We start from the raw sequence: 57,671 nt of genomic DNA, 5'->3' as shown, positions 1-57,671 counted from the left end.
AGGCGTTGGCCGAGCGGGACGCCCCACTGGTCGCGATCCTGTGGGGCAGTCAGGCGCGCGCTCTCAAGCCGCTGCTGGGCGCGGACCGCTGCGTCGAGTCGGTCCACCCGAGCCCGCTGTCGGCCGCGGGCGGTTTCTTCGGCTCCAAGCCGTTCAGCAAGGCCAACGACCTGCTCATGCGCCAGGGCGCGGCCCCCGTCGACTGGAAGCTCCCCTAACCCGCGTGTCCAACGTCCAGCACGCGCGTGTCCAACGCTCCGAACGCGTGAGTTGAACGTTCAGAACGCGTAGAACGCCAGAAGGCCCCCGGGATGTGAATCCCGGGGGCCTTCGACAAGCTTCAGGCGCGGGTCTCAGCCGCGCACCACCTTGCCGGCCTTCAGGCAGGAGGTGCACACGTTCAGCCGCTGCCGCGTCGAAGAGGAAACCTTCGCGCGCACGGTCTGAATGTTCGGGTTCCACCGGCGGTTCGTCTTCCGGTGGGAGTGCGAGACAGAATGGCCGAAGCCCGGCCCCTTGCCACAGACGTCGCACACGGCAGCCACGTCAGCCACTCCTTAAGGTTTCTGATCGGTACTCACGCCCCGGCGGGCGCGCAAGCGTGCACAAGCCTCAGCCGGGCATGGCAACCCAGTCAGGGTAGCCGGTGGGCCGTTCTGCCACCAAACCGGGTCGAATACTCTCGCCGCCATGCAGGCTCTCGATGCGGTCGCTGTGCGCCAGTGGGCGGACGCCTGCGTTCGATCCCTGGACGCCAACCGGGAGGACCTGGATCGCATCAACGTGTTCCCGGTACCGGACGGGGACACCGGGACGAACCTGCTCCAGACCATGAGGTCGGCGTTGGACGCGTTGTTGAGGACACCGGTGGACAACGTCGGGGCGGCGTTGGGGGCCCTCGCGCGAGGGGCGCTGGCCGGGGCGCGCGGTAACTCCGGGGTGATCCTGTCGCAGGTGCTGCGCGGCCTCGCCGAGGGCGCGCAGAGCGCCTCCACGATGTCCGGGTCCTCGTTCCGGCGGGCGTTGCTGCGGGCCGACGTGCTGGCCACCGCCGCCGTGTCGAAACCGGTCGCGGGCACTGTGCTGTCCGTGCTGCACGTGGCGGCCGAGGCGGCTCGGGACTGCGCGTCCGACGACCTGGACGACGTCGTGACGGTCGCGGCCAAGGCCGGTGCGGAGGCGTTGGCGAACACACCCCGTCAACTGGCCGTGCTGGCGCGCGCTGGTGTGGTCGACGCGGGTGGGCGCGGGCTGGTCGTGCTGCTGGACACGTTGGCGGCGGTGATCACCGGGCGGGCGGTCGAGGACGCGCCGGTGGCCGTCACGGTGCCGCGCGACTCCCTCACCACCGCGCGTGAGGCCGGGTCGTCGGAGTTCGAGTACGAGGTCATGTACCTGCTGGACGGGGTGCCGGACGGGGCAGAGACCGGGGCGGAGGACGGGTCGCCGCAGGTCGAGCGGCTGAAGGGCGAGTTGCAGGCGATCGGCGACTGCGTGTCCGTGGTCGGCGACGGCGCCGGGCTGTGGACGGTGCACGTGCACTGCAACGACATCGGCGCGGCCGTCGAGGCGGGCATCCGGACCGGTCGGCCGCACCGGATCACGGTGGCCCGGTTCGCCGACCAGATCGCCGCCCAGGCGCCCCGGTTCGTGCGCGACCGGGCGATCGTCGTGCTGGTCGACGGCGAGGGCGCGGCCGAGCTGTTCCGGTCCGAGGGCGCGGTGGTGTTCGAGCCCGGTGACACGGTGACGGCCGCCGACCTGCTGGCCGTGGTGGTGAGCACGCGGGCGCGGCAGGTGACCGTGCTGCCCGCTGAGCCTGCGTTGCGCGAACCGCTGGACGAAGCCGTGGCGCAGGCCGTCGCCGCAGGTCAGGACGTCGTGGTCGTGCCGACGTTCTCGCCGGTGCAGGCGCTGGCGGCGCTGGCCGTGCACTCGCCGTCACGGCGTGCCGGTGACGACGTGGTGGCCATGGCCGAGGCCGCGGCGGCCACCCGGCGCGGAGAGGTCGCGGTGTCCGAGCGCGAGGCGATCACCTGGGTCGGCCGGTGCCAGCCCGGTGACCTGCTCGGCATGGTGGACGGCGAGGTCGTGCTCATCGAACCCGGTGGGGCCGACGTCGGCGACCTGGCGTGCCGGCTGGTCGACCGGATGCTGGCCAGCGGCGGCGAACTGGTCACCGTGCTGTTGGGGCGGGCCGCCCCGGACGGGGTCGAGCGGGTGCTGGAAGATCACCTCCGCGTCGCCCACCCGGAGGTGGAACTGGCCGCCTACCAGGGCGGACAGCGGGACGCGCTGCTGGTTGTCGGTGTCGAGTAGTTGAATGGGCCGAGATGACGACCTTCGACGAGAAGCTGGTGTCGGTGCTCGGCAAGAAGAGCGCCGACGCGCTGGAGGCCGGGCTCGGCCTGGCCACGGTCGGTGAGCTGCTGCGGCACTACCCGCGCCGCTACGACGAGCGCGGCAAGCTGACCGAGATCGCCAAGCTGGAGATGGGCGAGCACGTCACGGTGCAGGCGCGGGTGAAGAGCGCGCGGCAGCGGCGGATGAAATCGCGCAGCGGCGAACTGCTGGAGGCCGTGATCACCGACGGCACCAGCGACCTGCACCTGGTGTTCTTCGGGCGCGGCTCGCGGAAGATCGAGCGGGAGCTGCTGCCGGGGCGCGAGGCGATGTTCGCGGGCAAGGTCGGCATGTTCAACGGCAAGCTGCAACTGGCCCACCCCGACTACCAGGTGCTCGACGGCGAGGACGAGAACGCTGCCGACTTCGCGGGCGCGTTCATCCCGGTCTACCCGGCGGCGCAGGGCATCCAGTCGTGGAACGTGTCCAACTGCGTGGAGCAGGTGCTCGCGGTGTGGGACGGGGTGACCGAGGACCCGCTGCCCGAGTCGCTGCGGGCCGCCCGCGGGCTGATCCCGCTGGAGAAGGCGCTGCGGGACATCCACCGGCCGGACGGCTGGGCGGCGATCACCGTCGCGCAGCAGCGGCTGAAGTGGGACGAGGCGATGGCCGTGCAGCTGGCCCTGGCGCAACGCCGCCGTTCGGCCACGGCCCGCCCCGCGCCCGCGTGCCCACCCCGGTCCGGGTTGGTGCGGGACGCCTTCGAAGCGCGGCTGCCGTTCAAGCTGACAGCGGGGCAGAGCGAGGTCGGCGAGCAGATCGCCCAGGACCTGTCCGGCGAGCACCCGATGAACCGGCTGCTCCAGGGGGAAGTCGGGTCGGGGAAGACGATAGTTGCGTTGCGGGCGATGTTGCAGGTCGTCGATGCCGGGCGGCAGGCGGCCATGCTCGCGCCGACCGAGGTGTTGGCGGCTCAGCACGCGCGGTCGTTGCGGGAGTTGTTGGGTGATCTCGGGCAGGCCGGTGAGCTGGGCGGGGCCGAGCACGCGACACGGGTGACGTTGCTGACCGGGTCGATGGGCGCGCCGGCGCGGAAGCGGGCGTTGTTGGAGATCGTGTCCGGTGAGGCCGGGATCGTGGTCGGCACGCACGCGTTGATCCAGGACAAGGTGGAGTTCGCCGACCTGGGGCTGGTCGTGGTGGACGAGCAGCACCGGTTCGGGGTGGAGCAGCGGGCCGCGTTGAGCGGGCGTGCGGGCGGGTCCACGCCGCACGTGCTGGTGATGACGGCCACGCCCATCCCGCGCACGGTGGCGATGACGGTGTACGGCGACTTGGAGGTGTCCGCGCTGCGCGAATTGCCGCAGGGGCGGTCGCCGATCAGCACGTCGGTGGTGCCGGTGGCGTCGAAGCCGGGGTGGCTGGACCGGGCCTGGCAGCGCATCCACGAGGAGGTGCGCAAGGGCCACCAGGTTTACGTGGTGTGCCCGCGCATCGGTGACGGCGAGTCGGAGGACTCGGGGTCGGCGGAGCCGCCGAAGGAGGATGGTTCGGATCGCAGGCCGCCGCTGGCCGTGGTGGACGTGGCGAACCGGCTGGCGGAGGGGCCGTTGCGGGGGCTGCGGATCGACATCCTGCACGGTCGGATGCCCGCCGACGACAAGGACGCCGTGATGCGGGCGTTCGCGGCGAACGAGGTGCAGGTGCTGGTCGCCACGACGGTGGTCGAGGTCGGCGTGAACGTGCCGAACGCGACCGTGATGGTGATCATGGACGCGGACCGGTTCGGCGTGAGCCAGCTGCACCAGCTGCGCGGCCGGGTCGGGCGGGGCAGCGCACCGGGGCTGTGCCTGCTGGTGACCGAGATGCCGGACGGTACCTCCACGATGGAACGGCTGCGCGCGGTCGAGTCCACTTTGGATGGTTTCGAGCTGGCGCAGCTGGACCTGGAGTTGCGGCGCGAGGGCGACATCCTCGGCGCGGCCCAGTCCGGGCGGCGGTCGGGGTTGAAGATGCTGTCGCTGCTGCGCGACGAGGACGTGATCGCCGAGGCACGGGTGGTGGCGCAGGAAGTCGTGGAGGCGGACCCGGAACTGGCCGCGCACCCCGGTCTGGCCGGGTTGGTGGCCGGGCTGCTGGACGACGAGCGCGCGGAGTACCTGGAGAAGGCTTGATTTGAATGGCCGTGTTGAATTGCCGCTGCTCCGCAGACGGCGGGGCGAGGTCGCCTGGGAAGTCGCGACCTCGCGGGGTGGGTGGGCCGTGCTTCGCAGACGGTGGGCTGGTCGCCTGGAAGTTGCGATCTCGCGGCTGGGTACCCTGACTCGTGCGCCGATTCCTGCTCGCCCTCGTTCCGCTGGCGTTGGTGGCCTGCACGGCCGCTCCGGCCGGTGATCCGGCTCCCACCACGTCGTCGCTGCCCAAGGGCGATCTGGCGGTGCTCGCCGAGCGCATCGAGCAGCGGCGGGCCGAGCTGGGGACGGCGCTGTTCCACACCGAGGGCTTCGCGTCCGACGGGCAGGCCACCGAGGTGCGCAACGTCGTGGACGGCGCGGTGCGGCAGGACGCCGACGGGCAGGCCGGGTCGATGACGATGGACGTGTCGACCGGCGGGCAGCCGAAGAAGATCGCGCTGGTGGTCGTCCGCGACGGCATGTACGTGCAGGTCGAGGGCGCGCCGATGCCCGAGGGCAAGAAGTGGGGCTTCTACACGGCGGCGAACGGCGGTGAGGTGTCCGCGTTGCTGCGCGGCTTCGGGCCCAGCGCCACGGTGGGCGCGGAACTCGACTACGTGCAGCCGCGGGCGGCGTTGATCGTGAACAAGGGGACCGAGCAGTTGGACGGAGTGCCGGCTACCCGGTTCGACCTGGTGGTGGACCCGTTGAAGATGGCGAAGGTCATCGAGAACCAGGACATCCAGTTGCAGCACACCCAGCTGGCCGAGTACGGGGTGAAGATCGCCGCGACGGTGTGGGTGGACGACACGAACGCGCCGCTGAAGGCGGAGTACCGGTTCGAGCTGGACGGCAAGGTCGTCAAGCAGTCCACCACCCGGTTCCGCGACTGGGGCAAGCCGGTCGAGATCACCGTGCCGGACCAAGGCGAGGTCGTCCCGGCCGACCAGCTGCCCCAGTAGCCCGGAAGACCGGTGGTCCGGGGTCCTGGGGTCCGGTAGTTCGTGGTCCGGAAAGTCGGTAGCCCGAGCCGGTATGCCGAAAGGCGTGCGAGCAGTGCTCGGGCCGTGCAAGCAGTGCTCTGCAGGGGTCGCGGCCTAGGGGACCCCTGTTTTTAATTCTACTGGCGGGGTCCGACAATTTCGGGCGGGTCGGGCGCGTCCGGTCTATTTGACCTGCTTGCCGGACTTGGGGATCGGCAGCTGGGCGGTCGGCTGTTCGGACGGGTCGGCGTCCTTCGCCTTGGTGTCCGTGGCCCTGGTGCCGGCCGCCTTGGTGGCTGCTGCGGGCTTGGTGGCCGCGGGCCTGGCTGCGGCGGGCTTCGCGTCGGTGGGCTTCGCGTCGGTGGGCTTGGCGTCGGTGGGCTTGGCGTCGGTGGGCTTGGCGTCGGTGGGCTTGGCGTTGGTGGACGGCTTCGCGTCGGCCGTCGGTTTCGTCGCCGGCTCCGGCTCGGTCGAGGCGTCGGCCGCTGCCTCTTCGTCCAGCGGCGTGAGGGTGGCGACCGCTCGGGACACCGCCGCCTGGGCCGCGGCGAACTGCGCGCTCACTTCCTGGTGCACGCGGTGCAGTTCGGCGAGCTTGGCGTCCGCCGCCGTGGTGCGGCGGTCGGCGTGGGCGTCCGCCTCGGTGATCGTCTTCTCCGCGCTGGCGTTGGCCTCGGCCACCGCCTTCTCGGCCTTGGCCCGGGCCTCGGCCTCCAGCTCGGCGATCTGCTTCTCGGTCTCGGCGCGCAGCTCCGCGGTCTCGGTGCGCGCGGTTTCGAGCAGCTTCGCGGCCTCCGCCTTGGCCTCGACCACGTGCACCTCGTGCTCCTTGCGGAGCTTGGTGCGCAGCTCGTCGTACTCCTTGTCGAGGTCGTCGTGGTAGCCCTTGTACTTCTGCTCCAGCTCGACCCGCTTGGCCTCCAGCTCCGCGGTCTTCGCCTCGAAGTCCGCGGTCAGCCGCTCGCGGTCGGCCCGGACCTCGGCCATCAGCGCCTCGTGCTCGCCGGTCAGCTTGGTCCGCAGCTCCTCGTGCGACCGCTCCAGCTCGGTGCGGCGCTCGTCGTACTGCAGCTCCAGCTCCTTGGTCCGCTGCTGGTGGGCCGCCTCCAGCTGCCGACGCCGGTCCTCCAGCTCGCCCATCGCCCGCTGGTGCATCGCCTTGCCCTCGGCCGCCTCGCGATCGGCCTGGGCCCGGGTGGCGTTCGCCTTGTCCAGGGCGTCCTTGCGGATGTCGGCGATCTCCTCCTCGGCCAACGTCATCATCACGCGCACGCGCTCGGTGACGTTGGTGGCGCTGGTCGGACTGGAGGCGAGTTTGCTCAGCTGCGCCTTCACCTTGTCCAACTCGGCACGTGTCGAGCTGAGCAGCTTGCCCAACTCGGCTGCTTGGGCCGACGCGGTCTCCCGCGCCCTGTTCGAGTTCTTGAGGTCGAACTCGAGTCGTGTCACCCGCTCGTTCACCTGGCGCTGGTTGTACCCGCGCAGAACGACGTCGAAATGGGTGCGGGCAGCAGGCTGCCCAGTCCCTTCAGCCCCGGCCATGCGGCCAACCCTACCGAGAAGTCGCCTGTGGTAGTCACCCGATATGGGGAACGCACCGTAACGGGTCGGTGATCCAGCGTGTGGGGTGAACGGGCGCTCGCTAAACATCGCTGTACGAGATCGTCAATACGCCACTGGCAACGACCCCGGCGGGGGCTGCGCAAGCCGTCCGGGCAAGGGAGAATCCCAGGACGTGGCCCGGAGGTCGCACCCACCTCGACCGGGAGAGTGACCGATCACGATGACGTCCGTCACGTGAGATGGAACTCCCGAGGGTCGGGAAGCGCACGGTAGCGTGCCTTGATTCACCGAGTCCTGCGCGCGAGGTCGGGCCGGACTCGCCGAGTAACCGGGAGGGAACGCCGCATGTTCCGCAAGGTTCTTGTCGCCAACCGCGGCGAGATCGCGATCCGGGCCTTTCGCGCCGCCTACGAACTGGGCGCCGGCACGGTTGCCGTCTTCCCGCACGAGGACCGCAACTCCCTGCACCGGCTGAAGGCCGACGAGTCCTACGAGATCGGCGAGCCCGGCCACCCCGTCCGGGCCTACCTGTCCGTGGAAGAGATCATCAAGGCCGCCCGCAAGGCCGGTGCCGACGCGGTCTACCCCGGCTACGGCTTCCTGTCCGAGAACCCGGAGCTGGCCAAGGCCTGCGCGGACGCTGGCATCACGTTCGTCGGCCCGCCCTCGGACGTGCTCGAACTGACCGGCAACAAGGCCCGTGCCATCGCCGCGGCCCGTGAAGCCGGCCTCCCGGTGCTCAAGTCCAGCGACCCGTCGAGCGATATCGACGCCCTGCTCCGGGCCGCCGAGGACATCACGTTCCCCGTCTTCGTCAAGGCCGTCGCGGGCGGCGGCGGACGTGGCATGCGTCGCGTCGAGCACGAGAGCGGGCTCCGCGAAGCCCTGGAAGCCGCATCACGCGAGGCGGAGTCCGCGTTCGGCGACCCGACGGTGTTCCTCGAACAGGCCGTGATCGAGCCGCGGCACATCGAGGTGCAGATCCTCGCCGACGGCGAGGGCAACGTGATGCACCTGTTCGAGCGGGACTGCTCGGTGCAGCGCCGGCACCAGAAGGTCATCGAGATCGCGCCCGCGCCGAACCTCGACCCCGAACTGCGCGAGCGGATGTGCAACGACGCGGTCCGGTTCGCCCGGCACATCGGCTACCGCAACGCCGGCACCGTCGAGTTCCTGCTCGACCCGCACGGCAACTACGTCTTCATCGAGATGAACCCCCGCATCCAGGTCGAGCACACGGTCACCGAAGAGGTCACCGACGTGGACCTGGTGCAGTCGCAGATGCGCATCGCGGGCGGTGAGTCCCTCGACGACCTCGGCCTGAGCCAGGACACCGTGCAGCTGCGCGGCGCGGCCCTCCAGTGCCGCATCACCACCGAGGACCCGGCCAACGGTTTCCGCCCGGACACCGGCATGATCAGCGCCTACCGCTCGCCGGGCGGCTCGGGCGTCCGCCTGGACGGCGGCACCATCGGCGTCGGCACGGCCGTGGGCGCGCACTTCGACTCGATGCTGGTCAAGCTCACCTGCCGCGGACGGACGTTCTCCGCCGCGGTGGCCCGCGCCCGTCGCGCGGTGGCCGAGTTCCGCATCCGGGGCGTGTCCACGAACATCCCGTTCCTCCAGGCGGTGCTGGACGTCGAGGACTTCTACGAGGGCCGTGTCACCACCTCGTTCATCGAGAAGCACCCGCACCTGCTCACCGCCCGGCACTCCGCCGACCGCGGCACGCGCATGCTCACCTACCTGGCCGACGTGACGGTGAACAAGCCGAACGGCCCGCGTCCGTCCGTTGTGGATCCGAAGGTGAAGCTGCCGGTGGTGGACCTGAACGCCGAGCCGCCGGCGGGGTCCAAGCAGAGGCTGGACGAGCTGGGCCCGGAGGGTTTCGCCCGTTGGATGCGGGAGAGCAAGGCGTTGGGGGTCACGGACACCACGTTCCGCGACGCGCACCAGTCCCTGCTCGCCACCCGCGTGCGCACCAAGGACCTGCTCGCCGTCGCGCCGCACGTGGCCCGTATGGCGCCGCAGTTGCTGTCCTTGGAGGCGTGGGGCGGCGCGACGTACGACGTGGCGCTGCGCTTCCTCGCCGAGGACCCGTGGGAACGGCTCGCCGCACTGCGCGAGGCGGTACCGAACATCACCCTCCAGATGCTGCTGCGCGGTCGCAACACGGTCGGCTACACGCCCTATCCCGAGGCTGTGACCAGCGCGTTCGTCGAGGAAGCGACGAAGACCGGGATCGACATCTTCCGCATTTTCGACGCGCTCAACGACGTCGAGCAGATGCGGCCGGCGATCGAGGCGGTGCGCGAGACGGGCACGGCGGTCGCGGAGGTGTGCCTCTGCTACACGTCTGATTTGTCGAACCCGGACGAGCGCATCTACACGCTCGACTACTACCTGAAGCTGGCCGAGCAGATCGTGGGCGCGGGCGCGCACGTGCTCGCGGTGAAGGACATGGCGGGTCTGCTGCGCCCGCCGGCTGCGGCACGGTTGGTGAGCGCGCTGCGCAAGGAGTTCGACCTGCCGGTCCACCTGCACACGCATGACACGGCGGGTGGGCAGCTGGCCACGTACCTGGCGGCCATCCAGTCCGGTGTGGACGCGGTGGACGGTGCGGTGGCGTCGATGGCGGGCACGACGTCGCAGCCGCCGTTGTCGGCGATCGTGGCGGCGACCGATTACACCGAGCGGGCTACGGGCTTGGACCTGCGGGCGGTGTGCGACCTGGAGCCGTACTGGGAGTCGGTGCGCAAGGTCTACGCGCCGTTCGAGTCGGGGATTCCCGGGCCTACCGGTCGGGTGTACTCGCATGAGATTCCTGGTGGGCAGCTGTCGAACCTGCGTACGCAGGCGGTCGCGCTCGGGCTCGGGCAGAAGTTCGAGGAGATCGAGTCCATGTACGCGGCGGCGGACCGGATGCTGGGTCGGCTGGTGAAGGTGACGCCGTCGTCCAAGGTGGTGGGCGATCTGGCGTTGCACCTGGTCGGCGCGGGTGTGTCGCCGCAGGAGTTCGAGGCGGACCCGGGGCGGTACGACATCCCGGCGTCGGTGATCGGGTTCCTGCACGGTGAGCTGGGCGACCCGCCTGGCGGGTGGCCGGAGCCGTTCCGCAGCAAGGCGTTGCAGGGGCGTGCGGCGCCGAAGGGTGTGGCGGAGCTGACCGATGATGACGTGAAGGGGTTGGAGGACGATCGCCGCAGCACGCTCAACCGGCTGCTGTTCCCGGCGCCTACGAAGGAGTTCCAGGCGCACCGGGACGCGTATGGCGACACGAGTGTGCTGGGTAGCAAGGACTTCTTCTACGGGTTGAAGCCGGGGGAGGAGTACCAGGTCGATCTGGAGCCGGGGGTGCGGCTGCTGATCGGGCTGGAGGCGATCGGTGAGGCGGATGAGCGCGGTATCCGCACGGTGATGGCGACGTTGAACGGGCAGCTCCGGCCGATTCAGGTGCGCGATCGGTCGATCGCGGCCGAGGTGCCGGTGGCGGAGAAGGCGGACCGCGGGAATCCGGGTCACGTCGCGGCGCCGTTCGCGGGGGTGGTCACGCCCAGCGTGGCGGAGGAGGACGAGGTCGAGGTGGGTCAGACCATCGCGACTATCGAGGCTATGAAGATGGAGGCGGCGATCACCGCGCCCAAGGCCGGTCGGGTGAAGCGGTTGGCCGTGCGGGGTGTGCAGCAGGTTGAGGGCGGCGATCTGCTGATCGTGCTCGACTGACGGTTCGTCGACGAGGAGCCGGGTGCCCGAGGGCGCCCGGCTCCTTGCTTGTTTCCCACCGGAAGAGTGGCGGTCCGGTGAATCAGAACTGTCTTTGTCCCGCCGCGGGACAATGTGCTCGCACTGCCCCCGAAAAGCCTATTGTGTAATCGCGTTCAAGTCGGGGATGCTCTGCTGCGCACAGGCATTCCTGCCTGTCTGACCTGGGGTAACCGGGGGGATTAGGTGAAATCGTTCACTCATGGCGTGCGCTTTGGCGTGCGCCGAAGAAGTGTTGTCAACACAGTTTCCGTCACATTGATCGCGGCGCTCGCGGCGGGTGTGTTGTCACCTGCGGCCACGCCCGCCGTCGCCGCGTCGGACAAGCCGAACGCGGTCGACGTGCGCGAGTTGCCGCCGCTGTCGAGCGAGCGGCCGAACGCCGAGCCGGTGGCCGCGGCTGACCCGAAGGCCGACTTCGCGCCGCTGGCCAAGCAGCCGGGTGGTTCGAGCTTCGACCCGGAGCGGTCGAAGGTGGTGTCGCGGTCGACGTTCATCACCGAGTACGAGAACCCGGACGGCACCCGCACGGTCAAGCAGTCGACCGAGCCGCTGAACGTGAAGGACCAGCAGGGCCGGTGGAGCCCGGTCGACCCGACGCTGGAGGTCGACGGCGCGACCCGGCGGGTGAAGGCCAAGCGCCACCCGCTCAAGCCGACCCTCGGCGCGACCGCCGACGACCCGTCGCTGATCGCGGTCGAGTTCGAGGGCAGGAAGGTCTCGCTCGGCGTCGAACAGCCCGCGCGCGGCAAGAAGGCCGAGGTGGGCGGCAAGTCCGTCGAGTACGCCGACGTGATCGAGGACGCCGACCTGAAGTACGAGGTCACGGCGGGTTCGGTCAAGGAGACCATCGTCCTGGCGAAGGCGCCCGCCAAGCCGTCGTGGCGCTTCACCCTGAGCACCGGTGGCCTGGAGCCGGTCGTGACCGGGCACGGCGCCGTGGAGCTGCGGGACGGGTCGGGCACCCCGAAGATCGTGATGCCGCCCATCGTGACGTGGGACTCGTCGGGTGGCGAGGACAAGCCCCCGGCCCACACCGGCGGCGCCTACGGGCTGGAGAAGTCCGGTGACGAGTGGGTCCTGACCGTCTCGGTGGACGAGGCGTGGCTCCGCGACCCGGCCCGTGTCTACCCGGTGAGCGTCGACCCGACGGTCACCTTCGGCGTGGCCTACGCCGAGTCCTACAAGTCCGACGGTTACTGGTGCCAGAACTGCGGTCTGCAGGTCGGCAACAGCCTGGACAACGGCGACAAGTACTGGCGCAGCTCGTTCCGCTTCGACTACCAGTCGCTGTACGGCAAGCGGATCGTCGGCGCGAAGCTGGACGTGAACAACCAGCGCTCGCCCCTGAGCCCGGACAAGACCTGGCCCGCGTCCATGTACCACGCGTCCGCGTTGGACTTCAACGGAGTGGGAGGCCTGCTCGCGACCGGCATGGTGGGCCAGGTCGGCACGCTCACCGGCGCGAGTCTGGTGTCGTTCCTGCAACACGTGGCGGACATCCAGCACATGGCCACGTTCCTCGTCGTCGGCCACGAGTCGGCCGGCACGTGGACCTACAAGAACCTCAGCGCGACGCTGACCGTGGACACGGGCAGCGCCCCGCCGGCGCCGGCGGCCGTCGCCCCGGCGGACGGTGCGGTGATCTCCCACCTGGCGCCGACGCTCCAGGTCTCGCCGGTGGCGGACCCGGACGGCGATCCGGTGAAGTACTGCTTCAAGGTCGCCACCGGCGTCGACGCCAAGTCCGGTGTCGTGGTGGACTCGGGTTGCCTGGACAGTCCGACGTGGACGGTGCCGCGGTCGGTGCTCCAGGACGGCGTCACCTACTCCTGGCAGGCGCACGCCTCCAGCGGTGTGGCGATGGTCGGCAGCCCGGTCCGCAAGTTCCGCATCGACCAGCGCGTCGGCGACCGCGGCCCCGCGCCGGTGGACCAGTTGGGCACGCTGACCATGAACCTGGCCAACGGCAACGTGATGACCTCGCAGTCGTCGCCGACGTTCACCACCGTCGCGGGCTCGGCGGGCGTGTCGATGTCGTACAACTCGCAGCAGCAGGAGCCGAAGGGCCTGCGGGCGTCCTACTTCCCGGACCTGTCGCACAACGGCAACATCAACACGGGCCAGGAGCCCGTGCTGGTGCGCACCGAGCCGCAGGTGAACGTGGACTGGGCGGACACCTCCCCGTTCGAGCCGGCCCTGCCGAAGGACTGGTTCGTGGCCCGGTGGGAGGGCTACTTCCAGGCGCCCGCAACGGGGACCTACCAGTTCGCCGGCGTGCACGACGACCACCTGAAGGTGTGGCTCAACGGCAACTCGGTCTACGACCAGCCGTGCTGCTCCGACGTCAACTGGAGCGTCGCGGGCACGGTGAACCTGACCGCCGGGCAGCGCGTGCCGATCAAGGTGGAGTTGGCCGAGCAGACCGGGTGGGCGTACCTGCGGCTGTTCGTGCGCACGACGGACGGCGCCACCGTGCCGTCGCAGATCGTGCCCGCGGACTGGCTGTACTCCTCCGACCTGCCCGCGCTGCCGAAGGGGTGGACGCTGTCCGCCGACCTCGACGGTGACGGCTCGACCTACACCGAGGCCAAGGTCACCGACCAGAACGTGGTGCTGACCGACGGCACGGGCGCCAAGCACACCTACACCAAGAAGAGCGCCGGTGGCTACACCGCGCCCAGCGGCGCCGAAGGGGTGCTCGCCCTGGACGCGTCCGGCCGCATCACGCTCGTCGAGGGCGCCGAGACGTTCGTGTTCCGCGCCGACGGCAAGCTGGAGTCGGTGTCACCGGTCCACGACACGCGCAAGCCCGCCGCGTTGCAGAACGTCTACGACGGCTCGCCGTCACGCCTGCGCGAAATCAAGGATCCGGTGTCGCAGCGCTCGCACCGACTGCACTACGGCCGGGCCGGCGACGACTGCTACGGCGGCGTGACCGTGCCGCCGGGCATGGACACCGCGCCGCCCACGCAGATGCTGTGCCGCATCAGCTACTGGGACGGCACCGACACCCGCCTCTGGTACAGCCAGGGCAGGCTCGTCCGCTTCGAGGACCCGGGCTCGGAGAACACCGACTACGCCTACAACGCCGACGGCCTGCTCAGCCGGGTCCGGGACAGCCTGGCCAACGACTGGCTCGCCGCCGACCCGGCCAACCGCGACGCCTTCGCCGCCTCGTCCGGCATCGGCTACACCACCATCGGCGCGAAGCCGTACGCCCTCACCGTGATCAGCCCGGTGCCCGCACCGGGGCGGGAACGGGCGCGGCACACGTACCGGTACGGCCCCGAGCCGCGCACCACGTACGTCGACGTCGCGGGCCTGACCCCGGCGACCGGGTTCTTCAGCAAGGTGGTCTACGACGACGCGTACCGGCTGCTGTCCACCACCGATGCCACCGGGCGCACTACCTCGCAGACCTGGGACCCGAAAGACCTGAAGCTGACCTCGACCGACGCGGCGGGGCGGGTCTCCACGACGGTCTACGACGCGCTGGACCGGCCGACCGACAACTACGGTCCGGCGCGGGCGTCGTGCTTCGACGGCCGGACGCCCACGGCGGCGTGCGCGGCGACCGTGCCGCACACCCGGACCAACTACGACGAGGGCCTGTCCGGCTTGACGGCCGCGGTCTACGACAACGCCGCCCTGATCGGCGCGCCGAAGATCAGCCGGACCGGTCTCGGCTCCGCGGACGGTGTCGTCCGGTCGGACTGGACGGACACCACCTCGCCGGGCCCCGGCATCCCGGCCGGGAAGTTCTCGATCCGGCTCAACGGCCTGATCACCTTCCCGAACGCGGGCAACTACAACATGGAGCTGCACGTCGACGACGGCGCCCGCATGTGGATCGACGACACCCTCGTCGTGGACATGTGGGCCGACGGCGGCTCGCGTCCCGCCAAGGGCGACTACAACAACACCGTCGCCGGATCCACGCACCGCATCCGCATCGAGTACTTCAACGGCGCGGGCCCCGGACAGCTGCACCTGAACTGGCGGCGGGCACCCGACGGCGTGTACGAACCGGTCCCCGGCCAGTACCTCAAGCCGAACTACGGCCTCACCACCTCCACGGTCGAGGGCGAGTCGGCGGGCGTGCCCGACCAGGCGACCACCACCGCCTACACCGGCAACGGGTCGGACGCCGTGTTCGGCCTCGTCACCTCCACCGGCACCGGCAGCCTGACCACGCGCAGCACGTACGAGGCGGTCGGCGTCGGGTACCTGCGCAAGACCGGCAAGAGCGCGCCCAACGGTGGGACGACCACCTACGAGTACTACGGCGACACTGAAGCACGAGACAACCCGTGCACGCCCGCAGCGGACCCGGTCAACCAGGGCGGCATGGCCCGGACCACGCGTTCCGCGGCACCCGCGACGGGGGCGGCGCGCGTTGACGAGCAGGTGTTCGACGCGTCCGGCCGCGTCGCGGCCAAGGGCACGTCGGGCCAGTGGGTGTGCACCACCTACGACGTCCGCGACCGGGTCGTGTCGGTCAAGTACCCGGCCGTCGGGTCCGCGGGAGAGCGGGTCGTCGACACGAACTTCGCGGTCGACGGCGACCCGTTGGTGACGTCCGTGTCGGACCACGTCGGCACCGTCACCACGAGGGTGGACCTGCTCGGCCGGGTGGTCGAGTACACCGACGCCAACGGCGTCCGCACGGAGACCTCCTACGACGTGGCCGGCCGGGTCCTGGCGGAGAAGGTCTTCCCGCCGAACCCCGCCGACGCGCCGCAGGAACTCAAGCGCGGCCACGACGACGCGGGGCGGCTCACGACCGTCGCGCTGGACACGACGACACTGGCCACGGTCACCTACACGACGGCGGGCGAGTCCGCGTCGGTGACCTACGCCAACGGCAGTTCGCTGTCCGCGATCGGCCGGGACGACACCGGTGCGACCACGTCCCACACGTGGCGGACGAGCGACGGCGTGTCGGTGGTGTCGAACGTGACCAGGACACGTGCGGGCACGATCGTGGACGAGTCCTTGGCCGGGGTGGACGCGCGTCCCAACGGCCCGAACTACGTCTACGACGCCGTGGGCAGGCTGACCGAGGCATGGGCGGCGGGGCACCACTACACCTACGACTTCGCCTCGTCGGCACCCGCCGGGTGCGCCGTCGGCGCCAAGGCGGACGCCGGGCTGAACACCAACAGGGTGCGCCTGCTCGACGAGACCGCGGCCGGCGTGGCGGAGACCGGGTACTGCTACGACGCGGCGGACCGGCTGCTGGGCACCGTGGGCGCCACCGCGGTGAGCGACGTCCGGTACGACGACCACGGCAACACCACCCAGTACACCGCCGGTGGCTCCACCACGTCCTTCACGTGGGACAGCTCGGACCGCAACGTCGCGGTGCGCACGACGGGCGCCGACCCGGCCGACGTGACGTACGTCCGGGACGCCGCTGATCGGATCACCCGCCGCAGCACCGCGGCGGGCGACGGGCAGACCGATCTCTTCTACGGCTACACCGGCGCCGGTGACACGGCGGACCTCGCGCTGGCCGGCGGTGACAAGAAGCTGTTGTCCCGCACGATCAGCCTGCCCGGCGGCGTCCTCCACACCTGGAAGCCGGGCGCGGTGACCGCATCGGTGGACCACCCGACCGTGCGCGGCGACCTGGTGCTCACCACCGGCGCGGACGGCAAGCAGGTCGGCCCGCTGCTGGGCTACACCCCGTTCGGCGAGCCGCTGGGCGCGGCCGGAGCGGTCGACTCCGACCAGGTCCCGGACAACCTGCCGGGGCAGGCCGACCACGGGTGGCTCGGACAGCACCAGCGACTCCACGAGCACGCGGGCGGGTTGTCCGTCGTGCAGATGGGCGCGCGGCCGTACAGCCCGCTGCTGGGTCGTTTCCTGTCCGTGGACCCGGTCGAGGGCGGCAGCGCCAACGACTACGACTACGTCAACGGCGATCCGGTCAACGACACCGACATCGACGGCCGCTGGCCCGACTGGGGCAAGCTGTGGAACAAGACGAAGGAGTTCGTCAAGAACAACAAGGTCGAGATCGCGCTGACCGTCGCGGGCTTCATCCCGGGCCTGGGCGCGGCGGCGTGGGCGTACCGCGCGTACCGGATCGTCCGCGCGGCCAAGTCCGCCTCCGGACTCAGCGGCGGCATCCGGGCGACGCGGGCGACCACCTGGCTGGCCGGCCGCATGTGGGTGGGGCGCGGCGCCACCAAGCGGGTCGCCGACACCGGCTACCGGTTGTTCTCGAAGAACGGCCTGCGCCAGTACCGGCCGCCCGCGTACAAGGGCAAGAAGTGGGGCTACCAGTCCAACTTCGAGTCACGCTCCGGCAGCAAGGGCAAAATGACCAACAACTACCACGTCAACAACAGGAGGTGGTGGTGAGGTGGCGGAATACGGCGGTCGGATCGCGTCGGTCGTGGACGCCCGGGGTCGCACCGGCTACCTGATGGTCCGGGAGTGGCACGGGGTGGACGAGGTGTCCGGCGAGCGGGCTCCCTCGGTGGACCTCGCGCTGGTGATCCGGTCCGAGGACGGCGAGTGGGAGTACTCCGACCGGGCCGACCCGGCGGACTACGACACCGGTGCCGAGCTGGAGCGCGGCGTGGTCGATTGGTACGGGCAGCCGCTCTCGCTCACCTGGCTGTCCGTCGACCGCGCGGCGGCGATCGAGGCGGAGCACTTCGCCGGCTGACGACCGCCGGGGGCCGGGTCCGGCGCGACCCGGCCCCCGGCGGTCGACACGGGCACTCCTCCGGGCCGGACACCATGACGGTGTCCGGCCCGGCGAGTGATCGCGACGGGCTCGTGGGTGTCCGCCGCCACATAGTGATCCGGTGGGAACCGGGTCGTCGGGCCTGGCGTTGGAGGAGGCATGAAGAAGGTCACCGCTGCACTGCTCGCCCTCACGGCCGGGGCCGTTGCCTGGGCTGCACGCGATGTGCCCTCGGCGTTGGGCGGTAAGCCCGACGGTGAGCGGGTGCGGCGGTCGCCGCAGTATCGCGATGGGAAGTTCCGCAACGCCGCGCAGACCCGGATGGTGCCGGACGGGGCTGCCGGGACGTTGCGGGAGATGCTCTTCGGTGGGCAGCAGCGGCACCCGGCAGGTGAGGTGCCGTTGGTGCCGCCGGTTGCGGGCACGTCGGACGGGTTGCACATCACCTGGTACGGGCACGCGTCGGCGTTGATCGAGATCGACGGTGCGCGTGTTTTGGTCGACCCGGTGTGGAGCGATCGGTGTTCACCGTCCCCAGTGGTCGGTCCTCGGCGGTTGCACCCGGTGCCGCACCAGTTGCACGAGGTGGGGCGAGTGGATGCGGTGGTCATCTCGCACGACCACTATGACCACCTCGACCTGCCTACGGTGCGTGCGTTGACCAAGGACCAGGAAGCGGTTTTCGTGGTGCCGCTCGGTATCGGCGCGCACTTGCGCCGGTGGAAGGTGCCGGAGCACCGGATCGTCGAACTGGACTGGGACGAGTCGCACGAGGTGGCCGGCGTCACGCTCACCGCCACTGCGGCTCAGCACTTCTCCGGTCGGGGTTTTCAGCGGGACAACACGTTGTGGGCGTCGTGGGTGGTGAAAGGGCCGCAGCACCGCGTCTACTACAGCGGTGACACGGGGTACTTCGACGGCTATAAGAGGATCGGTGAGCAGCACGGGCCGTTCGACGCCTCGCTGATCCAGATCGGCGCGTACGGGCCCGGTTGGCCGGATATCCACATGACGCCGGAGGAAGGCGTGGCCGCGCACCGCGACGTTCAGGGCGGTCTGCTGATCCCGGTCCACTGGGCCACCTTCAACCTCGCCTTCCACGACTGGTCCGAGCCCGTGGACCGGGTGTGGCGGGAGGCCAAGGCGCACGAAATCCCGCTTGCCGTTCCGCGACCCGGTGAGAGGATCGATGTGGATCAACCCCCGGCGGTCGACGGATGGTGGCAGGCACTCGTATGACGAGGACGGCAGTGGTCACGGGCGGCGGCACGGGTATCGGGCGGGCCATCGCCGGGGAACTGGTCGCGCGCGGCCTGGACGTGGTGATCACCGGACGCCGTGAGGACGTGCTCAAGCAGGCGGCGGACGAGATCGGCGCGCGGGCGGTGGCGTTCGACGCGGCCGATCCGGAGGCCGTTGACGCCGCCTTGGAGCACTTGCCCGAGCGGGTGGACGTCCTGGTGAACAACGCGGGCGGCCTGGTTGGCGGCGACGACCTCAAAGGGCAGTGGCTCGCGATGTACGAGGCGAACGTCGTCACCGCGGTTCTCGTCACCACGGCCCTCCAGCCGCGCCTCAGCGAGCAGGCACGTGTGGTCACCGTCGGTTCCATCGCGGGTAGGCGGGGTGGCGGTAGCTACGGCGCGGCCAAAGCGGCCGTGGAGGCGTGGACGGCGGAGTTGGCGTTCAAGCTCGGGGACCGGGGTATCACCGCGAACGTCGTGGCGCCGGGTTTCGTCGAGGACACCGAGTTCTTCGGTGGCGACATGTCCGAGCAGCGGCGGAGCACGCTCGTCGCGCAGACCGCCAACGGACGGGCCGGCACGCCCGCGGATGTCGCCGCGACCGTGGCGTTCCTCACCTCGCCGGAGGCCGGGCACATCACCGGCCAGGTCGTCGCCGTCAACGGTGGGGCGCACCTCGGGCGATGACGCCGATGGGACGATGACGGGGTGACCAGGATCGTCGCGGGCGCCGCCGGTGGCCGAAGACTGCAAGTGCCCCCACGCGGCACCCGACCTACGTCCGACCGCGTCCGCGAGGCGTTGTTCAGCTCGCTGGAAGCGCTCTTCGACCTCGACGGCGCCACCGTGCTCGACCTCTACGCGGGTTCCGGCGCGCTCGGCTTCGAAGCGCTGTCGCGGGGGGCGACCAAGGCCACTTTCGTGGAATCGGACAAGCGGGCTGCCGAAGTCTTGAAGACCAACGCCAGAACGGTCGCGCTGCCCGGCGCGACGGTTCTCAACCGCACTGCGGAGGCCGTCGTCGCCACCGCGCCGGACGCTCCGTGCGACGTGGTTTTCGCCGATCCGCCCTACGCGGTCACCGACGAACAGCTCAACCGGCTCCTCGCCGCGCTGGTCACCCATGGTTGGACGAAACCGGGCTCGCTGATCATCGTGGAACGCGGCGCGCGCAGCCCTGAACCGATCTGGCCAAGCGCCGTGGAATCCTTGCGCAGCAAGCGATATGGCGACACAGCGCTGCATTGGGCCGAACACGTTGACGCCACCGGGTGATGCGGACCACGCGCTTGAGTGGATGCGTCCGATCGGGTGCTACCGTCCGAAACCATGACACGTGCCGTGTGCCCCGGCTCCTACGACCCGGCCACCAACGGACACCTGGACATCATCGGCAGAGCGGCGAAGCTCTTCGACGAAGTCGTCGTCGCCGTGCTCATCAACAAGAACAAGAAGACGTTGTTCTCGGTCGAGGAGCGCACCGAGATGCTGCGCGAGGTCACCGCGCAGTGGCCGAACGTCCGCGTCGACGCCTGGCACGGTCTGCTGGTCGACTACTGCCTCGAAAACGACATCAAGGCCATCGTGAAGGGCCTGCGCGCGGTCAGCGACTACGACTACGAGCTGCAGATGGCGCAGATGAACCACCAGCTCACCGGCGTCGAGACGCTGTTCATGCCGACCAACCCCATCTACAGCTTCCTGGCCAGCTCCCTGGTCAAGGACGTGGCCACCTACGGCGGCGACGTCACCAGCCTGCTGCCGCCCACCATCAAGGACCGGCTCATCGCACGGCTCGCTGAGAGTCGCTGACCGGTCACACCTGGTTAACTCAGCCACTGCCCAAGTGTCACTCGGTGTGGTTACGTTCAAGACCATGAGCGAGATCACATCGCGCACCGTCAAGGTGCTGCTCTCCCTGCTGCTGGTTCTCGCCGGCATGTCCGCCACGTCCGCCGCGGCCTCCGCTGTCGAGCCTGTCCTCGCAGCTCAGGCGGCCTGTGGTGATACGTCGGGCTTCCGCAAGGTCACCCTGTCCAGCCTGCCCGCCCAGGCCACCGACACCGTCCGGCTGATCCAGCGCGGCGGGCCCTACCCGTACTCGCAGGACAACCAGACCTTCTACAACCGCGAGGGCATCCTCCCGGCCTGCTCAACCGGCTATTACAAGGAGTACACGGTCAAGACGCCCGGTGTCTCCACCCGCGGCGCGCGGCGGATCGTGACCGGCAACGCGACCCCGAAGCTGTACTTCTACACGGCCGACCACTACGCGAGTTTCGTCCTGGTGGACATCACCCGGTAGCCGGACACGCCCTGTCGATCTCCCGGCGACGACGAGATCGACAGGGCACACTAGGACGGGTACTGCTGTGGGCGCGAGGAGTGTGACGTGTACCGGGTGTTCGAGGCTCTCGACGAGCTGGTCACGATCGTCGAGGAAGCGCGTGGCGTGCCGATGACCTCCGGGTGCGTCGTGCCGCGCGGTGACGTGCTCGAACTCCTCGACGACGTGCGCGACGCCATCCCCGCGGAGCTGGACGACGCGCAGGACGTGCTGGACCACCGCGACGAGCTGGTCGGCAAGGCCCAGCACGACGCGGACCAGAGCCTGAGCAAGGCCCGTGCCGACGCCGAGCGGATGGTCGCCGAGGCGCAGCACGAGGCCGAGCGGATGCTGTCCGAGGCGCGTGCCCGCGCCGAGCGGATGGTGGCCGAGGCCGAGGACCAGGCGCAGCGCACCGTCTCCGCGGGCCGCCAGGAGTACGAGGACCTGGTGGGCCGTGCGCACGCCGAGGCCGACCGGATGGTCCAGGCCGGCCGGGCCAACTACGAGCGCGCGATCGAGGAGGGCCGGGCGGAGCAGGTGCGCCTGGTCGACCAGACCGAGGTCGTGCAGGCCGCGCACGCCGAGTCGGCGCGCGTGCTGGAGGCCGCCCAGACGGAGGCCATCCGGCTGCGCAACGAGTGCGACGCGTACGTGGACAGCAAGCTGGCCGACTTCGAGGACCTGCTCGCCCACACCCTGCGTAGTGTCGGGAAGGGCCGTTCGCACCTGCGCGGCCCGGCCGTGGCGAGCGCCGCGGCACCGTTCGACTACCACGACTAGGACCAAGTGAGACTCGACCGAACACTGTCCGACCTGCCGATTTCACGCCGACGCCGGTTGTCCCGTACCCTTGACCGGCTGGTCGTGGTAGGTCCGCGCCGGCACACCAAACATCATGTCTGAGCATCGTCACGCCTCCGCGCGTCCCACAGCGACCGGGCCCTGGGTCATCGACACCAGGGACCTCGGGCGTCGTGCGGGCTCCAGCCGCGGGTTGAGCAGGACGGTGCCCGCGGCGGGCCTCGGCCTCGCCGGCGTGATCGAGGTGCCGGCCGGGGGCAACGTCGAGCTCGACCTCCTGCTGGAATCGGTGGTCGAGGGCGTGCTCGTGACGGGCACGGCCGCGACGGTGGTTGAAGGGGAGTGCTCGCGCTGCCTGGAGCCGTTGTCCGCGGACGTCGAGGTGGAGTTGACGGAGCTGTACGCGTACCCGCACAGCTCCACCGATGAGACCACCGAAGAGGACGAGGTCAGTCGTCTGCACGACGACCTGCTCGATCTCGAACCCGTGGTGCGCGACGCCATCGTGCTCGCGCTGCCACAGGTGCCGCTGTGCTCGCCGGACTGCCTCGGGCTGTGCGTCGACTGCGGCGGAAAGCTTGCTGATCTCGGCCCCGACCACGGGCATGAGACGATTGACCCCCGGTGGGCCGCACTTCAAGAGCGGTTCGACGGGAATCGTGACAATCCAGAGGAGAACTAGTCGTGGCCGTCCCGAAGCGGAAGATGTCGCGCTCGAACACGCGCTCGCGCCGCGCTCAGTGGAAGACCGCTGCCGTGCACCTGGTGGCCTGCTCGAACCGAGCCTGCCGCCAGCCGAAGCCGCAGCACGTCGCCTGCCCGGCCTGTGGCCAGTACGACGGCCGCCAGGTCGTCCAGCCGGCCTGATCCCTCCTCTGGCGAAGGTAGCGGCGAATCGTGGGGGGTAGGTCGTCGCGCGGTCGCTCTGCCGACCGCGCCCCGTTGATCGAAGCGCTCGGCGTCCCGTTGGACGCCGAGCTGCTGACGCTCGCACTCACACACCGGTCGTACGCGTACGAGAACGGCGGTCTGCCGCCGAACGAGCGACTGGAATTCCTCGGCGACGCGGTGCTCGGCCTCGTCGTCACCGACCACCTGTACCAAGCGCACCCGGAACTGCCCGAGGGGCAGTTGGCCAAGCTCCGCGCGAGCGTGGTCAACATGCACGCCTTGGCGGGCGTGGCCCGGGGCCTGGGTGACGACGGGTTGGGCGGGCATCTCCTGCTCGGTCGCGGCGAGGAGCTGACCGGCGGCAGGGACAAGGCGAGCATCCTCGCGGACGGCCTGGAAGCCGTCATCGGCGCGGTATACCTGCAATTCGGCATCGACACCGCGCGTCAACTGGTTCACCACCTGTTCGACCCGCTGCTGGCGGAAGCGCCGCTGCGAGGCGCCGGGCTGGACTGGAAGACCAGTCTTCAGGAGCTGACCGCCTCGGCAGGTCTGGGCGTACCCGAGTACCGGGTGGACGACCAGGGCCCGGACCACCGCAAGGAGTTCACCGCGACGGTGTTCGTCGGTGGTCAGGCCTACGGCACTGGCGATGGGCGCACGAAGAAGGAAGCCGAGCAGAAGGCGGCCGAGGCCGCCTACCGCGTGTTGCACGAACGGGTCCGCGCCGAGGAAACCGGCGCGTCCGGGAACGGCCACGCACCCAACTCGGCGACGGCACAGACTCCACCCCAGGCTTCACCTCAGGCTGCACCTACTCAGGAAGACTGACGCCGAAATGTATGCCACGAACGTCCGGACGAACCGGCGCGCGCGCCACGCGCGTCCTTCCCGCCCGCTGAACGCCAGCCGCAACGGCGGCATCCAGGGCCTGGTCCTCGTGCGCGACACCGCCCAGGCGGGCGGCTGGATGCTCAAGCCGACCAAGCCGCAGGCCGCCGCGTACGAGATGCTCGAAGAGCTGGAGCAGGCCGAGGCGGCCGCCGCCGCGGCCGAGCGCGACTCCGAGGACTGATCACCCGCCCGTGCCCGAGCTGCCCGAGGTAGAGGTCGTCCGCCGAGGTCTGCACGAGCACGTGGCCGGGAGGACCGTCGCCGCGGTCGAGGTCCTCCACCCACGAGCGATCCGCCGTCACCTGACCGGTGCGGCGGATTTCGCCGTGCGCTTGACCGGTCAGCGACTGGAGGCCGCGCGTCGACGCGGCAAGTACCTGTGGCTCGACCTGTCCGGCGGCGACGCGATGCTCGCGCACCTCGGCATGAGCGGCCAGATGCTGGTCCAGCCGGTCGACGCGCCGGACGAGAAGCACCTGCGGGTGCGGATCCGGTTCGCCGACGACGGCCCGGAACTGCGATTCGTGGACCAGCGCACGTTCGGCGGTCTGGCGTTGGCCGACATCGTCGAGGTGGACGGAACCCCGCTGCCGCAACCGGTGGCGCACATCGCGCGTGATCCGATGGACCCGGCCTTCGACCCGGACGCGGCGATCGCGGCGTTGCGGAAACGGCGCACGGAGATCAAACGGGCCCTGCTGGACCAGACGCTGGTGTCCGGTGTCGGGAACATCTACGCCGACGAGGCGCTGTGGCGGGCCAAGCTGCACGGTCTGCGTCCGGCGGACCGGCTGACCCGGCCGAAGGCCGCCGAGCTGCTGGCGCACGCCACCGGGGTGATGTACGAGGCGCTGGGTGAGGGCGGCACGTCGTTCGACGCGCTCTACGTCAACGTGAACGGCCAATCGGGCTACTTCGACCGGGCCCTGGCCGTGTACGGGCAGGAGAACGAGCCGTGCCGGCGGTGCGGGACGGCGATCAGGCGAGAGCCGTTCATGAACCGCTCCTCGTACTCGTGCCCGCGCTGCCAGCCACGTCCTCGCGGCTGATCACGCGCGGGCCACGCGGGCTCACGCCGGCTCAGCGCGGGTCGGCGAGCCTGCGCAACAGCGGGGTGACCGACCTCAACGAGTCGTACTCCTCGGCCGACAGCTGGGCAAGCCGCTCGGACAGCAGTTCCGCCTCGCCGTGCGCCAGGGACAGGATGGTGTCCCGCCCCAGGACGGTCAGCTCGACGATGGTGGCCCGCCCGTCGGCGGGATCGGATTCGCGCCGCACCAGACCGCCGGACTCCAGGCCCGTCACCACCGTTGTCGCCGTGGGCTGCGAGCACAGCGCCCGCACCGCGATCTCACCGATCCGCATCGGTCCCTGGGACGCGAGTTCCGCGAGCACCAGCAGCTGGGTCGGCTGGAGCCGCCGAACGGACGAGGACTGGCGCAGGCTCCGGATCAGCCGGTGCACGGCGACCACGAGTTGTAACGCATCCTGATTAGTCATACTGGTGGTCATCAGACCTCCTCGTCGCTCACCGTGAGTGAGCAAGTGTCCGAATTCGGACAGGACATTCGCACTTTCGCAGTACGGCTGTCCAGTAAACGGATTCATTCGCACCCGGATGTACTCACCCCTTTCCGCACCGATGCGGACTTGGGGTCGTCAAAACGGCATCAAAGGTGTTCGTACGCCCATCAAGGGGGCGTCAGGAAGTTCGCCGAACGTAGTCGGGCACGGTCGTGGCGAGAGGGCTCGGCGTAGTGTCTCAGCGTGACAAAGGTGCTGGTGGTCGATGACGAGCCGCAGATCGTGCGGGCGTTGCGGATCAACCTCTCCGCGCGCGGCTACTCGGTGCTGACCGCGCACGACGGCACGGCCGCGCTCAAGGCGGCGGCCGAGGGCAAGCCGGACGTGGTGGTGCTCGACCTGGGGCTGCCCGACCTGGACGGCACCGAGGTCATCGCGGGCCTGCGCGGCTGGACCAGCGTGCCGATCATCGTGCTGTCCGCGCGGGTCGACTCCGCGGACAAGGTGGAGGCGTTGGACGCGGGCGCCGACGACTACGTGACCAAGCCGTTCGGGATGGACGAACTGCTGGCCCGGCTGCGTGCCGCGGTGCGCCGTTCGGCGGTCGTGGAGGGCGGGGACGCGGTCGTGGAGACGGCGTCGTTCACCGTGGACCTGGCGGCGAAGAAGGTGCGCCGGGACGGTGTCGAAGTGCACCTGACGCCCACCGAATGGGGCCTGCTGGAGATCCTGGCCCGCAACCGGGGGCGGCTGGTGGCGCAGAAACAGCTGCTCCAGGAGGTGTGGGGGCCCGCGTACGCGAAGGAGACCCACTACCTGCGGGTCTACCTGGCCCAGCTGCGGCGCAAGCTGGAGCCCGAGCCCGCGCATCCCCGGCACCTGGTGACGGAGCCGGGGATGGGGTACCGGTTCGAGCTCTAGGGAGAATCGAGCCCTGGGAAATCCAGCCCTGGGAAATCCAGCCCTGGGGAATCGAGCTTGAGCGAGTAGGGCTTTGCGGGCTCAGCTCAGCGGCATGGTGGGGTGGCGCTCGAACACGATCGTGCTGCGCACGACGAGTTCCTTGTAGCGCGCCGCCAGCCGCCCGGTGAGGATGCTTTCCTTCGGGCTGTCGTCGGCGTGCACGAACTGGATCAACCCGTCCCGGCGGCCCAGGCTGATGCACTGGTTGAAGAACCGGTAGTCGAGCGGACCGGGCTGTTCGCCCTTGAGCCGCTTCGCCAGGCCGCGCAGGGCTTTCTGCGCCGTGGGCAGGGCGGTCGCGCACGCCATCCGCAGTTCGAGGCCGTCGTGCCGCTTGATCGCGGCGGCGTCGCCGACGGCCATGACGTCCGGGTGGGAGATCGACGTCAGGCTCTCGTCCACGACCATGCGACCCCGTGCGTCGACCTCGAACCCGGCTTGTCCCGCCAGGTCGGGCACGCGGAAACCGGCCGTCCAGACGACCGTGTCGGCCGCGATCAGATCACCGGTGTCGAGCACCAGGCCGTCGGCGCGGACCTCGGCGACGTTCGCGTGGTCGCGCACCCGGATGCCCAGCCGGTCGAACGTCTTGGTCAGGTACCGCCTGCCCTTCTCCGACAGGGCCTGGCCGAACCCGCCGCCGGTGACCAGCACGACGTCGAGGTCCGGGCGTGACTCGGCCAGCTCGGTGGCGGCCTCGATGCCGGTCAGCCCACCGCCCGTGACGGCGACCGTGCGGGCGTTCTTGAGGGCGACGGCCAGCCGTTCGGCGTCATCCCGGGTGGACACCGCGTGCGCGTGCTCGGCGGCGCCCGGGACGCCGTCCAGGTTCGCGTGGCTGCCCAGGGCGTAGATCAGCCGGTCGTAGGCCAGCACCCCGCCGGTGAGCTGGACCTTGCGGGTGTCGGCGTCGATACCGGTCACCCGGTCCACCACCAGTTCGACGCCGGTGCCTTTCAGGAGGTCTTCGAGCGGGAGGTCGCGCATCGGCTGCCCCACTACGAACTGGTGCAGCCGGACCCGCTCCACGAACCGGTCCCGCGCGTTGACCAGGGTGACCCGGGAATCGGTCCACTTCGCCGCCAGCTTGGCCGCGGCCAACCCCGCGTAACCCGCACCGACCACCACGATGTGCTCTGTCATGTCCCCGTCCTTTCGTCACAGGGGGAGCGAGACGGGGGCGGTGGTCGTGACGGGAATAGGGTGTGAACCGTGTCACGTGTCTCTGTGCTCCACACCTGGCAGGTGCCCGCGGCGACGCTCACTACGGTCCGCAAGCTGCTCGACGAGGCGTTCGACGGCGATTTCGGCGACGAGGACTGGGAGCACAGCCTGGGCGGCGTGCACGCCCTGGTCTGGGACGGCGACGAGCTGGTCGGCCACGGGGCCGTGGTGCAGCGCCGGTTGATCCACGCAGGTCGGGCGCTCAGGGCCGGTTACGTGGAGGGTGTCGGGGTGCGGGCGGACCGCCGCCGCCAGGGTGTCGGCGCGGCGGTGATGGCGGCTCTGGAGGACGTCGTGCGCGGTGCGTACCCCCTCGGTGCCCTCAGCGCGTCGGAGGACGCTCTGGAGTTCTACGCGGCGCGTGGGTGGCAGCGGTGGCGGGGGAGGACGTTCGTGCTGACGCCCGCCGGGGTCGAGCGCACCGAGGAGGAGGACGACGCGATCTTCGTCCTGCCGGTGGCGCCGCTCGACCTGTCCGGGGACCTCACCTGCGACTGGCGTGACGGCGACGTCTGGTAGCTACGGGCTGTCGGTCGTCGTCGCCGTGGTGGTGGACGAGGAGGACGACGTCGGCGGGTCGTAGGAGGTCGGCGGGTTGCTCGGCGGCTGGGTGACGGGCTGCGGCTCGGACGACGTCGCGGTCGCGGTCTCCGGCATCCGGTGCGCCTGCTCCTCCGGCATCGAGTCCTCGGGCCTTGAGTCCTCGGACTTCGAGTCCTCCGGCTTCGAGCCGGCCGCCTCGCGGCGCTGCTTGGCGGGCACGTGAGTGGACACCGTGACCACCACCGTGGCCGTGCTGCCGTGCGGTAGGCCGTTCATCGACGTCGCCTCGGCCCGCGGTTGCGGTGGGCCGGCCATCGGCGCGCCGGTGGCGAGCACCGACGCGAGGGTGGCCATCACGGTGGCGACGACAGCGCCGCCCGCGGCCAGCAGCACCACCGAGGAGAGCTTCTTCTTCGGTGCCGCATGATGATCTTCCTCGAACACACCATCTCCCTGTGGAGACCCGGATGGATGGTCACGTGTTCGAGTTATCGGCGGATCGCGCCGGGCACCTCATCGTTCGAGCGGTCCTCCACACGATGGTGTGGAGGACCGTTACCCCTGCCGGACGACCTCGTTACGTCGGCTCGGGCTCCGTCGTCGTCGTGGTGACCGGCACCGTCGTGGTCGTTGTCGTCGGCGCGACGGTCGTCGTCGTTGTCGTCGGAACGGTCGTGACGACGGGCGGCTTCGTCGTGGTCGGCTGCGGCGGGGGGTCGTCGTCGACCACGGTGGTCGTCGTGGTGCCGTCCGGCCTGGTCACCGTGGTCACGCGGGTACGACGGGAGGTGGTCGTCGTCTCGGTGGTCTCGGCCGTCGTCGTGGTGGTGGACTCCGTCGTCGTGGTCAGGGTGACCGAAGGGCCGAACGAGTCGCGTGGCGTCGTGGTGAGGGTGTTGCGGTTCACGACGTCCTGACGCGGCACCTCCTCGCCCGACGAGGCGGCCGGTGTCGCGCCCGCCAGCGAGGCGACGGTGGCGAAGATCGTCGACACGGCGACACCGGACGCGGCCAACAGCACGTGTGGGGACACGCGCAGGCGGGGGCGCTCGGGCTCCGGGGTCTCGTACAACGGTTCTCCCAAGTTCTGCTTGAGGTCTCTACCAGCCGAAGTTCTGCGTCCAGTACCAGCCGCGGGTGTCCAGGCCCACGCCGATGGTGGTGAAACCGCAGTTCAGGATGTTGCGCCGGTGCCCGTCGGAGTTCATCCAGGCCCGCATGACCTGGTCGGCGGAGCGCTGCCCCATGGCGATGTTCTCCCCGCCGGGGCTCGGGTAGCCCGCCGCGCGCATCCGCGCGGCGAAGTCCACGTCCTCAGGGGTGGTGTGCGAGAAGTACCCGCGCTCGGCCATGTCGGTGCTGTGGCCCTGCGCGGCCTTGACCACTCGGGCGTCCACTTCCAGCGGCTTGCAGCCGGCCAGGTCGCGCGCCTCGTTCACCAGGTTCACGACCTGCTGGGCCTGCGGCACGTCGGCGGGCGCGGTGGTCGTGGTGGGTTCGACGGACGGCTCCGACGGCGGTGTGGTCGTCGTCTCAGTCGTGGTGGTGGTCGTCTCGGTGGTGGTCGTCGTCGTTTCGGCGGTGGTCTCCGGCGACGACGGAGGCTCGATGGTGGTCGGCAGGATTTCGGGCTCGCCGCTCTGAGCGGGCCGGCCGACGCCACCCACTCCACCGACGCCGATGTTGTCGGAATCCCGGCCTTGTGCTGCGCTTTCCCCGATGAACGGGGCCAGCTGTTCCGGACTCGCCATGGCGACACCGGTCGCACCGGCCGCGCCGAGGAGCAGGCCGACGAGTCCGCCGATCACGGATCGGTTACCGCGCCGTGCTGTCACGGTCGCGCACCGTACCACTAACGGGTGAAATGTCAGGATGGCTGTTGTGGCTGGAGTAGAGCGGACCGTGCGCCTCACCGCGTGGGTGCGAGGGCAGGTGCAAGGTGTCGGCTTTCGGTGGTGGACCCGCGCCAGAGCCCTTGAGCTGGGACTTGTCGGTTCGGCGTCCAACCTGAGGGACGGTCGGGTCGAGGTGAACGCGGAGGGTCCGGAATCGGCGTGCCGGGACCTGTTGACCGCACTTCGCTCCGGCGCTAGCCCCGGTCGGGTGGACTCGATCGTGGAGCGCTGGTCGGAGGCCCGCGGCGGCCTCACCGGTTTCGTCGAGCGTTGAACGCATAAGGGTCCGGTGGCGTACTACTTCGATGTGGACCGTGGCGAAGATGTCGTCAGGCAGCTGTACGGCCGTTGGCGCGGCCCACTGCACGGCTACGTCCTGCGTCTGGTCGGCGGTGACCACCAGCAGGCGGAGGACGTGGTCCAGGAAACGCTCCTGCGGGCCTGGCGGCACGCCGACGAGCTGACTCCCGCCGACGCGGGCCCGTGGCTCTACACGGTGGCCAGGAACCTGGTCATCTCCGGCTTCCGCAAGCGCGGCGGCCGCAACTCCGAGGTGCCGATCGAGCCGGGGGACCTCCCCCCGGTCGCGGACGAGGTGGACCACGTCCTACAGAGCTGGCAGGTCGCCGAGGCGCTGCGCACGCTGACCACGGACCACCGCAACGTGGTGGTCGAGCTGTACTACCGGCGGCGTTCGGTCGCCGAGGCGGCAGTGGTGCTGGGCATCCCGCCCGGCACGGTGAAGTCGCGCTGCTTCTACGCCCTCCGGGCGTTGCGCGACGCGTTGGAGGAGCGGGGGGTCACAGAATCATGAGCTGCGGCCAGACCGTGGCGCTCGGCGCCTACCTGCTCGGCTCGCTCGACCCGTCGGAGCGGTCGTCGTTCGAGCGGCACGTGCACGGCTGTTCCCACTGCCGCCGGGAGATGGTGCGGCTCGCGCCGTTGCCGGGGCTGCTCGGCCAGGTCCAACTGGCGGACCTGGAGTTGCCGTTCGACGACCCCGTGCCCGACCCGGACCTGTGGCCGCTGCCGCCCGCGCCGGAGCCCGAACCGGCGCCGGCACCACCCAAGCGTCGCCGGTTGTTGCTGGTCGGAGCCGCGGTACTGATCCTGCTGATCATCGTATCGGGGTTGCTGGTGCCGAGACTTATCGATAACGACAGGGTCGACGACGACGCCGCCGTCACCTGGCAGGCGACCGACACGGGCTCCGGCGTGGCGGCCAGCGCGGACCTCGTCCGCAAGTCCTGGGGCACCGAACTCTGGATGACCATCGAGAACATGCCCAAGGGCATGAGGTGCAAGCTGATCGTCCACGACCGCGCCGGCCGCACCGAGATCGGCGGCTGGTGGGCCAGCGACCACTCGGCGGACGAGCGCATCCCCGGCTCCACCTCGTTCCCGGTGGACCAGATCGAACGGCTGGACCTGGTGGTCGACATGAAGGTGCTGGTCTCGGTCCGACCTTGATCGCGGCTGGTCAGCGCCGGCCCGCCCAAGACTGGGCCTCTCCGTTCACGGGTACGCTGCCCGGCGTGCACCTCAAGAGCCTGACGCTGAAGGGCTTCAAATCCTTCGCCTCGGCTACCACGCTGCGCTTCGAGCCGGGCATCACGTGCGTCGTCGGGCCGAACGGGTCCGGCAAGTCCAACGTGCTCGACGCGCTGCGCTGGGTGATGGGCACGCAGGGCGCCAAGGACCTGCGCGGCGGCAAGATGGAGGACGTCATCTTCGCCGGCACGTCCGGCCGCGCGCCGCTCGGCCGCGCCGAGGTGACGCTGACCATCGACAACTCCGACGGCGCGCTGCCGATCGACTACGTCGAGGTGTCGATCACCCGCCGGATGTTCCGCGAGGGCGCCACCGAGTACGAGATCAACGGCAACTCGTGCCGGCTGATGGACATCCAGGAACTGCTGTCGGACTCCGGCATCGGCCGCGAGATGCACGTGATCGTCGGCCAGGGCCAGCTCGCCGCGATCCTGGAGTCCAAGCCCGAGGAGCGCCGCGCGTTCGTCGAGGAGGCCGCGGGCGTCCTCAAGCACCGCAAGCGCAAGGAGAAGGCGCTGCGGAAGCTGGAGGCGATGCAGGCGAACCTGACCCGCCTCACCGACCTCACCGCCGAACTGCGCCGCCAGCTCAAACCGCTGGGCAAGCAGGCCGAGATCGCCCGCCGCGCCCAGGTCGTGCAGTCCGAGCTGCGGGACGCCCGGATGCGCCTGCTGGCCGACGACCTGGTGACGCAGCGCGAGGCGCTGGCCCGCGAGGAGCAGGACGAGGCCGTCGCCCGCGCGCGCCGGGCCGACGTGGAGAAATCGCTCCAGCAGGCCCAGTTCCAGCAGAACGAGCTGGAGGACCAGGTCACGGCCGACGCGCCGAAGCTGCAGCAGGCCCAGGACACCTGGTACCGGCTGTCGGCGCTGGAGGAGCGGCTGCGCGGCACGGTGCGGCTGGCCGTGGAGCGGGAACGGCACCTGTCGGCGGCCGTGGACGCGCCGCGCGGCGGCCGTGACCCGGACGAGCTGGAGGCCGAGGCCGAGCAGACCGCGGTCTTGGAGCAGGAACTGCAGGACGGCGTGACCGAGGCCCGGGTGGGGCTGGCCGAGGCCGTGGAGACGCGGGCCGAGCTGGAGCGGATGGTGTCCGCGGCGGAGAAGGCGCACCTGGCCGCGGTGCGGGCGATCGCCGACCGGCGCGAGGGGCTGGCCCGGCTGTCCGGGCAGGTCGAGGCGCTGCGGTCGAAGACGAGCGCGACCGCCGAGGAGATCGAGCGGATGTCGACCGCGTTGGCAGAGGCGGTCGAGCGGTCGGAGGTCGTGCAGCAGGAGCTGGCCGAGGCCCGTGAGGTGACCGGGACCGAGGACGAGGACGACGTCGGGCTGGACGAGCGGCACCGGCTGGCCGTCGAGGCGGACGACGCGGCGCGGCGCCGGGTCGAGGAGCTGGTGAAGGCCGAGCGGACCGCGGAGCGGGACATCGCGTCGTGGAAGGCACGCGTGGACGCGCTGTCGCTGGGGTTGACCCGCAAGGACGGCGCGGGGGCGTTGCTGGCGTCCCGGCTGCCGGGGTTGCTGGGGTCGGTCGCGGCGTTGCTGACCGTGGAGCCGGGGGCCGAGGTCGCGTTGGCGGCGGCGCTCGGGCCGATCGCGGACGCGGTCGCGGTGGCCTCCGGCGCGGACGCCGTGGCGGCGTTGGAGCTGTTGAAGGAGCAGGACACCGGTCGGGCCGGAGTGCTGGTGGGCGGTGCGGCGGCGACGGTGGACCGGTCGGGGTGGCCTGTGTTGCCTGGCGGCGCGCGGTGGGCTGTGGACGTCGTGCAGGCGCCCGAACGGCTGCGGCCCGCGTTGCACCGGGCGTTGGACAAGGTCGCCGTGGTGGACGACCTGGGCACCGCGCGGGTCTTGGTGGACGCGCACCCGTCGGTCCGGGCGGTGACGCGGGACGGTGACGTGCTCGGCGCGGACTGGGCGGTCGGCGGGTCCGGGCGCAGCCAGAGCGTCATCGAGGTCCAGGCCGCGGTGGACGAGGCGTCGGAGAAGCTGGTGCTGGCTGAGCGCGCGCTGGAGCAGTCCGCGGCCGCTCTTGAGGGCGCACGGGCCGAGCAGCAGGCCCGCCGTGCCGAGGTCGCCGCGGTGAAGGAGCAGCTCAACGAGGCCAAGGTGCGTCGCGCCCGGTCGTCGGAGCGGCTCAACCGGCTGGCGGCGGCGGTGCGTTCGGCCGAGGCCGAGGTGGAGCGGGTGCGGGCGCAGCGGGAGAAGGTCGAGGCGGCCCGCGAGGAGAACCTGCTCAAGCTCGGTGAGCTGGAAGAACGGCTGCTGGTGGCGCAGGAGCAGCCGCTGGACGACGAGCCGGACACCTCGCACCGTGACGAGATGGCCGCCGAGCTGGCCGCTGCCCGTCAGGGCGAAGTGGACGCGCGGTTGTCGTTGCGGACCGCCGAGGAACGCGCCCGTGCGTTGCAGGGCAAGGCCGAGGGCCTGCGTCGTGCGGCGCGTGCCGAGCGCGAGGCACGGGAACGCGCCCAGCGTGCCCACGCGGCGCGGGCACGGGGTGCGGTCGTGGCGAAGGCCGTGGTGCGAGGCGGCGAGATCGCGTTGGAGAGGATCGCCGCGTCGTTGGGCCGTGCGGCTCGCGAACGTGACGCGGCGCAGGAGCGCAAGACGCAGCGGGAGGCGTTCCTCGCCCAGATCCGCAGTCTGGTCCGCGAGATGTCCGGCGAGCTGGAGAAGCTGACCGACGCCGTGCACCGCGACGAGGTGCTGCGCGCCGAGCAGCGGATGCGCATCGAGCAGTTGGAGACCAAGGTCGCCGAGGAGTTCGGCATCGGCCTGGAGGACCTGGTCGCCGAGTACGGCCCGGACGTGTTCATCCCGCCGTCGCAGCAGGAGATCGCCGAGTACGAGGCGGCGAAGGAGCGCGGCGAGTTGGTGACCGCGCCGCAGCCGATCCCCTACGACCGGAACACCCAGGCGCGGCGGGCCAAGCGGGCCGAGCGGGACCTGTCGCTGCTGGGCAAGGTCAACCCGCTGGCGTTGGAGGAGTTCGCGGCGCTGGAGGAGCGCTACAAGTTCCTGTCCAACCAGCTGGAGGACATCAAGGCGACGCGGCGCGATCTGCTGACCGTGGTGAAGGATGTCGACGACAAGATCCTGGAGGTCTTCACGTCGGCCTACGAGGACGTCGCGCGCGAGTTCGAGATCGTGTTCAAGGTCCTGTTCCCAGGCGGAGAGGGCCGGCTCGTGCTGACCGAGCCGGACGACATGCTGACCACCGGCATCGAACTGGAGGCCCGCCCGCCGGGCAAGAAGGTCAAGCGCCTGTCCCTGCTGTCCGGCGGCGAGAAGTCATTGGCCGCGGTGGCAATGCTCGTCGCCATCTTCCGCGCCCGCCCGTCGCCGTTCTACGTGATGGACGAGGTCGAAGCGGCCTTGGACGACACCAACCTGCACCGGCTGATCAGCCTGTTCGAGCAACTGCGGGAACACTCCCAGCTGCTGATCATCACCCACCAGAAGCCCACCATGGAGATCGCCGACGCCCTGTACGGCGTCTCCATGCGCGGCGACGGCATCAGCCAGGTCATCTCGCAACGCCTACGCGGCGAAACCAAGCCCAAAAAAGCCTTGGCCGCTGCCGCCGTCGCCGCCCAGGTCGAAGCCCCCACCCCCGCCGAAACCGCGCCCGAAGCTGAAGCCGAGCCAACCCCGCCTGCCCCGCCCGCCTAGCCGGACGAGTCGTCCACAGGCTCGGCCCCGAAGGGCCGGAATGTCGCTGCCGGCCGGCAGGATGAAATCAGGGGACCCCTCTGGCGGGGACGCCTGCGAAGCACTGCGCCCGCCCGCTGCCCGCTCCTCCCGTTGTCCGCTGCCGGCCCATTGGGCGCTGCGTATGGTCGCGTCATGGGCGACTTCGGCACGGGCGACTTGGAGGACCGGCTCCGGGCACGGGTCGAACAGGTGCGGTGGGAGCGGAGTCGGGTGCAGCGGCTCGGTGCGGACGTGGTGGCGCACCTGCCGGAGCACCGCGAGGTGTGGCGGGCTCAGGCTCGGGCGTTTGCGCGGGTCGCGGCTGAGATCGGTATGGGGTCGGAGCGGATCTCGGCTGAGTACAAGGAGAAGAAGCGTTTCATCCAGCGGGTCACGTTGTGGGAGCACGACGTGCTGTTCGTCGAGGGCGGTGTGGCGGTGACGACTCGCGGTGAGCTGGTCGAGGTCGACGGTGACCGGCCGGTGCCGTTCGCAGGCTTCCTGGACGAAGGCGACTTCACCTACGACGCCCTCTCCGTCTGCCTGTACCGCGATCGGGCGGACGATCGGGCCGATATCGAGGACGTCGTCGGCATCCGCCGCAGCCCGCGCGGGCTCGCCTGCTGCGTCACGGCATCCGGCGAGCTCGTCGTGGTCTGCGACGGCGGTGAAGGCAACGCGTTCATGACCTTCGAGCGGCGGCTGGCGGAGGTCGTCGAGAAGTGGGCCTAGAAAGTCGAGAAGTGGGCCTGGGAAGGGGTCAGCGGGCGTCCAGCTGCTTGGCCTCTTCCGGCGTCGGCGCCACCCCGCCGAGGTGCGCCGGCTGCCACCACTGGCCCTCGCCCGACTCCGGGTAACGGGCCTGGGCGTCGTCCAGCATCTGCTGCATCCGCTCGCGCAGCGCGTCGTCCGTGGTCGGCTCCATCGGCTCGCCGATGGCGATCGTGATCGGCACGTGCCGCTGTGTCAGCGACTTCGGCCGACCCTTGGTCCACAGCCGCTGCGTGCCCCACAGGGCCGTCGGCAGCAACGGCACGCCCGCCTCGGCCGCCAACCTGACCGCGCCGCTCTTCACCTCCTTGACGGTGAAGGACCGGCTGATCGTGGCCTCCGGGAAGATCCCGACGACCTCGCCGGCCCGCAGCGCGTCCAACGCCTGTTGGTAGGACGCCTGGCCGGCGGCCCGGTCCACCGGGATGTGGTGCATCCCACGCATCAGCGGGCCGGACACGGAGTGCTTGAACACCTCGTGCTTGGCCATGAACCGGACCAGCCTGCGCGCGGGCTGCGCGCCGTAGCCGGCGAAGATGAAGTCGAGGTAGGAGACGTGGTTCGAGGCCAGCACGGCCCCGCCGGTGGTCGGCACGTTGTCCGCGCCCTCCACGTTGATCCGCATGTCGAGTACGCGGAACATCAACTTGGCCGCGGCGATCACCGGCGGGTACACGCGATCTGGCATGTCACCAGCGTACGTTACTCGTCGGTAGTGCCCTCGTGTTCGCGCACCACCTTCGGCACGCCCGCCAGGTCCTCCTCGTTGCACAGCAACTTGAGGGCGTAATACGGCGAGCCCTTCGTGTCGTCGTAGTCCAGGTGGACCGCGATCACGTCGACCGCTTCACCGAGCCAGTCCTGGGTCTGCCTCAGCCAGGAGGCCGCGCGCTCCAACGCGCTGGGCAGGTCATCGTCACGGAACTCGACCGGTCGATAGGGGACCTCTTGCACCGTGTCCCGCTGGTTGGCAGGCATCGGTAGGTCTACCGCCACCCCGCTGTCGTTGAGTTCGAGTTGGATCGTTTCCTCGCTCACCCTCCCAGGGTTCCCCAACGTGAAACGCGCGGCAATAGATGTCGTGGATCGGTGACCTCCCGGGCGATGTCACCCGCCGGGCCGGAGGCGGCGGGATCAGACCCGCACCGGCAGCTCGGCGAGGCCGCTGACCAGCACCCGCCGCCACGCCAGCTCCTCCACCGGCCGCGCCGCCCGCAGCCCCGGGAAACGCCGCAACAACACCCACAGCGCCTCCTGGAGCTCGATCCGCGCCAACTGCGCGCCGAGGCAGAAGTGCGGGCCGATACCGAGCGCCAGGTGCTGGTTGGGCGTGCGCGCGAGGTCCAGGCGGTCCGGTGCGGTGAACGCGCGCGGGTCGCGGTTGGCCGAGCCGATGGACGCCATCACGCCGTCACCGGCGCGGATCACCACACCGGCGATCTCCACGTCTTCCAGCGCCACCCGCAGCTGCCCGACCTCGCTGAGCCGGGTGAACCGCATCAGCTCCTCCACCGCGCCGGGCACCAGCGACGGGTCGTCCACCAGCCGTTCCCACTGCGACCGCTCGCGCAGCAGGGTGGCGACGAAGCTGGTGATCTGGTTGGCCGACGTCTCGTGCCCCGCGACCAGCAGGTTCAACGCGAACGCGACCAGCTCGTCGTGCGTCAGCGGTGTCGCGCACAGCTCGTCGAGCAGGTCGTCCGAGCGCGGTTCCCGCCGTTTCGCCGCGACCAACGTGCCCATGTACTCCAGCAGGCTCGCCATCGCCGCCTCGACCCGGACCTGCTCGGACATCTCCAGGCTGTACGCCAGCTCCACCCACTCCCGGAACCGCTCGCGGTCGGCGTACGGCACGCCGAGCAGCGTGCAGATCACCTGGATCGGCAACGGCAGCGCGTACACCTGCCGCAGGTCGACGCCGTCCGCCACGTCGTCCGCCAGCTCCTCGCACAGCTCCCGCACCCACGTCCGGGTCTGCTCCATCCGCCGGTGCGAGAACGCTCCGGACACCAGCTTGCGCAGCCGGGTGTGCTCGGGCGGGTCGGTGGTCGGCAGGGTGCCGGGCAACGGCCGGGACACACCCACCCGCGGCGCACCGGCCGCCACCACGCCCGCACGGGAGAACCGCGGGTCGGCCAGCACCAGTTTCACGTCGTCGTAGCGGGTCACCAGCCACACCAGCGCGCCCGCGAGGGTGCGGACCCGGACCACCGGCGCCTCGTCCCGCAACCGCGCCCACGTGGGAGAGGGGTCGAAGGCGAAGGCGTCGGCGAAGGGGATGTCGAGGACGTCGTCCGTCATGACCTCGACGCTAGGAGGCCGGGGGAGCGCAGTGCCAGCGCCATCCGGTGCGCCTGGGCAACTCGCCGAGCGGGATGCGGCCGTTCGCCCAGAGCAGCGTTTCCCCGGGATCACGGTCGGTCGGCGCGTCCGGGAACATCCGGACCAGCACTTTCCGTGACAGTTCCGGCGGGAGCGCGAACTCCAGCCCGAGGCCGCGCGCGGCGTCGTGGGTGTGCACCAGCATCTCGTCACACCCCATCCCGGCGAACCCGGCCGCGTCGGCCAGGCCCCACGGGTGCCAGCCCCGCACGTCCGCCGGCGCCGCCGCGACCACCGCCGCCAGCACGGACGCGAACGTCCGCAGCGTCCGCACCAGGTCTGCCGGCGACGAGTCGGGCCGCACCGCGACGTCGGCCGTGCTCAGCCGGCTCGGCCCGGCGAGGAGGTCTGTGGAGTACCAGAGCAGGCAGTCCGAGATGTGCGCGACGGTCTTCGCGACCGTCCAGTCCACCTCCGGCACGACCGCCGTCCAGTCGGCTGCCACAGCGCCTTCGAGGAACGCCGCGCACTGCTCGGCGACCTCCGTCACGTCCCGCCCGTCCAGCACCGAAAACTCCCTCGCATTCGTCCGACCTCGCGGGTGACCATTCCAGACATGTACGACATCCGTCCCGCCGCCCAGAACGACCTGGACGCCGTTCTTGCGTTGATCCTGCGTCTGCAGGCCGACGACGCGCACCACATCGGCTACCTCGGCGAGGCGCTCGGCGACATCTCCGCGGAGCTGGCCGAGTTCGAGCCCGACTGGGCCACGTGCACCGTGGTCGCCACCGACGACTCGGGCTGGGTGTGCGGTGCGCTCAGCGTCGAGGTCGATCCCGATACCGGCCGCGCCTACCTGCACGGGCCGTTCGTCGACGTGCCGGTCAACCACCCGGCGGGCAGCCGGATCTGGGACCAGACCGCCGACGCCCTGTACGCCCAGGCCAGGCACCTGCTCGACGGTGTCGCGGACCGTGAGCTGCTGGGTCACACCGGGCACCGGCGGCTGGCCGCGTTCGCCGAACGGCACGGCTTCTCCGCCGCCCGCGCGTGCGGCATCCACGTCCTCGGCGGCGACGGCCTGCGCGGCCTGCTGCTGCGCGAGGCGAGCTGCCCGCGCACCGGACCGGCCCGCGAGATGCGCGTGCTGCCGACGGACCCGGCCGTGCACGAGGCGGTGGCCGTGCTGCACGAGCGGTGCTTCCCCAAGACCTATCTGTCCGGGCGGAAACTCGTGGACGGCAGCCGTCCGCACACCGTGGTCGTCGCCATGGACGGTGACCGGGTCCTCGGCTACGCCTCCGGCAAGGCCGAACCCGGCGAGTTCTACCTGGACTTCGTGGCCGTGGAACCGGACGTGCGCGGGCACGGCGTCGGCGCGGCGCTGGTCACCGAACTGGTCTGGAAGCTGGCCGAGAAGTCCGGCGCACGACCGCAGGCCACCGCCGCGATCCTGGCCGGCAACCGCTCCTCGCAACGGCTGTTCGACCGGCTCGGTTTCCGCCTCCACCTCGAACTCGTCGCCTACCGCGCCAACGCCGCCGCCTGAGCCGTTCTCAGGCCGCCTTGACCGCCACTACGTCGTCCTCGACGCCCGGCGGCTGGTAACCCTTGTGCCGCAACGACATCAGCCCACCCACGACCAACGTGATCAGCACACCCAGCGGCGTGTACCAGGGGAAGGCCAGTGAGAAGATCTTCTTCGCCGGCGCCGCCGCCGAGAAGTTGATCTCCAGCTGGGCGTCCGGTCCGACGAACTTCACGCCCAGGATCACGAACGCCATCACCACCACGGTCACGCCGAACGCCACGATCGCGTCGAGTTGCTTGGCCTTGCGGAACAACAACCCGAGCAGGAACGCGCCGAGCAGCGCGCCGTAGGTGAACCCGGCGATGGACAGCCCCTGCTCCACGATCGGGTTACCGCGCCGGGTCAGCGTGGCGAACAGCCCGGCGCACACGATGAGCAACCCGGCCCACACCACGGTCCAGATCCGGCCCTGCCTGAACACCTCGGCCTCGCTCATCGGCCGCCGCACCACCCGCTGGACCACGTCCGTCACGGTCGAGGACGCCAGCGCCCCCAGCGACGACGACAGCGCCGCCGCCAGGATGCCCGCGATCGCGAACCCGGACAGCCCGGAGGGCAACTCGTTGACGATGAAGCTCGCGAACAGCTCGTCGTTGTTGTTCAGCCCGAGATCGTTGACGGGGTGGGCCGCCTTGTAGAACGCCCACAGCATCACGCCGATGAACAGGAACAGCGCGAACTGGAGGAACACCACCACACCGCTGGCGATCAGCGCCTTCTGCGCCGCGCGCACGTCCTTGGTGGCCATCAGCCGCTGCACGATCAGCTGGTCCGCGCCGTGCGAGGCCATGGACAGCACCGCGCCGCCGACGAACGCGGTGACGATCGCGTACTGCGAGGTGAACGGGCTGGCGTCGAAGTCGAAGATCTGGAACTTGCCCGCGTCGGCAGCGCTCGCGAACCACCCATCGGGCAGCTTCCCGCTCAACACCATGATCACCACGACCGCACCGACGACGTACCAGAGCATCTGGATCGCATCGACCCACACCACGGCCCGCACGCCGCCGAGGAAGCTGTAGACGACCATCGCGACGCCCAGCACCGCCACGATCACCCAGTACGACGCGTTCACCCCGTACGCGGCCAGCACGACCTTGACCGGGATGGCCGTGGCGAACAGCCGCAGCCCGTCCGCCAGCAACCGCGTGACCAGGAACGTCATCGACGCCGTGCTCTGCAACCCCGGCCCGAACCGCTTGCCCAGGAACCCGTACGCGGTGATCAGCTCGCCCGCGATGTACTTGGGCAGCAGCACGAACGACACCACGATCCGGCCGATCAGGTAGCCGATCGACAGCGACAGGAACGTCATCGGGCCCAGGTAGGCGATCGTCGGCACGCTCAGCACGGTCAGCGTGGACGTCTCCGCCGACACCACCGACACGCACACGACCCACCACGAGATGCGGCGCTCGCTGACGAAGTAGTCGGCCGCGGAGCGCTGCCGCCCGGCGATCCACACGCCCAGCAGCGGCATGCCCACCAGGAACAGCACGATGATGCCGACATCAAGTGCGCGCATGGTCTCCTCCATCCGACTGCCGCCCCCGGCGGCCCATCGTGCTGATCGTGCTGGTGGTGCTGATCGTCAGTGCGGTCACGGCGGTGAGGGCGGGCTCGGGCAGGCGCAGCGGGTAGCGGCCGGGGGTGATCGACCCCAGCGGGCGCGGACCGGCGGCGCCGGTGGCGGACGGCACGTTCGCGGGTAGGCCGTGCCAGGTCAGGAAGCCCAGCAGGGCGGCCAGGTAGGCCTCCTTGGCCGCCGCGGGCAGTCCCAGTTCGTCGCTCGTGCGCAGGTCCGCATGTCGGGCCAACGACTCGACCAGCACGGGGTTGCGCATCCCGCCACCGGAGCCGATGACGGTGCCCTCGCACTCGGCGGCGATCGTGCGCACGGTCAGTTCGGTGAGCGTGGCCAGGAAGTCCTCGGCCTGGATGGTCAGGCCCTCGGCCACCCGGTCGAGGTAGGCGCGGTTGAAATGCTCCTTGCCGGTCGACTTGGGCGCCGACCGGGCGTAGTACGGGTCGGCCAGCAGGCGGTCCAGCAGTTCGGCGTGCACCTGGCCGCGGCGCGCGAACTCGCCGTCGGTGTCCTGCGTGCGCAGGCCGCCCGACAGCACGGTCATCGCCGCGTCCATGAGCGCGTTGCCCGGTCCGGTGTCGTAGGCGATCACACCTTCGGGCGAAATCTTGGTGATGTTGGCGATGCCGCCGATGTTCAGCGCGACCGCCGGCCTGCCCTCGCGTTCGGCGAAGCCGGCCAGCCACAGCGCGTCCAACGTGCTCGCCAACGGCGCGCCCTGGCCGCCCGCGGCGACGTCGCGGACCCGTAGATCGGCCACCACGGGCAGTCCGGTGGCTTCGGCTATCCACGCTGGTTGGCCCAGTTGGAGCGTGCCCAGGCAGCGGCCGTCCTCGACCCAGTGGTGCACGGTCTGGCCCAGTGACGACACGAGGTCGCCGCGGTACCGGGCGGCGACGTCGGCGAACGCCTGCCCGAGCCGGGTGTCCAGCACGCACAGGTCGGCGGCGCTGGTGGGCGGCCTGCGCAGCTCTTCGGGGAACGGGTGCTCGGCGTGCTCGACAGGGGTCAGCACGACGGTCGGGCCGTCCAGGGACAGGTCGGCCACGGCGACGTCGATGGCGTCCATCGACGTGCCGGAGATGAGCCCGATCACCCTCACGCCCTGTGGTCTATTCCACACTGCCCGCAGGCGCAAGAGTCTTGGTGGGAAAGTAGCCGGAAATCAACCTAGTTCGTCGATAGTCAACATACCGTGGCGTGCGAGGATTGCGACGTGTCCACCACGTCCCTGATCTTGATCATCGTCGTCGTCGCGGCACTGCTCGCGGTCGCCATCGTGACGGGCGTCGTGCTGGCGCGGCGTCGGCGGATCAGCCTCGTCGAGCCCGAGCAGGACAAGCCCGTCAAGGGTGGCTACCAGGCCGGCGGCGCCATCACGTTCAACGCGCCCGCGCCGCCGGTGGCCAAACCCGTCGACACGGCTGAACCCGCCGACACGGCTGAATCGGTCGAGACGGCCGAACCCGTGGAGACGGCCGAACCGGTCGAGGTGGTCGAACCGGTCGAGGTGATCGAGCCGGTCGAACACCCGGTGGCCGACCGCACCGAGGTCGACGGCCAGCCGGGCGTCGGTGACGACGCGGCCGTGCCGCGCGACTCGGTCAAGCGCGGGTTCGTCGAGGTGGACCTGCCCGAAGAGGCGTCCGAGATCGACGAGATCGAGCCGACGTCCGGTCGGCTGGAGCGGCTGCGCGGACGGCTGTCCCGGTCGCGGTCGACGTTCGGGCAGGGCCTGCTGGGGCTGTTGGGCGCGGGTGACCTGGACGAGGACTCGTGGACCGACATCGAGGACACGCTGCTGATGGCCGACCTGGGTGCGGCGATCACGGACCAGATCGTCACCGCGCTGCGGGAGCAGATCGTGGCACGCGGGGTGCGCACGTCCGATGACGCCCGCGCGTTGCTGCGGGACGTGCTCGTCGATGCCCTGCACCCCGAGATGAGCCGCGCGGTGAACGCCCTGCCGCACTCCGACGGTGCGGACGGGGTCAAGCCCGCCGTCGTGCTGGTGGTCGGCGTGAACGGCGTCGGCAAGACCACGACGACCGGCAAGCTGGCCCGGGTGCTGGTGGCCGACGGCCGGACCGTGCTGCTGGGCGCGGCGGACACCTTCCGCGCGGCGGCGGCCGACCAGCTGGAGACGTGGGGCTCGCGCGTCGGCGCGTCGACCGTCCGGGGCCCCGAGGGCGCGGACCCGGCTTCGGTGGCGTTCGAGGCGGTCAAGCAGGGCGTGAACGACAGCGTGGACACCGTGCTGATCGACACGGCCGGCCGCCTGCACACCAAGACCGGCTTGATGGACGAGCTGGGCAAGGTGAAGCGCGTGGTGGAGAAGCAGGCGAAGGTGGACGAGGTCCTGCTCGTCCTCGACGCCACCACCGGCCAGAACGGCCTGACCCAGGCACGGGTGTTCGCCGAGGTGGTGAACGTGACCGGGATCGTGCTGACCAAGCTCGACGGCACCGCCAAGGGCGGCATCGTCTTCCAGGTGCAACGCGAACTCGGCGTGCCCGTCAAACTCGTCGGCCTGGGCGAGGGCGCCGACCACCTGGCCCCCTTCGAACCCACCGCCTTCGTCGACGCCCTCCTCAACTGACCCGCGTGTCCAACACTCAGAACGCGCGTGTCCAACGTTCGGAACGCGCGTGTCCTACCTCCAGAACGCATGAATTCAACGCTCAGGTGCGAGCCGCGCGGCCTGAACGCCGACCTCGGGTGTTCTGAGCGTTCAACTCGGGTGTTCTGAACGTAGGACACGCGCGACGCGAACGTTGGACACGCGCGTTCTCAACGTTGGACACGCGGGGGTCAGGTGCGGGTTGCCTGGTCGGTGAGGCGTTTGGCGATGGCCAGGACCTCGGGGAGGATGCGGGCTACGGACTCCTTGGTCAGGCGGCTGTCGGGGCCGGAGACGGAGACGGCGGACAGCGTCGGGGCCCCGTGCAGGGGTACGGCGATGCACCGCACGCCGAGTTCCTGTTCGCTCTCGTCGAGTGCGTAGCCCTGCACGGCGATCTGGTCCAGGGACGCCAGCAGCTCGTCCGCGTTGGTGATCGTGTTCGGGGTGTACGCGGGCAGGCCGGTGCGGGACAGCAGGGCGCGTACCTCGTCCCGCGGCAGCTGCGAGAGCATCGCCTTGCCCACGCCGGTGCCGTGCGGCAGCAGCCGGCGGCCGACCTCGGTGAACATCCGCATCGAGTGCCGTGACGGCACCTGCGCCACGTACACCACCTCGTCGCCGTCCAGCACGGCCAGGTTCGCGGTCTCCTCCACCTGGTCGACCAACTGCGCCAGGAACGGCCGCGCCCACGTGCCGAACTGCCGTGACGCGCTCTCGCCGAGCCGGATCAGCCGGGACCCCAGCGTGTAGCGGCGGTTGCTGTTCTGCCGCACGTACCCCAGCGTGACAAGGGTGCGGATCAGCCGGTGGATGGTCGGCAACGGCAGGCCGGAGGTGCCGGCGAGCTCGGACAGGCTCGCCTCGCCACCCGCGTCGGCCAGGCGTTCCAGCAGGTCGAAGGCGCGTTGCAGTGACTGGACGCCGCCGGTGGACTCTCGTGCCACGTCGATCACTCCTTCATTGCCGTTCCGCGTTGCGAAAACTATAGTCCGCGAAGTAGAAACCGATCGGAATCGAGGTGGACTTCCATGTCCGGTGTTCGCGTCCTCGGGGGCGAAGTGGAGCGCGGGGACGAGATCCTCACGCCGGACGCGCTGGAGTTCGTGGCCGGGCTGCACCGGTCGTTCGCGCTCGAACACGCCGCGCTGATGCGCCGCCGCCAACAGCGCCGTCCGCTGGGCTTCCTGGACGAGACGCAGGCCGTCCGCGACGGTGACTGGCGGGTCGCCGAAGCGCCCGAGCCGCTGCGCGACCGGCGGGTGGAGATCACCGGCCCGACCGAGCGGAAGATGACCATCAACGCGCTGAACTCCGGCGCGAAGGTGTGGCTGGCCGACCTGGAGGACGCCAACACGCCGCACTGGCACAACGTCGTCTCCGGCCAGGTCAACCTCTACGACGCGGCCCGCGGCACGATCGACTTCACCTCCCCGGAGGGCAAGCACTACGCCCTGCGCGACGACGTGGCCCGCCCGACGATCGTGGTCCGGCCGCGCGGCTGGCACCTGCCCGAACGGCACCTGGAGATCGACGGCAGGCCCGCCGTGGGCGCGCTGGTCGACTTCGGCCTGCACTTCTTCCACAATGCGCAACTCGGCCGGCCGTACTACTACCTGCCGAAGATGGAGAGCCACCTCGAAGCCCGGCTGTGGAACTCGGTGTTCACCGCCGCGCAGGAACGGCTCGGCGTCCCGCACGGCACGGTCCGCGCGACCGTGCTCATCGAGACGATCCCCGCCGCGTTCGAGATGGAGGAGATCCTCTACGAACTGCGCGACCACGCGTCCGGCCTGAACGCGGGCCGCTGGGACTACCTGTTCAGCGCCATCAAGTACTTCCGCGAGGCGGGCGCCGACTTCGTGCTGCCCGACCGCAACAGCGTCACCATGACCGCGCCGTTCATGCGCGCCTACACCGAGTTGCTGGTGCGCACGTGCCACAAGCGCGGCGCCTTCGCGATGGGCGGCATGGCGGCGTTCATCCCGAACCGGCGTGACCCGGAGGTCACCGCGCAGGCGCTGGAGAAGGTGCGCGCGGACAAGAACCGCGAGGCGGGCGACGGGTTCGACGGCTCGTGGGTGGCGCACCCCGACCTGGTGCCGGTGTGCCAGGAGATCTTCGACGCGAAGCTGGGCGACAAGCCCAACCAGCTCGACGTGCTGCGGCCGGAGGTGTCCGTCACCGCCGAGCAGTTGCTGGACTTCAAGTCCGCCGGCGGCAACGCGACCCGCGCGGGCGTGGAGTCCGCTGTGGATGTCGGTGTGCGGTACCTGCTGTCCTGGCTGGGCGGCAACGGCGCGGCGGCCATCCACAACCTGATGGAGGACGCGGCCACCGCCGAGATCTCCCGCTCCCAGCTCTGGCAGTGGGTGCACAACGACGTGGTGCTGGACGACGGCACGCCGGTCACCGCGGACCTGGTCCGCACGGTGCTGGCGGACGTCCGGGAAAAGCTCGACGGCGAGCACCTGGACCTGGCCGTGGAGCTGTTCGAGCAGGTCGCGCTGGCCGACGAGTTCGTGGACTTCCTGACCCTGCCCGCCTACGAGCGGATCGGCTGACGTGCCGCGGACGTCGTTGTCGGCGGAAGCGGTGCGGGCGCTCACGGCACGCCTGCCCGATGTGGAGCTGCGTGCGCCGGCGGGCAGGCAGCCGGTGCACACCTGTTACGTCCCTGCCGACCGCGTGACGTCGTCCACCGTGCGTGACTGGGGTGCGCAAGCGCTTGCGGCGCTGGCCGAGCACGCCCCCGACGACCTGGCGGACGTGCTCGGCCTGTCGCCGGAGGTGGCGGAGGTCGTGCACGGCCGTGTGCGGTCGAAGCTGGTCACCGAGCCGGTGGAGGACCTGCGCATCGACTTCGAGGACGGCTACGGCGTCCGCTCCGACGAGGAGGAGGACGCGGACGCCGAACGCACCGCGCTCGTGGTGCGGGACTGGCTGCGGGACGGTGTGGCGCCGCCGCGGTTCGGGCTGCGGATGAAGTCGTTCGACACCAAGGCGCTGCGCGAGCGCGGCATCCGGACGTTGGACGTCTTCCTCACCGCTCTCGGAGAGGCGCCCGAGGCGTTCGTCATCACGTTCCCGAAGGTCACCTCGGTGGCGCAGGTGGAGGTGTTCGGCGACGTCCTGGACCTGTTCGGGCTGCCGCTGCGGTTCGAGATCCAGATCGAGACCACCCAGTCGATCGTGGACCCGCAGGGCAGGCTGGCCATCCCGAGGTTCATCGAGGCGGGCCGCGGCCGGGTCACCGGACTGCACTTCGGCACGTACGACTACACGGCGGGCTGCGGTCTGGGCGCGGCGCACCAGCACCTGGCGCACGGCGCGTGCGATTTCGCCCGCAACGTCATGCAGGTGTCCGCGGCGGGCACCGGCGTCGCGCTGTCGGACGGCTCGACCAACGTGCTGCCGGTCGGCGAGGACGTCCACGAGGGCTGGCGCACGCACTACCGGCTCGTGCGCCGGTCGTTGGCGCACGGCTTCTACCAGGGCTGGGACCTGCACCCGGCACAGCTCGTGACCAGGTACGCGGCCGTGCACGCGTTCTACCTGGAAGGCGTGGAGGCGGACGCCCGCAGGCTCAAGGCGTACGTGGAACGGGCCGGCGGCTCGGTCCTGGACGAGCCCGCGACCGCCCAGGCCCTGTCCACGTCGTTCATCCGCGCCCTGGACTGCGGTGCCCTGGACGAAAGGGAGGTCCGCCGCGCCACCGGACTCACCGTGACCGATCTCCAGGCACTCGCTCGGAGGGAATGACCGCCGCATCGCTGGATCGGGTGGTCCTCGAACCGGCGAAAGGCCGATTTCCGCCGCACCGGTCAGGGTGTGTGCATGACCATGCGGGCCGGGTTGTGGACCGGGCTGCCGGACCTGGAGCGGGCGGAGTTCCGCTACCAGGTGGTGGCGTGCCCGGCGGAAGTGGACGTGCTGATCGCCGCGCTGGCGCGGCCGGAGTGCAACGACGGGATGCTGGAGCACTTCGGCCGCGAGTTGGACGCCGAAGGGGAGAGCGACCACAACCTGGTGCTCGCCGTCCGCGGCCGGTGGGGCTACCTCAACTACGTGGACAACGAGTTCACCGGCTGGCCGAAGGGCGATCCGGACGCGCCGTACGTGGACGAGGCGTACACGGACTTCCCGCCGGGCGTGGGCGTGCCGCTGGCGACGTACCGCGACATCCTGCTGGAGTTCATGGTCACCGCCCGCCGGCCGACCGTCGTCGACTGGTACGAGGAGGCCGACCTGTTCCACGCCTGGCGGTTGCAGCGGATGGCCCTGCACCGCAATGGCGCCGGCCAGAAGATGACCGAGCGGTGACCGTGCCCCCGAGCGCGGGAGCACGGTCGGCAGCGATCGAAGAGGTCAGAACGACGGCAGGGTGTACCAGGCGGACCCGGCGTCCTCGGCGTCGTCACGCAGCACGGACCCCTCGATGAGCCCGTACGGCCGGTCGGCGGCGTAGAACACCTCGTTGTCGTTCTCCAGCCCGAACGCGGACAGGTCGACCACGAAGTGGTGCTTGTTCGGCATCGACAGCCGCACCTCGGCCACCTCCGGCCGGCCCAGCAACACCGCCTCGCCCATCGCGTACAGGGTCTGCTGCAACGACAGGCTGTGCTTGGCCGCGAACGTGGCCAGCAGCAGCCGCCGGATCTCGGTGAAGCTCTTCGCCCAGTCAATCCCGGCGGCGGTCTGACTGTCGGCTCCGCCGACGCCCTGGTACCGCCATCGCGCGGTCACCGACGTGGCCAGGATCCGGTCGTCGGTCTCCTTCAGCGTCGTGTACTCGTCGCGCGGGAAGCCGTGGAACTCCGACCCGGTCGACTTGAGCACCACCATGTCCCGCACACCCGAGACGACCCACGCGCGCTCGCCGTCCACGGTCACGGCGGTGGTGCGCTTCTCGTTGCTGCCTTGCACGAACGAGTGGTCGTTGCCCTCGATCCGCTCCCACGCGTGCTCGTCGATGAGCACCCGCGCGCCGGTGATGGCCTCCTGCGAGGAGACGAAGTGCCGGCCCAGGCGCAGCGCGAAGTCCTCGATCTCGCCGACCGGCGACTGCTTGGCGAAGGCGTAGACGGTGTTCTTCTGCGTGTCGGTCGCCAGCACCTTGGTGTTGTCGCCGGTGAGGTGGGTGTCCGCCAGGTCGCCGCGCAGGGAGGTGCTGACCGTGAGGTCCTTGATCGTGTGCACAGCGCCGTTGCGGGTCACCGTGACGAGGCGGTTCTCCGCCTTGCCGTACTGGTTCGGCCCCAGGACGATGGCCATCGGTCAGCTCCCTCGGTAGGTCGTGAATGCGAACGGGCTCAACAGGATCGGCACGTGCAGGTGCTCCTCGTCGGTGACCCGGAACGCGATGGCGATCTCCGGGTAGAACGGCGTGTCGACGTCGAACACCAGCCGGTGGTCGCCCGCCGACAGCCGCTCGGTGAACCTCAGCCGCCCGTCGTCGTCGGTGACGCCCTCGGCCAGTGGCGCGCCGTCGCGCTCCAACCGGACCGGCACGCCCACCTTGGGCCGGCCCGCCTCGGCGTCGAGCACGTGCGTGGAGAGGGTGGTCATGCCAGCACCTTCCTCAGCCGCAGTGCCGCGATCTTCGTCAGCTCCCGGTTCACCACGCGCAGTTCGACGTCCGGCGGGTTGTCCATCCGGGACGCGAGGTCGGCCAGCATCTGCTCGCCGGACAGCCCGGTCGCGCACACCAGGTAGATGTGCCCGAAGTGGTCCTCGTAGGCGGCGTTGGCCGCGAGCAGCCGGTCGGCGAGCGACGCGGTGACGCCGGACTGCTCGTCGGCGGACCACTTGGCGGACACCCCGTGTCCCGCTGCCCTTTCCCCGATGCGCGGGTGGCCCGCGATGGCCGCGTAGACCTCTTCGTCGCTGAGGTCGGCGAACCGGTCGGACGCGGCGAGCAGCGCGTCCACGTCGGCGTAGGGGCGGGCGGCCAGCAGCGCGTCGGCCCAGCGCGGTACCGCGAGGCATTCGGTGAGCAGGGGCCGGAGCTGCTCCGGAGGCGCGGAGTTGAACCCCTCTAGATCGGGCACTAAGGCTCCCTTTTCTGTATCGCGGAATCTCATTTCCGCAAAGAGGGACGGTACGAGCGCCCTCCGAGCGTGTCAACAGTCTTGCGCCGCCACGGAAAACCTGCCTACTCTCTCGTTGTACGGAAGATAGATTCCGTATTGCGGAAGATCTGGCCGGTGGAAGGAAGCCTCCATGCGGTACGACGTCAACCTGTCGATCCTGTTCACCGACCTCCCGGTGCTGGAGCGGCCCGCCGCGGCGCGGGCGGCCGGGTTCGACGCGGTCGAGTTCTGGTGGCCGTTCGCCGAAGCCGTGCCCCCGTCCCGCGAGATCGAGGCGTTCGAGGCGGCCGTCACCGACGCCGGGGTCCAGCTCGTCGGGCTCAACTTCTTCGCGGGCGACATCCCCGCCGGCGACCGCGGCCTGGTGGCGTGGCTGGGCAGGCAGTCGGAGTTCCGCGCCAACGTGGAGATCGCGGCCGGCATCGCCACCCGGCTCGGCTGCCGCGCCTTCAACGCGCTGCACGGCAACTTCCCCACCACGGACACCGCGCTGGACAACCTCGCGTACGCCGCCGAGGTGGCCGCCGAGATCGGCGCGGTGGTCCTGGTGGAGCCGATCTCCGGCGCGCCGGACTACCCGCTGCTCATCGCCGCGGACGCGCTGGAAGTCATCGACCAGGTCGGCCGCGACAACATCGCGCTGCTCGCCGACCTCTACCACCTCGCCGTCAACGGCGACGACCTCGACGCCGTCGTCGCCGACCACGTGGACCGCATCGGCCACGTGCAGATCGCCGACGCGCCGGGCCGCGGCGAGCCGGGCACCGGGGAACTCGACGTCTTCGGCTACCTGGCGAAGCTCGAAGCCAACGGCTACCAGGGCTATGTCGGCCTTGAGTACAAGGCGCAGACCGGCGGCTTCGACTGGCTTCCCGAGAAGGACCGTGCCGCAGGGAAGGGGCAGTGGGCATGAGCAGGATCGGGTTCGTCGGCCTGGGCATCATGGGTACGCCCATGTCCGCCCACCTGGTCGCCGCGGGCCACCAGGTCACCGGCTTCGACCTGAGTCAGGACGCGCTGGCCAAGCTCACCGCCGCGGGCGGCACGGCGGCGGCGAGCGCCCGTGACGCGGTCAAGGACGCCGAAGTCGTCATCACCATGCTGCCGAACCACCCGCAGGTGGAAGAGGTCGTCCTCGGCGCCGTCCTCGCCGAGGTCGCGCGCGGCACGCTGTTGATCGACATGAGCACCATCCGCCCGGAGACGTCCCTCGCCGTCGCCGAGGCAGGCGCGAAGCGGGGCGTGCGCGTGCTCGACGCGCCGGTCTCCGGCGGCGAGACCGGCGCCGAGCAGGCCACGTTGTCGATCATGGTCGGCGGTGAGGAGGCCGACTTCGCCGCGGCGAGGCCGATCCTCGACACCCTCGGCAAGACCGTCGTCCACGTCGGCCCGCACGGCGCGGGCCAGGTGGTGAAGGCCGCGAACCAGCTCGTGGTCGGCGGCATCTACGCCCTGGTGGCCGAGGCCATCGTGCTGCTGGAAGCGTCCGGAGTGGACGCCAAGGCGGGCCTGGACGTGCTGGCGGGCGGGCTGGCCGCCAACCGGATTCTGGACCTCAAGCGCGAGACCATGATCGCGCGCGAGTTCCGGCCGGGGTTCCGCATCGACCTGCACCACAAGGACATGGGCATCGCGCTCGCCGCGGCCCGTCAGGTCGACGTCGCACTACCGGTGACGGGGCTGATCGCCCAGCTCATCGCGTCCGGGCGGGCACAGGGGTACGGATCCCTCGACCACTCGGCGTTGTTGAAGGTCGTCGAGAACTTCTCCGGGAGGACCTGATGGCCAGGGTGCCCGTCATGCAAGCGGTCGTGGAAGTGCTGAAGAGCGAGGGGATCGACACGGTCTTCGGCTGCCCGGGAGCGGCGATCCTGCCGCTCTACAAGGCGATGGAGGAAGACGGCACGATCGAGCACCTGATCGTCCGGCACGAGGAAGGCGCCACCCACATGGCCGACGGCTGGTCGCGCACGACCGGCAACGTCGGCGTGGCGATCGGGACGTCCGGCCCGGCGGGCACCAACATGATCACCGGTCTCTACGCCGCGCAGGCCGATTCGGTGCCGATCCTGTGCATCACCGGGCAGGCGGCGACGACCAAGCTGCACCAGGAGGCGTTCCAGGCGGTCGACATCGTGGCCATCGCCGCGCCCGTCACCAAGTGGGCGGTCCAGGTGAAGGAGGCCGCGCAGGCGCCGTGGATCTTCCGGGAGGCGTTCCGCGTGGCCCGGTCCGGCCGGCCGGGACCGGTCCTGATCGACCTGCCGATCGACGTGCAGAAGCAGGAGATCGAGTGGGACCACACCATCGACGCCCCGCTCCCGGTGGCCAAACCCGAACCGCACCCGGCGCGGGTCGAACGGGCGTTGGACATGCTCCTGGCCGCGCAGCGCCCGTTGCTGCTCGCGGGTGGCGGCGTGATCCTCGCCGAGGCGCACGACGAGCTGCTGGAACTGGCCGAGCACCTGCGCGTCCCGATCCAGGCCACGTTGATGGGCAAGGGCGCGATCGACGAGGACCACCCGCTCTACGCGGGCATGACCGGCATCCAGACGTCCCAGCGGTACGGCAACGCGTCGTTCCTGGAGAGCGACCTGGTGCTGGCGCTGGGCGCGAGGTTCGGCGACCGCCACACCGGTGACCTGGCCACCTACCGCGGTGACCGGAAGTTCATCCACGTGGACGTGGAGCCGACCCAGATCGGCAAGGTGTTCGGCCCGGACCTGGGCGTGGTCTCGGATGTGAAGGCGTTCCTGCGGGCGATCCTGGCGTTGGCCAAGACCCGCACCGGCCCTTGCCCGGACAACGCCTGGACCGCGCGGACTCGTGAACTCAAGGCGACGCTGCTGCGCCGCGAGGACTTCGACACCGTGCCGGTCAAGGCGCCACGGGTGTTCAAGGAGATCAACGAGTTCTACGGCCCGGACACCTACTTCGTCACCGCGATCGGCCTCTACCAGATCTGGTCCGGACAGCACCAGAAGGCGCACCGGCCGCGGCACTACCAGGTCTGCGGGCAGGCGGGACCGCTCGGCTGGGAAATCCCGGCCGCGATCGGCGTGAAGAAGGCGCTCAAGAACACCGAGCCGTCGGCCGAGGTCGTGGGGATCGTCGGCGACTACTCGTTCCAGTTCCTGGTGGAGGAACTGGCCGTCGGCGCCCAGTACGACGTGCCGTTCGTGCTGATCATGCTGAACAACGAGTACCTGGGCCTGATCCGGATGGCCGAGGACCACGGCGGCTACGACATGAAGTTCGAGGTGGACATCCACTACGACACCGTCGGCTCGGACAACGTCAAGATCATGGAGGCCTACGGCTGCTCGGCCACCAGGGTCACCGAGCCGGGCCGCATCTGTGACAGCCTCGAATGGGCCCGCAAGGAAGCCGACCGCACCAGCCGCCCGGTCCTGGTCGAGATCATGATCGAACGCGAGGGCAACACCGCCAACGGCACGTCGATCGCCTCGATACGCGAGTTCGAACCGCTTCCGTGACGTGGCACGTGATCTGTCGCTTCACAGCCGATCGGCTGGGAGAGTGACGCGCATGGACCTGGTGCTACGCGCTGCCCGAGTGGTCACCCCCGACGGTGAACGCCGTGCCGACGTCGGTGTCGCGGACGGCCGGATCGTCGCGGTGGCCGACCACCTCGACGCCGAGACCGTCGTCGAACTAGCCGACGACGAAGTGCTCCTGCCCGGCCTGGTCGACACGCACGTCCACGTGAACGACCCCGGCCGCAGCGACTGGGAGGGCTTCGACACCGCCACCAGGGCGGCGGCGGCCGGCGGTGTCACGACGATCATCGACATGCCGCTCAACAGCCTGCCGCCGACGACCACCACCGCCGCCCTGAAGGCCAAGCAGGAGTCGGCCCGCGACAAGGTGCACGTCGACGTCGGGTTCTGGGGCGGCATCGTGCCGACCAACCTGGACGACCTGGAGCAGCTGCACGACGCCGGCGTGTTCGGCTTCAAGTGCTTCCTGATCCACTCCGGCGTGGACGAGTTCCCGCACGTCAGCGAGGACGAGCTGCGAGCCGCGCTGCTGCGGCTCCAGTCCAGGGACGCCCTCACCATCGTGCACGCCGAGGACCCGCACGAGGTGACCGAGTCGGGCCCCGGCTACCGCAGCTTCCTCGACTCGCGACCGCACACGGCCGAGTCGCACGCCGTCACCACGGTCGTGGACCTGGCCAACGAGACCAAGGCCAGGCTGCACGTGCTGCACCTGTCCAGCGGGCAGGCCCTGCACCACGTCCGGACCGCCAAGGAACTCGGGCTGCGGCTCACCGCCGAGACGTGCCCGCACTACCTGACCTTCGTCGCGGAGGAGATCGGCGACGCGGCGACCGAGTTCAAGTGCTGCCCGCCGATCCGTGACGCGGCCAACCGCGAACGGCTCTGGCAGGCGTTGCGCGACAACGTGATCGACCTGGTCGTCACCGACCACTCGCCGTGCACCCCGGATCTGAAACAAGGCGATTTCGCCACCGCCTGGGGCGGTATCGCGAGCCTGCAACTGGGCCTGCCCGCGGTGTGGACCCAGGCCCGGCAGCGGGGCCACGCGCTGACCGACGTGGTCCGGTGGATGGCCACCAACCCTGCCGACCTGGTCGGGCTGCCCACCAAGGGCCGCATCGCGCCCGGCGCGGACGCCGACTTCTGCGTGTTCGCCCCGGACGACGCGTTCGTGGTGGACCGCGCCCGCCTGCGCCACCGCAACCCCGTCACGCCCTACCACGGCCGTCCGCTGGCGGGCGTCGTGCGGCAGACGTGGCTGCACGGGCGGCCGATCAATGACCAACCGCGTGGGCGGTTGTTGACTAGAGGAGACGCATGACCGACGCGCCCGGCTGGACCCGACTCCCCGACCTGGCCTGCCGTGCCGTGGGCGGCAGCGTGGTGTGGGCCAACGACGAGTTGTTCGCCGAACGCGAGAACCTGATCCGCAAGCCCGAGCCGGAGTACCAGACCTACACGTTCGGCCACAAAGGCCAGGTCTACGACGGGTGGGAGACCCGCCGCCGGCGTGAGCCGGGCGAGGACCGGGCGATCGTCCGGCTCGGCCTGCCGGGCGTGATCAAGGGCGTCGTGATCGACACCGCGTTCTTCAAGGGCAACTACCCGCCGTTCGCGTCGGTCGAGGCGACGGCCGCCAAGGGCTACCCGAACCCGGAGGAGCTGACCGACTGGGAGACCGTGCTGCCGAAGTCACCGCTCGGCGGCGATCAGAAGCACTACTTCGAGGTGTCCGCGCGCCGCCGCTACACGCACGTGCGGCTGACCATCTACCCGGACGGCGGCGTGGCCCGGCTGCGCGTGTTCGGCAACCCGGTGGCCGACCCGGAGCTGATCATGCCCGAGGCGCTGGACCTGGCCGCGTTGGAGAACGGCGCGTGCATCACCGGGTGCAGCAACATGTTCTACAGCGACCCGAGCAACCTCATCGCGCCCGGTCAGGCCACCGTGATGGGCGAGGGCTGGGAGACCGCGCGCCGGCGGGACGACGGCAACGACTGGGTGGAGGTGGAACTGGCCGCGCCGGGCGTCATCCGGCTCGCGGAACTCGACACCAGCCACTTCAAGGGCAACGCGCCCGGCTGGGCGTCGATCCGGGCCCGGGACGCGCGCACCGGCGCCGAGTTCGACGTGCTGCCCCGCACCCGCCTCCAGCCCGACACCCGCCACCGCTTCCGCGTCGAGCACGACGCCGAGGCCACCCACGCGCGGCTCGACATCTACCCGGACGGCGGGATGGCACGCCTGCGGCTGTTCGGCGGCTTGACCGCGGACGGCCTCAGGGTAATCACCCAGCGCTACCTCGATTTCGCTTAATCGGAGGGAAATTCGTCAGTCCATGGGCTGACTCTGTCTACGACTTCAGTCGGTTGTGAGGTGTTCAACCGCCCTGGAAGCCTGCGGATACCCGAAAGGGTGAACAGGATCTAGGGAGGAACCTGTGCGACCGATCATCAGAGCGCTCGGCGGTGTGGCTACCGCTCTCGCGCTCGTCACGGGGACGACGTCGTTGGCGTCAGCCGAAACGGAGCCGGAGGCGCAGGGCACGGCGGGGATCGCCTGGCAGCCGTGCCCTGAGCTGGCCGAGGTGGAGTGCGGCACGCTGAGCCTGCCCATCGACTGGGCCAACCCGCGCGGCGAGAAGTTCGACCTCGCCGTGGCCCGCCGCAAGGCCACCGACCCGTCCAAGCGCGTCGGGATCATGGTCATCAACCCCGGTGGTCCGGGCGGTTCGGGCGTGAACTTCGCGCTGGCGGCGGCCGGCTACTTCAGCCCGGAGGTGCAGGAGCGCTTCGACATCATCGGCTTCGACCCGCGCGGTGTCGCGCGCAGTCAGCCGGTGCAGTGCTCGCTCGACGTGTTGCGGCGGCAGCCGTCGATCTACCCGACGAACCAGCAGCAGTTCGACACCCTCGCCGCGTACAACCGCGAACTGGCCGCGGACTGCCGCGCGCAGACCGGCCCGATGTACGACCACGCCGACACCGGCGCGGTGGTCAAGGACATCGACGCGCTGCGCAAGGCGCTCGGTGAACAGAAGATCAACTACTACGGCGTCTCGTACGGCACGCTCATCGGCCAGCAGTACGCCGAGGAGTACGGCCGCAACATCCGCGCCATGGTGATCGACTCGAACATGGACCACAGCCTGGGCACGTGGCGGTTCAACGAGACCGAGGCCAAGACCGCCGAGGACTCGTTCGGCGAGTTCGTGAAGTGGTGCGACCGCAACGAGTTGTGCGCCCTGCACGGTCAGGACGTCGGGAAGGTGTGGGACGACCTGCTCGACCGCGCCGACCGCGGCGAGATCGTCGACCCGTTCGACCCCGAGGTCAAGGTGACCTCCGAGGAGATCATCAGCGTCGCGTTCAGCTCGTTCTACGGCCCCAACTGGCAGTCGCTGGCGTCCTGGCTGGTCGACTTGGGCGCGGGCAAGGCGGCCCCGGTCGCCTTCGCGGCGGAGACGGCGCGCAACCCGTTCCCGGCCGTGTTCTGCCAGGACTGGGCGATGCGGGTGAAGAACTACCGCGAGTTCTCCGCCCTGGTGGACCGCGCCAACCAGATCGCGCCGCACATGCGCGGCTCGTCGCTGGGCCACTACGCCATCGCGGGCTGTATCGGCCTACCGGAGAAGGTCAACAACCCGCAGCACCGGTTGAAGATCAAGAACGCGCCGAAGATCCTGATGATGAACTCGCTCTACGACCCCGCCACCGGGTACGAGTGGGCGGCCAACGCCCACCGGCAGAGCCGTGACACCACGGTCCTGCTGACCTACGAGGGCTGGGGCCACGGTGTCTACGACCGCAGCGACTGCACGCGTGGCACCACGGACGACTACCTGATCAACCTGAAGACCCCGCGTGCCGGCGCCCGCTGCGCCGCGGTGGAGCCCCCGCCGGAGCCGACCGCGTCCCTTGGCACGGAGTCCTCGGACGCCAAGCCGGTGCCGACGGGTCCGGCCCCGGGCATCCCGGGCTGGCTCAAGTAAGAGCGTCACGACGAACCGGGGCCGCCTCCACCACCTGGTGGGGGCGGCCCCGGCCGGTCTGGCAGGCTCGACGCGACTGTGCGACGCCTG

53 protein-coding genes (1 of these 53 running past the window's edge) are annotated in these 57,671 nt (G+C 70.3%); 36 read left to right on the top strand and 17 right to left on the bottom strand.

Annotation, left to right across the window (positions count from 1 at the left end):
- Window positions 1-218, top strand: the final stretch of a protein-coding gene (locus ALI22I_RS32545) for a uracil-DNA glycosylase (protein WP_077009414.1). The gene continues 457 nt to the left of window position 1, outside the view; the window shows 218 of its 675 coding nt (coding positions 458-675); its start codon lies off the left edge, out of view; the stop codon is at window positions 216-218.
- Window positions 219-353: 135 nt separating this feature from the next.
- Here the strand turns inward: ALI22I_RS32545 and rpmB are convergent, their stop codons facing one another.
- Entirely contained in the window at window positions 354-545 is a 192-nt protein-coding gene (gene rpmB / locus ALI22I_RS32540) for a 50S ribosomal protein L28 (RefSeq protein ID WP_033437952.1), read from the bottom strand.
- Between the two features lie 145 nt (window positions 546-690).
- On the opposite strand from rpmB, the gene ALI22I_RS32535 reads away from it, so the two are divergent.
- The 3 genes from ALI22I_RS32535 to ALI22I_RS32525 all read left to right on the top strand — a co-directional run bounded on the left by ALI22I_RS32535 (window position 691) and on the right by ALI22I_RS32525 (window position 5,479).
- Window positions 691-2,319, top strand: coding sequence for a DAK2 domain-containing protein (locus tag ALI22I_RS32535; protein ID WP_077009413.1), 1,629 nt, complete (start codon window positions 691-693; stop codon window positions 2,317-2,319).
- A gap of 14 nt (window positions 2,320-2,333) precedes the next feature.
- Window positions 2,334-4,517, top strand: a complete 2,184-nt coding sequence (recG, locus tag ALI22I_RS32530) for an ATP-dependent DNA helicase RecG (protein ID WP_077009412.1) — start codon at window positions 2,334-2,336, stop codon at window positions 4,515-4,517.
- A 152-nt stretch (window positions 4,518-4,669) separates the two neighbouring features.
- Window positions 4,670-5,479 carry a hypothetical protein gene (locus ALI22I_RS32525; protein ID WP_077009411.1) on the top strand — a complete coding sequence of 270 codons (810 nt, stop codon included), beginning with the start codon at window positions 4,670-4,672 and terminating at the stop codon, window positions 5,477-5,479.
- A 204-nt stretch (window positions 5,480-5,683) separates the two neighbouring features.
- Here the strand turns inward: ALI22I_RS32525 and ALI22I_RS32520 are convergent, their stop codons facing one another.
- On the bottom strand, window positions 5,684-6,949 hold the full coding sequence (locus ALI22I_RS32520; RefSeq protein ID WP_238598701.1) for a hypothetical protein: 1,266 nt from the start codon (window positions 6,947-6,949) through the stop codon (window positions 5,684-5,686).
- Window positions 6,950-7,408: 459 nt separating this feature from the next.
- Here ALI22I_RS32520 and ALI22I_RS32515 point away from each other — a divergent pair, with 459 nt between their 5' ends.
- The 14 genes from ALI22I_RS32515 (at window position 7,409) to mutM (ending at window position 24,736) form a co-directional block, all read left to right on the top strand.
- Window positions 7,409-10,786 (top strand): pyruvate carboxylase, encoded by a 3,378-nt coding sequence (locus ALI22I_RS32515; RefSeq protein ID WP_077009409.1) that lies wholly within the window; start codon window positions 7,409-7,411, stop codon window positions 10,784-10,786.
- A 297-nt stretch (window positions 10,787-11,083) separates the two neighbouring features.
- The gene (locus ALI22I_RS32510) at window positions 11,084-17,197 is read left to right on the top strand and encodes a PA14 domain-containing protein (protein ID WP_238598700.1); all 6,114 of its coding nucleotides are present in this window, start codon (window positions 11,084-11,086) and stop codon (window positions 17,195-17,197) included.
- 1 nt (window position 17,198) lies between these two features.
- The gene (locus ALI22I_RS32505) at window positions 17,199-17,507 is read left to right on the top strand and encodes a hypothetical protein (protein ID WP_077009407.1); all 309 of its coding nucleotides are present in this window, start codon (window positions 17,199-17,201) and stop codon (window positions 17,505-17,507) included.
- Between the two features lie 180 nt (window positions 17,508-17,687).
- Window positions 17,688-18,767 carry an MBL fold metallo-hydrolase gene (locus ALI22I_RS32500; protein WP_077009406.1) on the top strand — a complete coding sequence of 360 codons (1,080 nt, stop codon included), beginning with the start codon at window positions 17,688-17,690 and terminating at the stop codon, window positions 18,765-18,767.
- Window positions 18,764-19,459 carry an SDR family NAD(P)-dependent oxidoreductase gene (locus tag ALI22I_RS32495; protein WP_077009405.1) on the top strand — a complete coding sequence of 232 codons (696 nt, stop codon included), beginning with the start codon at window positions 18,764-18,766 and terminating at the stop codon, window positions 19,457-19,459. Before ALI22I_RS32500 ends, ALI22I_RS32495 begins: the two co-directional genes overlap by 4 nt.
- A 21-nt stretch (window positions 19,460-19,480) precedes the next feature.
- Entirely contained in the window at window positions 19,481-20,047 is a 567-nt protein-coding gene (gene rsmD / locus ALI22I_RS32490) for a 16S rRNA (guanine(966)-N(2))-methyltransferase RsmD (RefSeq protein ID WP_077009404.1), read from the top strand.
- 54 nt (window positions 20,048-20,101) lie between these two features.
- Window positions 20,102-20,584 carry a pantetheine-phosphate adenylyltransferase gene (coaD, locus tag ALI22I_RS32485; RefSeq protein WP_077009403.1) on the top strand — a complete coding sequence of 161 codons (483 nt, stop codon included), beginning with the start codon at window positions 20,102-20,104 and terminating at the stop codon, window positions 20,582-20,584.
- Window positions 20,585-20,648: 64 nt separating this feature from the next.
- Window positions 20,649-21,077, top strand: a complete 429-nt coding sequence (locus ALI22I_RS32480; protein WP_077009402.1) for a ribonuclease domain-containing protein — start codon at window positions 20,649-20,651, stop codon at window positions 21,075-21,077.
- Between the two features lie 87 nt (window positions 21,078-21,164).
- Window positions 21,165-21,881, top strand: coding sequence for a DivIVA domain-containing protein (locus ALI22I_RS32475; RefSeq protein ID WP_077009401.1), 717 nt, complete (start codon window positions 21,165-21,167; stop codon window positions 21,879-21,881).
- A 115-nt stretch (window positions 21,882-21,996) separates the two neighbouring features.
- The gene (locus tag ALI22I_RS32470; protein WP_077009400.1) at window positions 21,997-22,584 is read left to right on the top strand and encodes a YceD family protein; all 588 of its coding nucleotides are present in this window, start codon (window positions 21,997-21,999) and stop codon (window positions 22,582-22,584) included.
- A 2-nt stretch (window positions 22,585-22,586) separates the two neighbouring features.
- Window positions 22,587-22,769, top strand: coding sequence for a 50S ribosomal protein L32 (gene rpmF, locus ALI22I_RS32465; RefSeq protein ID WP_015104500.1), 183 nt, complete (start codon window positions 22,587-22,589; stop codon window positions 22,767-22,769).
- Between the two features lie 30 nt (window positions 22,770-22,799).
- Complete coding sequence (gene rnc, locus ALI22I_RS32460) at window positions 22,800-23,624, top strand: ribonuclease III (RefSeq protein ID WP_077009399.1); 825 nt, start codon at window positions 22,800-22,802, stop codon at window positions 23,622-23,624.
- Between the two features lie 7 nt (window positions 23,625-23,631).
- Window positions 23,632-23,868, top strand: a complete 237-nt coding sequence (locus ALI22I_RS32455; RefSeq protein WP_077009398.1) for a hypothetical protein — start codon at window positions 23,632-23,634, stop codon at window positions 23,866-23,868.
- 10 nt (window positions 23,869-23,878) lie between these two features.
- Window positions 23,879-24,736 carry a bifunctional DNA-formamidopyrimidine glycosylase/DNA-(apurinic or apyrimidinic site) lyase gene (mutM, locus tag ALI22I_RS32450; protein ID WP_077009397.1) on the top strand — a complete coding sequence of 286 codons (858 nt, stop codon included), beginning with the start codon at window positions 23,879-23,881 and terminating at the stop codon, window positions 24,734-24,736.
- 31 nt (window positions 24,737-24,767) lie between these two features.
- Here mutM and ALI22I_RS32445 read toward each other — a convergent pair whose 3' ends face one another.
- Window positions 24,768-25,199, bottom strand: coding sequence for a MarR family winged helix-turn-helix transcriptional regulator (locus ALI22I_RS32445; protein WP_077009396.1), 432 nt, complete (start codon window positions 25,197-25,199; stop codon window positions 24,768-24,770).
- Between the two features lie 255 nt (window positions 25,200-25,454).
- Here ALI22I_RS32445 and ALI22I_RS32440 point away from each other — a divergent pair, with 255 nt between their 5' ends.
- Window positions 25,455-26,132: a response regulator gene (locus ALI22I_RS32440; protein ID WP_077009395.1), complete on the top strand. Its 678-nt coding sequence runs from the start codon at window positions 25,455-25,457 to the stop codon at window positions 26,130-26,132.
- Window positions 26,133-26,213: 81 nt separating this feature from the next.
- Here the strand turns inward: ALI22I_RS32440 and ALI22I_RS32435 are convergent, their stop codons facing one another.
- Entirely contained in the window at window positions 26,214-27,317 is a 1,104-nt protein-coding gene (locus ALI22I_RS32435; RefSeq protein ID WP_077009394.1) for an NAD(P)/FAD-dependent oxidoreductase, read from the bottom strand.
- A 69-nt stretch (window positions 27,318-27,386) separates the two neighbouring features.
- Here ALI22I_RS32435 and ALI22I_RS32430 point away from each other — a divergent pair, with 69 nt between their 5' ends.
- Window positions 27,387-27,917: a GNAT family N-acetyltransferase gene (locus ALI22I_RS32430; RefSeq protein WP_077009393.1), complete on the top strand. Its 531-nt coding sequence runs from the start codon at window positions 27,387-27,389 to the stop codon at window positions 27,915-27,917.
- On the opposite strand, the gene ALI22I_RS32425 is transcribed toward ALI22I_RS32430, so the two are convergent.
- The 3 genes from ALI22I_RS32425 to ALI22I_RS32415 all read right to left on the bottom strand — a co-directional run bounded on the left by ALI22I_RS32425 (window position 27,918) and on the right by ALI22I_RS32415 (window position 29,776).
- The gene (locus ALI22I_RS32425; RefSeq protein WP_077009392.1) at window positions 27,918-28,385 is read right to left on the bottom strand and encodes a hypothetical protein; all 468 of its coding nucleotides are present in this window, start codon (window positions 28,383-28,385) and stop codon (window positions 27,918-27,920) included.
- A 133-nt stretch (window positions 28,386-28,518) separates the two neighbouring features.
- The gene (locus ALI22I_RS51400; RefSeq protein WP_179118442.1) at window positions 28,519-29,013 is read right to left on the bottom strand and encodes a hypothetical protein; all 495 of its coding nucleotides are present in this window, start codon (window positions 29,011-29,013) and stop codon (window positions 28,519-28,521) included.
- 28 nt (window positions 29,014-29,041) lie between these two features.
- Window positions 29,042-29,776, bottom strand: a complete 735-nt coding sequence (locus tag ALI22I_RS32415) for a CAP domain-containing protein (RefSeq protein ID WP_143532553.1) — start codon at window positions 29,774-29,776, stop codon at window positions 29,042-29,044.
- Between the two features lie 37 nt (window positions 29,777-29,813).
- On the opposite strand from ALI22I_RS32415, the gene ALI22I_RS32410 reads away from it, so the two are divergent.
- From ALI22I_RS32410 to ALI22I_RS32390, 5 genes are all read left to right on the top strand, one after another.
- The gene (locus tag ALI22I_RS32410) at window positions 29,814-30,110 is read left to right on the top strand and encodes an acylphosphatase (protein ID WP_077009389.1); all 297 of its coding nucleotides are present in this window, start codon (window positions 29,814-29,816) and stop codon (window positions 30,108-30,110) included.
- A gap of 15 nt (window positions 30,111-30,125) precedes the next feature.
- The gene (locus ALI22I_RS32405) at window positions 30,126-30,650 is read left to right on the top strand and encodes a sigma-70 family RNA polymerase sigma factor (protein ID WP_238598699.1); all 525 of its coding nucleotides are present in this window, start codon (window positions 30,126-30,128) and stop codon (window positions 30,648-30,650) included.
- Window positions 30,647-31,306 (top strand): anti-sigma factor family protein, encoded by a 660-nt coding sequence (locus ALI22I_RS32400; RefSeq protein WP_077009388.1) that lies wholly within the window; start codon window positions 30,647-30,649, stop codon window positions 31,304-31,306. Before ALI22I_RS32405 ends, ALI22I_RS32400 begins: the two co-directional genes overlap by 4 nt.
- Before the next feature lie 65 nt (window positions 31,307-31,371).
- Complete coding sequence (gene smc, locus ALI22I_RS32395; RefSeq protein WP_077009387.1) at window positions 31,372-35,061, top strand: chromosome segregation protein SMC; 3,690 nt, start codon at window positions 31,372-31,374, stop codon at window positions 35,059-35,061.
- 174 nt (window positions 35,062-35,235) lie between these two features.
- Complete coding sequence (locus ALI22I_RS32390) at window positions 35,236-35,814, top strand: hypothetical protein (protein ID WP_077009386.1); 579 nt, start codon at window positions 35,236-35,238, stop codon at window positions 35,812-35,814.
- Between the two features lie 28 nt (window positions 35,815-35,842).
- On the opposite strand, the gene ALI22I_RS32385 is transcribed toward ALI22I_RS32390, so the two are convergent.
- From ALI22I_RS32385 to ALI22I_RS32370, 4 genes are all read right to left on the bottom strand, one after another.
- Window positions 35,843-36,541 carry a lysophospholipid acyltransferase family protein gene (locus ALI22I_RS32385; RefSeq protein ID WP_077009385.1) on the bottom strand — a complete coding sequence of 233 codons (699 nt, stop codon included), beginning with the start codon at window positions 36,539-36,541 and terminating at the stop codon, window positions 35,843-35,845.
- A 14-nt stretch (window positions 36,542-36,555) separates the two neighbouring features.
- Complete coding sequence (locus ALI22I_RS32380; protein WP_077009384.1) at window positions 36,556-36,891, bottom strand: hypothetical protein; 336 nt, start codon at window positions 36,889-36,891, stop codon at window positions 36,556-36,558.
- 96 nt (window positions 36,892-36,987) lie between these two features.
- Entirely contained in the window at window positions 36,988-38,154 is a 1,167-nt protein-coding gene (locus ALI22I_RS32375) for a cytochrome P450 (RefSeq protein WP_077009383.1), read from the bottom strand.
- A gap of 10 nt (window positions 38,155-38,164) precedes the next feature.
- On the bottom strand, window positions 38,165-38,743 hold the full coding sequence (locus ALI22I_RS32370) for a maleylpyruvate isomerase N-terminal domain-containing protein (RefSeq protein WP_238598698.1): 579 nt from the start codon (window positions 38,741-38,743) through the stop codon (window positions 38,165-38,167).
- 48 nt (window positions 38,744-38,791) lie between these two features.
- Between ALI22I_RS32370 and ALI22I_RS32365 the strand changes: the two genes are divergently transcribed.
- Complete coding sequence (locus ALI22I_RS32365) at window positions 38,792-39,727, top strand: GNAT family N-acetyltransferase (RefSeq protein WP_077009382.1); 936 nt, start codon at window positions 38,792-38,794, stop codon at window positions 39,725-39,727.
- Between the two features lie 7 nt (window positions 39,728-39,734).
- On the opposite strand, the gene ALI22I_RS32360 is transcribed toward ALI22I_RS32365, so the two are convergent.
- Together ALI22I_RS32360 and ALI22I_RS32355 are read right to left on the bottom strand one after the other, a co-directional pair.
- The gene (locus ALI22I_RS32360; RefSeq protein ID WP_077010082.1) at window positions 39,735-41,294 is read right to left on the bottom strand and encodes a sodium:solute symporter; all 1,560 of its coding nucleotides are present in this window, start codon (window positions 41,292-41,294) and stop codon (window positions 39,735-39,737) included.
- Window positions 41,281-42,456: an anhydro-N-acetylmuramic acid kinase gene (locus ALI22I_RS32355; protein ID WP_083752200.1), complete on the bottom strand. Its 1,176-nt coding sequence runs from the start codon at window positions 42,454-42,456 to the stop codon at window positions 41,281-41,283. The genes ALI22I_RS32360 and ALI22I_RS32355 overlap by 14 nt, the downstream gene beginning before the upstream one ends.
- Before the next feature lie 114 nt (window positions 42,457-42,570).
- Between ALI22I_RS32355 and ftsY the strand changes: the two genes are divergently transcribed.
- The gene (gene ftsY, locus ALI22I_RS32350) at window positions 42,571-43,953 is read left to right on the top strand and encodes a signal recognition particle-docking protein FtsY (protein WP_077009381.1); all 1,383 of its coding nucleotides are present in this window, start codon (window positions 42,571-42,573) and stop codon (window positions 43,951-43,953) included.
- A 212-nt stretch (window positions 43,954-44,165) separates the two neighbouring features.
- On the opposite strand, the gene ALI22I_RS32345 is transcribed toward ftsY, so the two are convergent.
- Window positions 44,166-44,921 carry an IclR family transcriptional regulator gene (locus ALI22I_RS32345; protein ID WP_077010081.1) on the bottom strand — a complete coding sequence of 252 codons (756 nt, stop codon included), beginning with the start codon at window positions 44,919-44,921 and terminating at the stop codon, window positions 44,166-44,168.
- Between the two features lie 84 nt (window positions 44,922-45,005).
- Here ALI22I_RS32345 and aceB point away from each other — a divergent pair, with 84 nt between their 5' ends.
- The 3 genes from aceB (at window position 45,006) to ALI22I_RS32330 (ending at window position 48,297) form a co-directional block, all read left to right on the top strand.
- Entirely contained in the window at window positions 45,006-46,538 is a 1,533-nt protein-coding gene (gene aceB, locus ALI22I_RS32340) for a malate synthase A (protein WP_077009380.1), read from the top strand.
- 1 nt (window position 46,539) lies between these two features.
- Window positions 46,540-47,736, top strand: a complete 1,197-nt coding sequence (locus tag ALI22I_RS32335; protein ID WP_077009379.1) for a DUF6986 family protein — start codon at window positions 46,540-46,542, stop codon at window positions 47,734-47,736.
- Window positions 47,737-47,811: 75 nt separating this feature from the next.
- Window positions 47,812-48,297: an Imm1 family immunity protein gene (locus ALI22I_RS32330; RefSeq protein ID WP_077009378.1), complete on the top strand. Its 486-nt coding sequence runs from the start codon at window positions 47,812-47,814 to the stop codon at window positions 48,295-48,297.
- Window positions 48,298-48,342: 45 nt separating this feature from the next.
- Here ALI22I_RS32330 and pucL read toward each other — a convergent pair whose 3' ends face one another.
- Genes pucL through uraD form a run of 3 tightly spaced genes read right to left on the bottom strand, consistent with a single transcriptional unit; the run spans window position 48,343 to window position 50,024 of the window.
- Window positions 48,343-49,248: a factor-independent urate hydroxylase gene (pucL, locus tag ALI22I_RS32325; protein WP_077009377.1), complete on the bottom strand. Its 906-nt coding sequence runs from the start codon at window positions 49,246-49,248 to the stop codon at window positions 48,343-48,345.
- Between the two features lie 3 nt (window positions 49,249-49,251).
- Complete coding sequence (locus ALI22I_RS32320) at window positions 49,252-49,542, bottom strand: hydroxyisourate hydrolase (RefSeq protein WP_077009376.1); 291 nt, start codon at window positions 49,540-49,542, stop codon at window positions 49,252-49,254.
- The gene (gene uraD, locus ALI22I_RS32315; RefSeq protein ID WP_077009375.1) at window positions 49,539-50,024 is read right to left on the bottom strand and encodes a 2-oxo-4-hydroxy-4-carboxy-5-ureidoimidazoline decarboxylase; all 486 of its coding nucleotides are present in this window, start codon (window positions 50,022-50,024) and stop codon (window positions 49,539-49,541) included. Before uraD ends, ALI22I_RS32320 begins: the two co-directional genes overlap by 4 nt.
- A gap of 172 nt (window positions 50,025-50,196) precedes the next feature.
- Between uraD and ALI22I_RS32310 the strand changes: the two genes are divergently transcribed.
- From ALI22I_RS32310 to ALI22I_RS32285, 6 genes are all read left to right on the top strand, one after another.
- Entirely contained in the window at window positions 50,197-50,979 is a 783-nt protein-coding gene (locus ALI22I_RS32310; protein ID WP_077009374.1) for a hydroxypyruvate isomerase family protein, read from the top strand.
- Window positions 50,976-51,848 carry a 2-hydroxy-3-oxopropionate reductase gene (locus tag ALI22I_RS32305; RefSeq protein ID WP_077010080.1) on the top strand — a complete coding sequence of 291 codons (873 nt, stop codon included), beginning with the start codon at window positions 50,976-50,978 and terminating at the stop codon, window positions 51,846-51,848. The genes ALI22I_RS32310 and ALI22I_RS32305 overlap by 4 nt, the downstream gene beginning before the upstream one ends.
- Window positions 51,849-51,865: 17 nt before the next feature.
- On the top strand, window positions 51,866-53,563 hold the full coding sequence (gene gcl, locus ALI22I_RS32300; RefSeq protein WP_443216996.1) for a glyoxylate carboligase: 1,698 nt from the start codon (window positions 51,866-51,868) through the stop codon (window positions 53,561-53,563).
- A gap of 52 nt (window positions 53,564-53,615) precedes the next feature.
- Complete coding sequence (gene allB / locus ALI22I_RS32295) at window positions 53,616-54,911, top strand: allantoinase AllB (protein WP_077009372.1); 1,296 nt, start codon at window positions 53,616-53,618, stop codon at window positions 54,909-54,911.
- Complete coding sequence (alc, locus tag ALI22I_RS32290; RefSeq protein ID WP_077009371.1) at window positions 54,908-55,906, top strand: allantoicase; 999 nt, start codon at window positions 54,908-54,910, stop codon at window positions 55,904-55,906. Before allB ends, alc begins: the two co-directional genes overlap by 4 nt.
- 124 nt (window positions 55,907-56,030) lie before the next feature.
- A complete protein-coding gene (locus ALI22I_RS32285; protein WP_077009370.1) occupies window positions 56,031-57,581 on the top strand; it encodes an alpha/beta hydrolase in 1,551 nt (516 codons plus the stop codon).
- Window positions 57,582-57,671: the final 90 nt, after the last annotated feature.

The sequence above is a fragment of the Saccharothrix sp. ALI-22-I genome, from assembly GCF_001984175.1.
Taxonomy (GTDB): domain Bacteria; phylum Actinomycetota; class Actinomycetes; order Mycobacteriales; family Pseudonocardiaceae; genus Actinosynnema.
This window is presented reverse-complemented; position numbering and strand designations above follow the sequence as displayed.

Coding starts and splice junctions, on each gene's coding strand:
- ALI22I_RS32535 (WP_077009413.1), top strand. CDS start 691: ATGCAGGCTCTCGATGCGGTCGCTGTGCGCCAGTGGGCGGACGCCTGC.
- recG (WP_077009412.1), top strand. CDS start 2,334: ATGACGACCTTCGACGAGAAGCTGGTGTCGGTGCTCGGCAAGAAGAGC.
- ALI22I_RS32515 (WP_077009409.1), top strand. CDS start 7,409: ATGTTCCGCAAGGTTCTTGTCGCCAACCGCGGCGAGATCGCGATCCGG.
- ALI22I_RS32500 (WP_077009406.1), top strand. CDS start 17,688: ATGAAGAAGGTCACCGCTGCACTGCTCGCCCTCACGGCCGGGGCCGTT.
- ALI22I_RS32495 (WP_077009405.1), top strand. CDS start 18,764: ATGACGAGGACGGCAGTGGTCACGGGCGGCGGCACGGGTATCGGGCGG.
- coaD (WP_077009403.1), top strand. CDS start 20,102: ATGACACGTGCCGTGTGCCCCGGCTCCTACGACCCGGCCACCAACGGA.
- ALI22I_RS32480 (WP_077009402.1), top strand. CDS start 20,649: ATGAGCGAGATCACATCGCGCACCGTCAAGGTGCTGCTCTCCCTGCTG.
- ALI22I_RS32470 (WP_077009400.1), top strand. CDS start 21,997: ATGTCTGAGCATCGTCACGCCTCCGCGCGTCCCACAGCGACCGGGCCC.
- ALI22I_RS32455 (WP_077009398.1), top strand. CDS start 23,632: ATGTATGCCACGAACGTCCGGACGAACCGGCGCGCGCGCCACGCGCGT.
- ALI22I_RS32445 (WP_077009396.1), bottom strand. CDS start 25,199: ATGACCACCAGTATGACTAATCAGGATGCGTTACAACTCGTGGTCGCC.
- ALI22I_RS32435 (WP_077009394.1), bottom strand. CDS start 27,317: ATGACAGAGCACATCGTGGTGGTCGGTGCGGGTTACGCGGGGTTGGCC.
- ALI22I_RS32410 (WP_077009389.1), top strand. CDS start 29,814: ATGGCTGTTGTGGCTGGAGTAGAGCGGACCGTGCGCCTCACCGCGTGG.
- ALI22I_RS32400 (WP_077009388.1), top strand. CDS start 30,647: ATGAGCTGCGGCCAGACCGTGGCGCTCGGCGCCTACCTGCTCGGCTCG.
- ALI22I_RS32390 (WP_077009386.1), top strand. CDS start 35,236: ATGGGCGACTTCGGCACGGGCGACTTGGAGGACCGGCTCCGGGCACGG.
- ALI22I_RS32385 (WP_077009385.1), bottom strand. CDS start 36,541: ATGCCAGATCGCGTGTACCCGCCGGTGATCGCCGCGGCCAAGTTGATG.
- ALI22I_RS32375 (WP_077009383.1), bottom strand. CDS start 38,154: ATGACGGACGACGTCCTCGACATCCCCTTCGCCGACGCCTTCGCCTTC.
- ALI22I_RS32365 (WP_077009382.1), top strand. CDS start 38,792: ATGTACGACATCCGTCCCGCCGCCCAGAACGACCTGGACGCCGTTCTT.
- ALI22I_RS32360 (WP_077010082.1), bottom strand. CDS start 41,294: ATGCGCGCACTTGATGTCGGCATCATCGTGCTGTTCCTGGTGGGCATG.
- aceB (WP_077009380.1), top strand. CDS start 45,006: ATGTCCGGTGTTCGCGTCCTCGGGGGCGAAGTGGAGCGCGGGGACGAG.
- ALI22I_RS32330 (WP_077009378.1), top strand. CDS start 47,812: ATGACCATGCGGGCCGGGTTGTGGACCGGGCTGCCGGACCTGGAGCGG.
- pucL (WP_077009377.1), bottom strand. CDS start 49,248: ATGGCCATCGTCCTGGGGCCGAACCAGTACGGCAAGGCGGAGAACCGC.
- ALI22I_RS32320 (WP_077009376.1), bottom strand. CDS start 49,542: ATGACCACCCTCTCCACGCACGTGCTCGACGCCGAGGCGGGCCGGCCC.
- ALI22I_RS32310 (WP_077009374.1), top strand. CDS start 50,197: ATGCGGTACGACGTCAACCTGTCGATCCTGTTCACCGACCTCCCGGTG.
- ALI22I_RS32305 (WP_077010080.1), top strand. CDS start 50,976: ATGAGCAGGATCGGGTTCGTCGGCCTGGGCATCATGGGTACGCCCATG.
- gcl (WP_443216996.1), top strand. CDS start 51,866: ATGCAAGCGGTCGTGGAAGTGCTGAAGAGCGAGGGGATCGACACGGTC.
- allB (WP_077009372.1), top strand. CDS start 53,616: ATGGACCTGGTGCTACGCGCTGCCCGAGTGGTCACCCCCGACGGTGAA.
- alc (WP_077009371.1), top strand. CDS start 54,908: ATGACCGACGCGCCCGGCTGGACCCGACTCCCCGACCTGGCCTGCCGT.